This is a genomic window from Cedecea sp. FDAARGOS_727, assembly GCF_012273235.1.
In the GTDB taxonomy this organism is placed as follows: Bacteria; Pseudomonadota; Gammaproteobacteria; order Enterobacterales; family Enterobacteriaceae; genus Cedecea; species Cedecea davisae.
In genome coordinates this window covers 4,595,322-4,651,398 of sequence record NZ_CP050966.1, presented here as the reverse complement: position 1 = coordinate 4,651,398, position 56,077 = coordinate 4,595,322, and the positions used below count along the sequence as shown (strand labels likewise).

General features: G+C 55.2%; 56 protein-coding genes, 3 tRNA genes and 2 pseudogenes (2 of these 61 only partly in view). 30 read left to right on the top strand and 31 right to left on the bottom strand.

Annotated features, from left to right (window positions below):
- The 4 genes from FOC35_RS21780 to FOC35_RS21765 form a co-directional block, all read left to right on the top strand.
- Positions 1-912, top strand: the end of a protein-coding gene (locus tag FOC35_RS21780; RefSeq protein ID WP_172570194.1) for an FAD-binding and (Fe-S)-binding domain-containing protein. The gene continues 2,145 nt to the left of window position 1, outside the view; the window shows 912 of its 3,057 coding nt (coding positions 2,146-3,057); its start codon lies beyond the left edge, outside the window; its stop codon occupies positions 910-912.
- A complete protein-coding gene (gene menI, locus FOC35_RS21775; protein ID WP_172570193.1) occupies positions 909-1,319 on the top strand; it encodes a 1,4-dihydroxy-2-naphthoyl-CoA hydrolase in 411 nt (136 codons plus the stop codon). The genes FOC35_RS21780 and menI overlap by 4 nt, the downstream gene beginning before the upstream one ends.
- Before the next feature lie 234 nt (positions 1,320-1,553).
- Positions 1,554-2,378: a CPBP family intramembrane glutamic endopeptidase gene (locus FOC35_RS21770; RefSeq protein ID WP_172570192.1), complete on the top strand. Its 825-nt coding sequence runs from the start codon at positions 1,554-1,556 to the stop codon at positions 2,376-2,378.
- A 103-nt stretch (positions 2,379-2,481) separates the two neighbouring features.
- Positions 2,482-3,042, top strand: a complete 561-nt coding sequence (locus tag FOC35_RS21765; RefSeq protein ID WP_172570191.1) for a TetR/AcrR family transcriptional regulator — start codon at positions 2,482-2,484, stop codon at positions 3,040-3,042.
- A 16-nt stretch (positions 3,043-3,058) separates the two neighbouring features.
- Here the strand turns inward: FOC35_RS21765 and FOC35_RS21760 are convergent, their stop codons facing one another.
- Positions 3,059-3,688: an isochorismatase family cysteine hydrolase gene (locus FOC35_RS21760; RefSeq protein ID WP_172570190.1), complete on the bottom strand. Its 630-nt coding sequence runs from the start codon at positions 3,686-3,688 to the stop codon at positions 3,059-3,061.
- Between the two features lie 99 nt (positions 3,689-3,787).
- Entirely contained in the window at positions 3,788-5,428 is a 1,641-nt protein-coding gene (locus FOC35_RS21755) for an AarF/ABC1/UbiB kinase family protein (protein WP_172570189.1), read from the bottom strand.
- 396 nt (positions 5,429-5,824) lie between these two features.
- On the opposite strand from FOC35_RS21755, the gene sufA reads away from it, so the two are divergent.
- The 7 genes from sufA (at position 5,825) to FOC35_RS21720 (ending at position 12,455) form a co-directional block, all read left to right on the top strand.
- A complete protein-coding gene (gene sufA, locus FOC35_RS21750) occupies positions 5,825-6,193 on the top strand; it encodes a Fe-S cluster assembly scaffold SufA (RefSeq protein ID WP_016536072.1) in 369 nt (122 codons plus the stop codon).
- Between the two features lie 9 nt (positions 6,194-6,202).
- Complete coding sequence (sufB, locus tag FOC35_RS21745; protein ID WP_172570188.1) at positions 6,203-7,684, top strand: Fe-S cluster assembly protein SufB; 1,482 nt, start codon at positions 6,203-6,205, stop codon at positions 7,682-7,684.
- 16 nt (positions 7,685-7,700) lie between these two features.
- Positions 7,701-8,447, top strand: a complete 747-nt coding sequence (gene sufC, locus FOC35_RS21740) for a Fe-S cluster assembly ATPase SufC (RefSeq protein WP_016536074.1) — start codon at positions 7,701-7,703, stop codon at positions 8,445-8,447.
- Positions 8,422-9,702, top strand: coding sequence for a Fe-S cluster assembly protein SufD (sufD, locus tag FOC35_RS21735; RefSeq protein WP_172570187.1), 1,281 nt, complete (start codon positions 8,422-8,424; stop codon positions 9,700-9,702). Before sufC ends, sufD begins: the two co-directional genes overlap by 26 nt.
- Positions 9,699-10,919 carry a cysteine desulfurase SufS gene (sufS, locus tag FOC35_RS21730; protein ID WP_172570186.1) on the top strand — a complete coding sequence of 407 codons (1,221 nt, stop codon included), beginning with the start codon at positions 9,699-9,701 and terminating at the stop codon, positions 10,917-10,919. The genes sufD and sufS overlap by 4 nt, the downstream gene beginning before the upstream one ends.
- An 11-nt stretch (positions 10,920-10,930) precedes the next feature.
- Positions 10,931-11,347 (top strand): cysteine desulfuration protein SufE, encoded by a 417-nt coding sequence (gene sufE / locus FOC35_RS21725; protein ID WP_172570185.1) that lies wholly within the window; start codon positions 10,931-10,933, stop codon positions 11,345-11,347.
- A 109-nt stretch (positions 11,348-11,456) separates the two neighbouring features.
- Complete coding sequence (locus FOC35_RS21720) at positions 11,457-12,455, top strand: L,D-transpeptidase family protein (protein WP_172570184.1); 999 nt, start codon at positions 11,457-11,459, stop codon at positions 12,453-12,455.
- A 67-nt stretch (positions 12,456-12,522) separates the two neighbouring features.
- Here FOC35_RS21720 and FOC35_RS21715 read toward each other — a convergent pair whose 3' ends face one another.
- The 9 genes from FOC35_RS21715 to mdtK form a co-directional block, all read right to left on the bottom strand.
- Positions 12,523-12,759: a major outer membrane lipoprotein gene (locus tag FOC35_RS21715; protein ID WP_008456504.1), complete on the bottom strand. Its 237-nt coding sequence runs from the start codon at positions 12,757-12,759 to the stop codon at positions 12,523-12,525.
- A gap of 308 nt (positions 12,760-13,067) precedes the next feature.
- A complete protein-coding gene (gene pykF, locus FOC35_RS21710; protein ID WP_172570183.1) occupies positions 13,068-14,480 on the bottom strand; it encodes a pyruvate kinase PykF in 1,413 nt (470 codons plus the stop codon).
- 373 nt (positions 14,481-14,853) lie between these two features.
- Positions 14,854-14,930: transfer RNA gene (locus FOC35_RS21705), tRNA-Val, on the bottom strand.
- 166 nt (positions 14,931-15,096) lie between these two features.
- Positions 15,097-15,993 (bottom strand): PhzF family isomerase, encoded by an 897-nt coding sequence (locus FOC35_RS21700; RefSeq protein WP_172570182.1) that lies wholly within the window; start codon positions 15,991-15,993, stop codon positions 15,097-15,099.
- A gap of 192 nt (positions 15,994-16,185) precedes the next feature.
- Positions 16,186-16,326, bottom strand: a complete 141-nt coding sequence (locus tag FOC35_RS21695) for a hypothetical protein (RefSeq protein WP_172570181.1) — start codon at positions 16,324-16,326, stop codon at positions 16,186-16,188.
- A 121-nt stretch (positions 16,327-16,447) separates the two neighbouring features.
- Positions 16,448-16,804, bottom strand: coding sequence for a hypothetical protein (locus FOC35_RS21690; protein WP_016536082.1), 357 nt, complete (start codon positions 16,802-16,804; stop codon positions 16,448-16,450).
- A gap of 156 nt (positions 16,805-16,960) precedes the next feature.
- Positions 16,961-17,037 (bottom strand) — tRNA-Val (locus FOC35_RS21685).
- A gap of 16 nt (positions 17,038-17,053) precedes the next feature.
- Positions 17,054-17,130: transfer RNA gene (locus FOC35_RS21680), tRNA-Val, on the bottom strand.
- Positions 17,131-17,284: 154 nt separating this feature from the next.
- Entirely contained in the window at positions 17,285-18,658 is a 1,374-nt protein-coding gene (gene mdtK / locus FOC35_RS21675) for an MdtK family multidrug efflux MATE transporter (RefSeq protein WP_016536083.1), read from the bottom strand.
- A gap of 237 nt (positions 18,659-18,895) precedes the next feature.
- Here mdtK and FOC35_RS21670 point away from each other — a divergent pair, with 237 nt between their 5' ends.
- Positions 18,896-19,540, top strand: a complete 645-nt coding sequence (locus FOC35_RS21670; RefSeq protein WP_172570180.1) for a riboflavin synthase subunit alpha — start codon at positions 18,896-18,898, stop codon at positions 19,538-19,540.
- A 51-nt stretch (positions 19,541-19,591) separates the two neighbouring features.
- On the opposite strand, the gene FOC35_RS21665 is transcribed toward FOC35_RS21670, so the two are convergent.
- From FOC35_RS21665 to punC, 3 genes are all read right to left on the bottom strand, one after another.
- Positions 19,592-20,983: a glycoside hydrolase family 1 protein gene (locus FOC35_RS21665; RefSeq protein WP_216845774.1), complete on the bottom strand. Its 1,392-nt coding sequence runs from the start codon at positions 20,981-20,983 to the stop codon at positions 19,592-19,594.
- 226 nt (positions 20,984-21,209) lie between these two features.
- Positions 21,210-22,358: a cyclopropane fatty acyl phospholipid synthase gene (gene cfa, locus FOC35_RS21660; protein WP_172570179.1), complete on the bottom strand. Its 1,149-nt coding sequence runs from the start codon at positions 22,356-22,358 to the stop codon at positions 21,210-21,212.
- Between the two features lie 296 nt (positions 22,359-22,654).
- Positions 22,655-23,857, bottom strand: a complete 1,203-nt coding sequence (gene punC / locus FOC35_RS21655; protein ID WP_172570178.1) for a purine nucleoside transporter PunC — start codon at positions 23,855-23,857, stop codon at positions 22,655-22,657.
- A 115-nt stretch (positions 23,858-23,972) separates the two neighbouring features.
- On the opposite strand from punC, the gene punR reads away from it, so the two are divergent.
- Positions 23,973-24,911 (top strand): DNA-binding transcriptional activator PunR, encoded by a 939-nt coding sequence (gene punR, locus FOC35_RS21650; RefSeq protein ID WP_172570177.1) that lies wholly within the window; start codon positions 23,973-23,975, stop codon positions 24,909-24,911.
- On the opposite strand, the gene purR is transcribed toward punR, so the two are convergent.
- Positions 24,908-25,933, bottom strand: a complete 1,026-nt coding sequence (purR, locus tag FOC35_RS21645; protein ID WP_016536090.1) for an HTH-type transcriptional repressor PurR — start codon at positions 25,931-25,933, stop codon at positions 24,908-24,910. The genes punR and purR overlap by 4 nt on opposite strands.
- Before the next feature lie 291 nt (positions 25,934-26,224).
- Here purR and FOC35_RS21640 point away from each other — a divergent pair, with 291 nt between their 5' ends.
- Positions 26,225-26,314 (top strand): YnhF family membrane protein, encoded by a 90-nt coding sequence (locus FOC35_RS21640; protein ID WP_039898138.1) that lies wholly within the window; start codon positions 26,225-26,227, stop codon positions 26,312-26,314.
- Between the two features lie 70 nt (positions 26,315-26,384).
- Here FOC35_RS21640 and sodB read toward each other — a convergent pair whose 3' ends face one another.
- On the bottom strand, positions 26,385-26,966 hold the full coding sequence (gene sodB, locus FOC35_RS21635) for a superoxide dismutase [Fe] (protein ID WP_172570176.1): 582 nt from the start codon (positions 26,964-26,966) through the stop codon (positions 26,385-26,387).
- Between the two features lie 122 nt (positions 26,967-27,088).
- Positions 27,089-27,922: a C40 family peptidase gene (locus FOC35_RS21630; RefSeq protein ID WP_172570175.1), complete on the bottom strand. Its 834-nt coding sequence runs from the start codon at positions 27,920-27,922 to the stop codon at positions 27,089-27,091.
- A gap of 363 nt (positions 27,923-28,285) precedes the next feature.
- On the opposite strand from FOC35_RS21630, the gene FOC35_RS21625 reads away from it, so the two are divergent.
- Entirely contained in the window at positions 28,286-28,630 is a 345-nt protein-coding gene (locus FOC35_RS21625) for a Grx4 family monothiol glutaredoxin (protein ID WP_016536094.1), read from the top strand.
- A 42-nt stretch (positions 28,631-28,672) separates the two neighbouring features.
- On the opposite strand, the gene rnt is transcribed toward FOC35_RS21625, so the two are convergent.
- From rnt to eptA, 5 genes are all read right to left on the bottom strand, one after another.
- A complete protein-coding gene (rnt, locus tag FOC35_RS21620) occupies positions 28,673-29,332 on the bottom strand; it encodes a ribonuclease T (protein ID WP_172570174.1) in 660 nt (219 codons plus the stop codon).
- 100 nt (positions 29,333-29,432) lie between these two features.
- Positions 29,433-29,840 carry a lactoylglutathione lyase gene (gene gloA, locus FOC35_RS21615; RefSeq protein ID WP_039898140.1) on the bottom strand — a complete coding sequence of 136 codons (408 nt, stop codon included), beginning with the start codon at positions 29,838-29,840 and terminating at the stop codon, positions 29,433-29,435.
- A gap of 88 nt (positions 29,841-29,928) precedes the next feature.
- On the bottom strand, positions 29,929-31,026 hold the full coding sequence (locus FOC35_RS21610) for an alkene reductase (protein WP_172570173.1): 1,098 nt from the start codon (positions 31,024-31,026) through the stop codon (positions 29,929-29,931).
- A gap of 52 nt (positions 31,027-31,078) precedes the next feature.
- Entirely contained in the window at positions 31,079-31,678 is a 600-nt protein-coding gene (locus tag FOC35_RS21605; RefSeq protein ID WP_172570172.1) for a TetR/AcrR family transcriptional regulator, read from the bottom strand.
- Positions 31,679-31,750: 72 nt separating this feature from the next.
- A complete protein-coding gene (eptA, locus tag FOC35_RS21600) occupies positions 31,751-33,379 on the bottom strand; it encodes a phosphoethanolamine transferase EptA (RefSeq protein WP_172570171.1) in 1,629 nt (542 codons plus the stop codon).
- 166 nt (positions 33,380-33,545) lie between these two features.
- Between eptA and FOC35_RS21595 the strand changes: the two genes are divergently transcribed.
- Complete coding sequence (locus FOC35_RS21595; protein WP_172570170.1) at positions 33,546-33,785, top strand: DUF1289 domain-containing protein; 240 nt, start codon at positions 33,546-33,548, stop codon at positions 33,783-33,785.
- A gap of 56 nt (positions 33,786-33,841) precedes the next feature.
- The gene (locus FOC35_RS21590; RefSeq protein ID WP_016536101.1) at positions 33,842-34,738 is read left to right on the top strand and encodes an aldo/keto reductase family oxidoreductase; all 897 of its coding nucleotides are present in this window, start codon (positions 33,842-33,844) and stop codon (positions 34,736-34,738) included.
- Positions 34,739-34,741: 3 nt separating this feature from the next.
- Here the strand turns inward: FOC35_RS21590 and FOC35_RS21585 are convergent, their stop codons facing one another.
- Genes FOC35_RS21585 through FOC35_RS21575 form a run of 3 tightly spaced genes read right to left on the bottom strand, consistent with a single transcriptional unit; the run spans position 34,742 to position 37,870 of the window.
- Positions 34,742-36,763, bottom strand: coding sequence for an FUSC family protein (locus FOC35_RS21585; protein ID WP_172570169.1), 2,022 nt, complete (start codon positions 36,761-36,763; stop codon positions 34,742-34,744).
- A gap of 8 nt (positions 36,764-36,771) precedes the next feature.
- Entirely contained in the window at positions 36,772-37,629 is an 858-nt protein-coding gene (locus FOC35_RS21580) for an HlyD family secretion protein (protein WP_016536103.1), read from the bottom strand.
- Between the two features lie 4 nt (positions 37,630-37,633).
- Complete coding sequence (locus tag FOC35_RS21575; RefSeq protein WP_016536104.1) at positions 37,634-37,870, bottom strand: DUF1656 domain-containing protein; 237 nt, start codon at positions 37,868-37,870, stop codon at positions 37,634-37,636.
- A 175-nt stretch (positions 37,871-38,045) separates the two neighbouring features.
- On the opposite strand from FOC35_RS21575, the gene slyA reads away from it, so the two are divergent.
- From slyA to FOC35_RS21535, 8 genes and pseudogenes are all read left to right on the top strand, one after another.
- Positions 38,046-38,492 (top strand): transcriptional regulator SlyA, encoded by a 447-nt coding sequence (gene slyA / locus FOC35_RS21570; RefSeq protein ID WP_016536105.1) that lies wholly within the window; start codon positions 38,046-38,048, stop codon positions 38,490-38,492.
- A gap of 190 nt (positions 38,493-38,682) precedes the next feature.
- Entirely contained in the window at positions 38,683-39,684 is a 1,002-nt protein-coding gene (locus tag FOC35_RS21565) for an LLM class flavin-dependent oxidoreductase (protein WP_172570168.1), read from the top strand.
- Positions 39,681-40,802 (top strand): amidohydrolase, encoded by a 1,122-nt coding sequence (locus FOC35_RS21560; RefSeq protein ID WP_172570167.1) that lies wholly within the window; start codon positions 39,681-39,683, stop codon positions 40,800-40,802. Before FOC35_RS21565 ends, FOC35_RS21560 begins: the two co-directional genes overlap by 4 nt.
- Positions 40,803-40,850: 48 nt before the next feature.
- Positions 40,851-43,112, top strand: a pseudogene (locus FOC35_RS21555) (NtaA/DmoA family FMN-dependent monooxygenase).
- Positions 43,113-43,122: 10 nt separating this feature from the next.
- Positions 43,123-43,632, top strand: a complete 510-nt coding sequence (locus FOC35_RS21550) for a GNAT family N-acetyltransferase (RefSeq protein ID WP_172570166.1) — start codon at positions 43,123-43,125, stop codon at positions 43,630-43,632.
- A 9-nt stretch (positions 43,633-43,641) separates the two neighbouring features.
- A pseudogene (locus tag FOC35_RS21545) lies at positions 43,642-44,571 on the top strand (amino acid ABC transporter permease).
- Positions 44,555-45,328, top strand: a complete 774-nt coding sequence (locus tag FOC35_RS21540) for an amino acid ABC transporter ATP-binding protein (RefSeq protein WP_016536113.1) — start codon at positions 44,555-44,557, stop codon at positions 45,326-45,328. Before FOC35_RS21545 ends, FOC35_RS21540 begins: the two are co-directional and overlap by 17 nt.
- A gap of 1 nt (position 45,329) precedes the next feature.
- The gene (locus FOC35_RS21535) at positions 45,330-46,223 is read left to right on the top strand and encodes an ABC transporter substrate-binding protein (RefSeq protein WP_172570165.1); all 894 of its coding nucleotides are present in this window, start codon (positions 45,330-45,332) and stop codon (positions 46,221-46,223) included.
- 31 nt (positions 46,224-46,254) lie between these two features.
- On the opposite strand, the gene FOC35_RS21530 is transcribed toward FOC35_RS21535, so the two are convergent.
- Entirely contained in the window at positions 46,255-46,719 is a 465-nt protein-coding gene (locus tag FOC35_RS21530) for a glycine zipper 2TM domain-containing protein (RefSeq protein WP_016536115.1), read from the bottom strand.
- Between the two features lie 294 nt (positions 46,720-47,013).
- Between FOC35_RS21530 and anmK the strand changes: the two genes are divergently transcribed.
- From anmK to pdxY, 5 genes are all read left to right on the top strand, one after another.
- The gene (gene anmK / locus FOC35_RS21525; RefSeq protein WP_016536117.1) at positions 47,014-48,138 is read left to right on the top strand and encodes an anhydro-N-acetylmuramic acid kinase; all 1,125 of its coding nucleotides are present in this window, start codon (positions 47,014-47,016) and stop codon (positions 48,136-48,138) included.
- Positions 48,139-48,229: 91 nt separating this feature from the next.
- Positions 48,230-48,553 carry a C-type lysozyme inhibitor gene (gene mliC / locus FOC35_RS21520; protein WP_172570164.1) on the top strand — a complete coding sequence of 108 codons (324 nt, stop codon included), beginning with the start codon at positions 48,230-48,232 and terminating at the stop codon, positions 48,551-48,553.
- Positions 48,554-48,610: 57 nt separating this feature from the next.
- On the top strand, positions 48,611-49,267 hold the full coding sequence (pdxH, locus tag FOC35_RS21515) for a pyridoxamine 5'-phosphate oxidase (RefSeq protein WP_016536119.1): 657 nt from the start codon (positions 48,611-48,613) through the stop codon (positions 49,265-49,267).
- A gap of 138 nt (positions 49,268-49,405) precedes the next feature.
- Entirely contained in the window at positions 49,406-50,680 is a 1,275-nt protein-coding gene (tyrS, locus tag FOC35_RS21510; RefSeq protein WP_039898144.1) for a tyrosine--tRNA ligase, read from the top strand.
- An 89-nt stretch (positions 50,681-50,769) separates the two neighbouring features.
- Positions 50,770-51,630, top strand: a complete 861-nt coding sequence (gene pdxY / locus FOC35_RS21505; RefSeq protein ID WP_016536121.1) for a pyridoxal kinase PdxY — start codon at positions 50,770-50,772, stop codon at positions 51,628-51,630.
- A 54-nt stretch (positions 51,631-51,684) separates the two neighbouring features.
- Here the strand turns inward: pdxY and gstA are convergent, their stop codons facing one another.
- The 5 genes from gstA to rsxG all read right to left on the bottom strand — a co-directional run.
- Positions 51,685-52,287: a glutathione transferase GstA gene (gstA, locus tag FOC35_RS21500; RefSeq protein ID WP_172570163.1), complete on the bottom strand. Its 603-nt coding sequence runs from the start codon at positions 52,285-52,287 to the stop codon at positions 51,685-51,687.
- A 110-nt stretch (positions 52,288-52,397) separates the two neighbouring features.
- A complete protein-coding gene (gene dtpA / locus FOC35_RS21495) occupies positions 52,398-53,903 on the bottom strand; it encodes a dipeptide/tripeptide permease DtpA (protein WP_172570162.1) in 1,506 nt (501 codons plus the stop codon).
- Between the two features lie 606 nt (positions 53,904-54,509).
- The gene (gene nth / locus FOC35_RS21490; protein WP_172570161.1) at positions 54,510-55,145 is read right to left on the bottom strand and encodes an endonuclease III; all 636 of its coding nucleotides are present in this window, start codon (positions 55,143-55,145) and stop codon (positions 54,510-54,512) included.
- Positions 55,142-55,834, bottom strand: coding sequence for an electron transport complex subunit E (locus FOC35_RS21485; RefSeq protein ID WP_016536127.1), 693 nt, complete (start codon positions 55,832-55,834; stop codon positions 55,142-55,144). The genes nth and FOC35_RS21485 overlap by 4 nt, the downstream gene beginning before the upstream one ends.
- Positions 55,831-56,077, bottom strand: partial view of an electron transport complex subunit RsxG gene (rsxG, locus tag FOC35_RS21480; protein WP_172570160.1) — the 3' end only. 380 nt of this gene lie beyond the right edge of the window; 247 of the gene's 627 nt are visible here — the last part of the coding sequence; the start codon falls outside the window, past its right edge — the gene reads right to left on this strand; it ends in the stop codon at positions 55,831-55,833. Before rsxG ends, FOC35_RS21485 begins: the two co-directional genes overlap by 4 nt.

The window sequence follows — 56,077 nt, the reverse complement described above, 5'->3', positions numbered from 1 at the left end:
GTTGAAAACTATGCCCCGCTGATGGCGCGTGCGCCGAAGACATTTAACTTCTTTATGAGCCAGCCGTGGGTTCGCAACCTGTCCGAGAAGCATATCGGCATGGTTGACCTGCCGCAGCTTTCCACGCCGACGCTGCAACAGCAGCTGGTGGGGCATCGCTCGGCAAATACCACGCTGGAGCAGCTCGAAAGCTACTCGCCGGAACGCAGGGCTAAAACGGTGCTGGTGGTGCAGGATCCGTTCACCAGCTATTACGATGCACAGGTTGTGGCGGACTTTATCAAGCTGGCGGACAAATTGGGGTTCGAGCCGGTTGTGCTGCCGTTTTCACCGAACGGGAAAGCGCAGCATATTAAAGGCTTCCTGCAACGCTTTGCCCGCACGGCGCGTAAAACATCTGATTTCCTCAATCGGGTTGCGAAGCTGGGCATGCCAATGGTGGGCGTCGATCCCGCGCTGGTGCTGTGTTATCGCGATGAATACAAACATACTTTAGGCGATGAGCGCGGTGATTTTCAGGTGCAGCTGGTGCATGAGTGGCTCCAGGACATGCTGAAAGAGCGGGAAGTACAGAGCGCGGGCGGGGAAGCATGGTACCTGTTCGGCCACTGTACCGAAGTGACTGCGTTACCGACGGCACCGAATCAGTGGGCCGGAATTTTTGCCCGTTTTGGCGCGAAACTCGAGAACGTTAGCGTCGGCTGCTGCGGCATGGCCGGCACTTACGGCCACGAGGTGAAGAATCACGCCAATTCCTTGGGCATCTATGAACTATCCTGGCATCAGGCGATGCAGCGCCTGCCGAGAAACCGCTGCCTGGCAACCGGCTATTCGTGCCGCAGCCAGGTGAAGCGAGTTGAAGGCAACGGCGTTCGGCATCCATTACAGGCACTTCTGGAGATTATCGGATGATTTGGCGACGTGAAGCGACGCTTGCCGCGCTCAATAAACTGGGTGCGAATAACATGGTCGGGCATGTAGGGATTGAATTTACCCGTTTTGATGACAACGAAATAGAGGCCACCATGCCGGTGGATGAACGTACCCGGCAGCCGTTTGGCCTGCTGCACGGCGGTGCATCCGTGGTGCTGGCTGAAACGCTGGGTTCGGTCGCGGGCTACCTGTGTACCGAAGGCGAGCAGAAGGTTGTGGGCCTGGAAGTGAATGCCAACCATATTCGTTCCGCGCACGAAGGCGTGGTGCGCGGCGTTTGCCGGGCGGTGCACGCTGGCCGCCGTCATCAGGTCTGGCAAATAGACATTTACGACCAACAGGACAGGCTGTGCTGCACCTCGCGGCTGACCACGGCGGTGGTTTAAGGTAATCCTTTGAGACCAATCACTCGCCTTTTTGAAAGGGCGAGTGATTGCGTTTTCTATAAAAAAATAAAGAAAATACTATTTATTACTGCACATTATTTGCACCTAATGGGTAACAAATAAACGGCAGGCTATTATATCCATGTTGAAACTGAGCTCTTAAATTTTTGCCATCATGGTGAAAATGCTGGTAAAAAGCCCCCCTCAGGATGTTTATAACTTAAGGACATGGATATGTGGATATTACTGGCAGTTGCCTTGCTGCTTTTGCAGTTCAATAAAAAAGCCTCTATCGGGCTGCTGTTGATCACCCTGGTTTGGGCCGCAGTCGGCGGCGTTATCGACTGGCGCGCCGTTATTGCCCTGGCGGTAATCGCCGCACTCGCGCTGGCTTATTTGAAAGCTGGGCACCATAAAGTCGCCAGGTATTCGCTCGAACTTGTACTGGTTGTGAGCGCCATCGGGTTAACGATGCATCTTATTCCGGGTTTCCATAATCCGAAGGTGCTGGATTCGGTCATTGCCGGGCCGCTGAGTGTCCCTTTCTCGGTGTATTACAACTTCGATAAAGCGCTGGTGCCTTTCGTCCTGCTGGTGGTAATGAAATCGCTGTTCGTAAGCGAGCCAGAGTCTCGCCCGGCAAAACCATGGTGGGGCCTGCTCGTTGCTTCTATTCCCGCTTTACTGCTTCTGGCCGTCGCGCTGGGTGGGCTGAAGATTGAACCTCATGCCCCGCAGTGGCTGCTGCCGTTTCTGTTTGCCAATATCTTCTTTGTCTCTCTGGCAGAAGAGGCGCTGTTCCGCGGCTACCTCCAGCAGCGGCTGTCCGGGTTTATGCATCCGGTTCTGGCGCTGGTTATTTCAGCGGCGATTTTTGGCGGGCTTCATTTTGCCGGCGGGCCGCTGCTGATTGTGTTTGCCGCGCTTGCGGGCCTGATTTACGGCCTGGCCTGGATGTGGAGCGGCCGGCTTTGGGTGGCAGTGGTTTTCCATGTTGGGTTGAATGCCGCTCACTTGCTGTTCTTTACCTATCCTATGCTTCGGCACATTCCGCACTGATTTATTCCCGTTTACGGCCTGGTTTCCGGGCCGTTGCAGGTGACAGCCCTGAGCGTTCATGCAAAAATAGATTTTAATAAAACTCTATTTATCTGGGGATCAAATGGGGCGTTCCAGTAAACAGCAGGCGGCTGAAAACCGTAACCTTATCGTCGAGAAAACCAGCGAGCTTTTTAAGGCCCGGCAGATAGCGGACGTCAGCATTCCCGACATCATGAAAGCTGCGGGCATGACGGCGGGAGGTTTTTATAAACACTTTGAGTCAAAAGAAGCATTAGTGCTTGAAGCCGCCGAACTGGCTTTTATTAAAGCACGGGAGCGCTGGGACAGCATTGATGAGAATGACAAAGGCAGCGTACAGCACAACATTGCCGACTATTATTTCTCGCCAAAGCCTGCCCAAAAGCGCTGCCCGATGCTGGCCTTCGGCGGCGACGTGATGAAAAGTAATGCATCTGAACAGCTTGCAAAAGACTGTACCGACGGGATCAAGTCCCTGATGGAGTGTTTTGTCGGGCACCCTCATGATGAGCAGGGCGCCGATGATGAAAAAAATCTTGTGCTGTTTGCTGCGATGGTCGGGGCGAATTATCTCGGTGAAATTAGTTCAGATCCCGCCTTCGCCGAGCGTCTTAAAAAGGCCGTTTTGGCCGCGATAAAATAACGCTGCCAGCGGCAAGTCAGGCTTTAACTCCCATCGCCGCGATGATTTCACTGGTGGTCAGAATTTCGTGGGCATACGTCGGGCCGTTGATATCGTGAGCGGCGTGCAGGGCTTCGTCCGTACGGGCGGATGTTGCGTCCCGCACCAGGGTGACGTGGAAGCCCAGTTCCATACCAATTCGCGCCGTAGCTTCGATGCAGGTATTCGCCATTAGCCCGACGCAGATAATCTTTTCCTTGCCGTATCTTTTAAGCTGATGCTCCAGATCGGTATTAGGAAAACCGCCGGAGCCCCAGTGCTCAGAAGCCATAATATCATCTTTGTGGATAGGGAAATCCTGATGCCAGGTTCCGCCCCACGATCCTTTAGCAAACGACTGCCGTGCTGCGCCGCTAAGTTGATACGGCGTCGGGTATTTCCAGCTTACATAATCACCTTCTTCCCAGCGATGGTGAGGAACGTGGTAGACCTTAATTCCCGCCTTGCGCGCCGCGGCTACGATGTTAAGCAGGTTCTGGTGCATGTTGTTTCTGACGGCAATATCCTTGATTAACGGATAGAGTTTGCCCTCATCGGCCAGGAAGTCGTTATACAGATCCACGCACAGCAGCGCGGTAATTTCTGGTTCATAAACGGGATGGCTCATTTTCATTACCTCAGGGTTAGGCATTGCTCGTGCAAAATAGAGTATGATCATAATCTATTTTGCGCAACGAATTTTATAAACCCTGCGATGAGGTCAGTGTTATCTCGATAATAATCGCCACACCAGCCACGCTGTTCCGGCTATGGAGCACAACAAGCCGATGGCGGGGAAGAACGGGATGCCAAACGGTGTCCAGTTTAGGCCAAACAGCCACGGCATAACCACCAGCACCAGCGCGGCTAAAACGATGGCAAGCGCAAGGGTTGCCGCGGCACGTTCCAGTGATTTACCAAGATCGCTAATGTTCTCCACGGAAATATCTGCGTGGAGTTTACCGTGGCGCAGTCTCTGCATAACCAGCCGCAGCGTCTGGGGCAGGGAATCGCCGCTGTCCAGAAGCTTGTTACCCAGCGCGAGCAGGCGTTTGCGACTGCTTATGCGAGCGTAGCGCCTGAACATTTCTTTCTTAATGACCGGGCGAAGGATGCGGATAATATCAAACTGTGGGTCCATGCGGAGCAGTACGCCATCAGCGGTGATTAGCGCTTTGAACAGCAGCACCAGGTCGGGCGGAAGCGTAAGGCGAAACTCTCGTGCGGTGGAAAGCATATCGGTCAGCGCTTTGCCCAATTGAAGCCTGAGATTGCCCTGTTTTTGCAGAAAATAGTTGGCCGCCAGTTCCAGTTCGGTCAGGTTCAGCGAGTGCTCGTCACTCCATGAGATCAGGGCATCGACAATGCCGCTGGCGTCGCGTTCGCTGATGGCATAAATCAGAGACAGCAGCTCATTACGCCGCTCTTCACTGAGATAACCCACCATGCCGAAATCAATAAAACCTACGCGGTTTCCTTCAAGCGCCATCACGTTGCCAGGATGAGGATCGGCATGATAAATACGGTGCTCGAAAAGCATTTTTATAAACGCCTCAGAGCCTTTACGCGCCAGCAGCGCCCCGTCAAAACCGGCGGCAGCAAGCTGGCCGCTGTCGACGGGAGAAACGCCGGGAAGAAACGCCTGCACCATCAGCGTAGGACTGCACCATTCCCAATAAATTTTAGGAATGGCCACGTCTTCGGAGCCGACGAATAGCTGATAAATTTTTTCACCGTTAGCGGCCTCATGGCAAAAATCCAGCTCCTGGTGGAGCGCATTTTCCAGATAACGGACCAGCATCACCGGCTGAAATCGTGCCAGCGTTTCGCTTTGCTGCTCAACGCTTTCGGCAAGATAGCGCAGCAGGCGCAGGTCTGCTTTTATCGTGGCTTCAATCCCGGGGCGCTGGATCTTGACGATAACTTCATCGCCGTTTTTAAGGCGGGCACGGTGAATTTGCGCCATCGAACCGCTGGCGAGGGGCTTTTCGTCAAACCGGGCAAATATATCGGCGGGGGGAGCGCCAAGCGTAGCCGTAACCTGCGGTTCAAGCATCGGCCAGGGCAGCGGATTAGCGCCAGAATTTAGCTGACTTAGCGCCTGAGTCCAGGCTGGCTCCAGCAGATCGCTGCGGGTAGAAAGAATTTGCCCGAGCTTAACGAAGGTGGGGCCTAGCTCTTCGAATGCGGAGCATAAGCGCTCCGGCACAGGGCGCAAATCATGCTGATGATTACTGCTTAGCTTGTCGTGAAGAGAAGATAAGCCCAAAAGCCGCACGATATCCTGCAGGCCGTAGCGGAGCATCACTCCGGTTATCTCCTGCAACCGCACCCGGTCGCGAGCCGTGACCATAATCATTTTTATCATCTGGCTAAACTCCTTTTTTCCTTATCAGGAGGATAGCTGATAAATCGGCTATTGGGCCTGGAGCAAAATTTACGGCAGCTTGACTGAAACTTAGTGATACTTTGGTCGAATTAATACCTGTCGAGCACGCCTCCAATCACATAAATAGATATTTTCTATACATCTTTTCCCTTGCGGCGTTCAGTCGCTTTTCTTCTTTGATATTTCCTTTTACACCAGTAGCTTAAACAGCTCTTTTCGCCATCGGCAAGAGTTTTACGACGGTCTATCCTTAGTAAAGACGCCCAAAAAAGCAGCGTTTCCCGAATACCCCTGTTTTCAGAGCGTTGTATTGATAATTGTTATCATTAACATAAGGGTATCGGCCTTCGGGCGCAGAGACAAATGAGGTGATTAATGGATGTGCAAACCGGTTCCTTCGATCCCAGTGAATTTGCCTGGCAGGGGCTAACCCTGACCCCGGCGGCCAGCGCTCATATCCGCGAGCTGGCGGCGAAGCAGCCCGAGCTGCGGGGGATACGCCTGAGTATCAAACAGACGGGCTGTGCGGGGTTTGGTTACGTGCTGGACACGGTTACCGAGCCTAAGCCGGACGATCTGGTGTATGAGTTTGACGGCGCGCGCCTGTGGGTGCCGCTCTCCGCGATGCCTTTTATCGACGGCACCGAAGTTGATTACGTGCGCGAAGGCCTGAATCAGATCTTTAAATTTAATAACCCGAAAGCCCAGCACGAATGCGGCTGTGGCGAAAGCTTTGGGGTATAGGCGGTACTTATGTCTCGTAATACTGAAGCAACTGACGATGTCAAAACCTGGACCGGCAACCTCAATTATAAAGAGGGCTTCTTCACCGAGCTGCAAACCGAGCAGATTGCGAAGGGCGTAAACGAAGAGGTGGTTCGGGCCATTTCAGCTCGTCGTAACGAGCCGGACTGGATGCTGGAGTTTCGCCTGAACGCTTATCATGCGTGGCTGAAGATGGAAGAGCCGCACTGGCTCAAAGCCCATTATGAAAAGCTTAACTACCAGGACTATAGCTATTATTCCGCGCCGTCGTGCGGCAGCTGCGATGACAACTGTGCCTCTCAGCCGGGTGCGGTGCAGCAGCCAACTAACGCGTTTCTGACTAACGAAGTGGAAGAGGCGTTTAAGCAGCTTGGCGTGCCGGTGCGTGAAGGTAGCGAAGTTGCGGTCGATGCCATTTTTGACTCCGTATCGGTCGCCACGACTTACCGCGAAAAGCTCTCCGAACAGGGCATTATTTTCTGCTCCTTCGGGGAAGCGATTCATGATTATCCGGAGCTGGTGAAGAAATATCTCGGCACCGTGGTGCCGTCCAACGATAACTTCTTTGCCGCGCTGAATGCCGCCGTAGCGTCCGACGGCACCTTTATCTACATCCCGAAAGGCGTACGCTGCCCGATGGAGCTGTCCACTTACTTCCGCATTAACGCGGAGAAAACGGGCCAGTTTGAGCGTACCATTCTGGTGGCCGATGAAGGCAGCTACGTCAGCTATATCGAAGGCTGTTCTGCTCCGGTTCGCGACAGCTATCAGCTGCACGCTGCGGTGGTAGAAGTCATCATTCATCGCGATGCGGAAGTAAAATACTCCACGGTGCAGAACTGGTTCCCGGGGGATAACAACACCGGCGGCATCCTCAACTTCGTGACCAAGCGCGCGCTGTGCGAAGGTGAAAACAGCAAGATGTCCTGGACCCAGTCGGAAACCGGCTCGGCCATCACCTGGAAATACCCGAGCGTTATCCTGCGCGGCGACAACTCCATCGGCGAGTTCTTCTCCGTGGCGCTGACCTCCGGCCACCAGCAGGCGGACACCGGCACCAAGATGATCCACATCGGCAAGAACACCAAATCGACGATTATTTCGAAAGGGATTTCCGCCGGGCACAGCCAGAACAGTTATCGCGGCCTGGTGAAAATCATGCCGACGGCCACCAACGCCCGTAACTTCACCCAGTGCGACTCAATGCTCATCGGCCCGGACAGCGGGGCGCATACCTTCCCGTATGTCGAATGCCGTAACAACACGGCTCAGCTTGAGCACGAAGCAACAACCTCGCGCATCGGCGAAGACCAGCTGTTCTACTGCCTGCAGCGCGGCATCAGCGAAGATGATGCTATCTCGATGATAGTCAACGGATTCTGTAAAGACGTGTTCTCAGAGTTGCCGCTCGAATTCGCGGTGGAAGCACAAAAATTATTAGCCATCAGCCTCGAACACAGCGTCGGTTAAGGATTAAGGGAAAATTATGTTAAGTATTAAAGATTTACAGGTCAGCGTTGAGGACAAAGAGATCCTGCGTGGCTTAAACCTCGAAGTGAAGCCGGGCGAAGTGCACGCCATTATGGGGCCGAACGGCTCCGGCAAAAGTACCTTATCCGCAACGCTTGCAGGCCGTGAAGACTATGAAGTCACCGGCGGTTCGGTACAGTTTAAGGGCAAAGATCTGCTGGAGCTTTCGCCGGAAGACCGTGCGGGCGAAGGCATTTTTATGGCCTTCCAGTATCCGGTGGAAATTCCCGGCGTCAGCAACCAGTTCTTCCTGCAAACCGCGCTGAATGCGGTGCGTGAATACCGCGGGCTGGAGTCACTGGACCGCTTCGACTTCCAGGATCTGATGGAAGAGAAGATTGAACTGCTGAAAATGCCGGAAGATCTGCTGACCCGCTCGGTTAACGTCGGCTTCTCCGGCGGCGAGAAAAAGCGCAACGATATTCTGCAAATGGCGGTGCTGGAGCCGGAACTGTGCATTCTCGATGAAACCGACTCCGGGCTGGATATTGACGCCCTGAAAATTGTTGCCGAAGGGGTTAACTCCCTGCGTGACGGCAAGCGCTCGTTCATTGTGGTAACCCACTACCAGCGCATCCTCGACTACATCAAGCCGGACTTCGTGCACGTGCTGTATCAGGGGCGCATCGTTAAATCCGGCGACTTTAGCCTGGTGAAACAACTGGAGGAGCAGGGTTATGGCTGGCTTACCGAACAGCAGTAATGGCAACGCGCTCCAGCAGTGGCATCATCTGTTTGAAGCCCAGGGCACGGGGCGTTCAGAAGTGGCTCAGCAGCATATGCAACTGCTGCTGCGCCTTGGGCTGCCGACGCGCAAGCATGAAAACTGGAAATACACGCCGCTGGAAGGCCTGCTGAACAATCAGTTTGTGCTGGCGCCGCAGGGCGGGTTGACCGCTCAGCAGCGAGACGAGCTGGCATTGCCGGTAGATGCTCTGAGGCTGGTATTTGTGGATGGCCATTTTAGCGCGGAGTTAAGCGATGAGACGGCCGACAGCGGTTTTGTTATTACTATTGACGACAACCGCCAGACGCTGCCCGCCCCGGTGCAGGGCGAAGTATTCCTGCATCTTACCGAGAGCCTGGCCGAAACGGTTACCCACATTGACGTAGCTCGCAACACACAGCCTAAGAAAACGCTGCTGCTGATGCACGTGACCCGCGGCGGCGGGCAGCAGGAAATGGCGACTGCCCACTACCGCCATCACCTGACGCTGGGTGAGGGCGCGCAGGCTACGGTAATAGAGCATTTTGTCAGCCTTGATGACGCCGCGCATTTTACCGGCTCACGCTTTACCGCCGAAGTTGCGGCTAATGCCCAACTGAATCATTACAAACTGGCGTTCGAAAATGCCGCCAGCTACCACTTCGCCCACAACGACCTGCTGGTTGCCCGGGATACAACGGTAAGCAGCAGCAGCTTCCTGCTGGGGGCAGCGGTGCTGCGCCACAACACCAGCACGCAGCTGAACGGCGAAAATAACCAGTTGCACATCAATAGCCTCGCGTTGCCGGTTAACAACGAAGTGTGCGATACGCGTACCTGGCTTGAGCATAATAAAGGCTATTGCAACAGCCGCCAGCTGCATAAAACCATCGTCCGCGATAAAGGCAGAGCGGTGTTTAACGGCATGATCAAAGTGGCTCAACACGCGATCAAGACCGACGGGCAGATGACCAACAACAACCTGCTGCTTGGCCGCCTTGCGGAAGTGGACACTAAACCGCAGCTGGAAATTTACGCCGACGACGTGAAGTGCAGCCACGGGGCGACCATCGGGCGTATTGACGACGAGCAGATGTTCTACCTGCGTTCACGCGGCATTAACGAGCAGGCCGCGCAGCAGATGATTATCTTCGCCTTTGCCGCGGAGCTGACCGAGAGCATTCGCGACGAGGCCTTAAAACAGCAGGTGCTGGCGCGTATTGCCCGGCGTTTTGCAGGAGGCGAGGCATGAGTTTTCCCATTGAGCAGGTCAGAGCGGATTTCCCGATATTAAGCCGCGAGGTCAACGGGCAGCCGCTGGCCTATCTCGACAGCGCCGCCAGCGCCCAGAAGCCGCAGAGGGTTATCGACGCGGAGCTGGAGTTCTATCGTAATGGTTATGCTGCCGTGCATCGCGGCATCCACACGCTGAGCGCACAGGCCACCACGCTGATGGAAAATGTGCGCAGCCAGGCGGCACGTTTCATCAACGCCGCGAAGCCGGAAGAGATTGTATTCGTGCGCGGCACCACCGAGGGCATTAACCTGGTGGCGAACAGCTGGGGCAACGCGAACGTGGCCGCTGGCGATAACATCATCATCAGCGCCATGGAGCACCACGCCAATATCGTGCCGTGGCAGATGCTGTGCGAGCGGACCGGAGCCGAGCTGCGCATCATTCCGCTGAATCAGGATGGAACGTTGCAGCTGGATGTGTTTCCGACGCTGATTGACGAGCACACAAAGCTGCTGGCGATAACCCACGTCTCCAACGTGCTGGGGACGGAAAACCCGGTGCAGGAGATGATTGCCTCCGCGCATCAGGCAGGTGTGAAAGTGCTGGTGGACGGCGCGCAGGCGATAATGCACCACGCTACGGACGTCGCGGCGCTGGATTGTGATTTTTATCTGTTCTCCGGGCATAAGATTTACGGGCCAACGGGCATCGGCGTGCTCTATGTGCGCGAAAGCATTCTGCAGGATATGCCGCCGTGGGAAGGCGGTGGATCGATGATTGCCACCGTCAGCCTGACGCAGGGCACAACCTATGCGGCAGCGCCGTGGCGCTTTGAGGCAGGTACGCCTAACACCGCAGGGATAATCGGTCTGGGAGCCGCTCTGAGCTACGTTGAGAGCCTTGGACTAGATGAGATTAGCGAGTATGAGCGCTCGTTGATGAGCTACGCCCAGAATGCGTTGCAGGCCGTTCCTGACCTCGTTGTTTATGGTCCGACGGAGCGCCGCGGCGTGTTGGCCTTTAATCTCGGGAAACATCACGCCTATGACGTCGGCAGCTTCCTCGACAACTACGGTATTGCGGTTCGCACCGGCCACCACTGCGCGATGCCGCTGATGGCGTTTTACGGCGTACCCGCAATGTGCCGCGCTTCGTTTGCCATGTACAATACCCGGCAAGAAGTGGATCGCCTGGTCGCTGGCCTGCAGCGTATCCACAGCCTGTTAGGATAACGGAGACGGTCATGGCAACGCTGCCGGATAAAGACAAATTACTCAAGAATTTCAGCCGCTGCGCGAACTGGGAAGAGAAGTATCTCTACATCATCGAACTCGGCAGCCGCTTGCCGGAGCTGGCGGAAGAGGAGCGCAGACCCGGGAATATTATTCAGGGCTGCCAGAGCCAGGTGTGGATAGTGATGCACCAGCAGCCCGATGGCGTTATCACTCTGGAGGGCGATAGCGATGCGGCTATCGTTAAAGGGCTGATCGCCATCGTATTTATTCTCTACCAGCAGATGACGCCGCAGGACATCGTGGCATTTGACGTGCGCCCGTGGTTTGAAAAAATGGCGCTCGCTCAGCACTTAACCCCATCCCGCTCTCAGGGGCTGGAAGCGATGATCCGCGCGATTCGTAATAAAGCCTCCAGTCTCAGCTAAGTTAGCTAAACTTAATCATACCTATGGTCCTGTTTTGCGAGGCGGTTTTCTGCCTCGCTTGTCTTTCAGCCTGCCGGCGTCCGTCGGCGTGACTACAGGAATAAAAAGTATGAAATACGCGTCTTTACTCACACTAGCCATCATAGGCGCGCTCAGCGCCATACGCCCGGCTTTAGCGCTGGACTATCCTTTACCGCCGGAAGGCAGCCGCCTGATTGGCCAAAACCAGACTTATACCGTTCAGGAGAGTGACCGCAACCTGCAGGCCATTGCCCGGCGTTTTGATACCGGTGCGATGCTGTTGCTGGAAGCAAATAACGCTATAGCACCGGTGCCTAAGCCGGGCACGGTGTTAACCATTCCCAGCCAGCTGCTGCTGCCTGATGTGCCCAGAGAAGGCATTGTCGTCAATCTGGCCGAGCTGAGGCTTTATTACTTCCCGCCGGGTGAAAACATTGTACAGGTTTACCCGATAGGCATTGGCTTGCAGGGGCTGGAAACGCCTCTGATGAGCACGAAAATAGGCCAAAAAATCCCTAACCCGACCTGGACACCAACGGCAGGCATTCGTCAGCGTTCTCTTGAGCGCGGCGTTAAGCTGCCGCCGGTTGTTCCCGCCGGGCCGAACAACCCGCTGGGGCGCTTTGCTATGCGCCTGGCGTACGGCAACGGTGAATACCTCATCCACGGCACCAGCGCGCCGGACAGCGTAGGGCTGCGCGTGAGTTCCGGGTGTATCCGCATGAACGCGCCGGACATCAAGGCGCTGTTTGAGCAGACGAGAACGGGCACGCCTGTGCGGGTGATTAACGATCCGGTGAAATTCTCCGTGGAGCCTAACGGCGTGCGTTATGTTGAGGTGCATCGCCCGCTGTCGCAGGACGAGCAGCAAAATACGCAAACCATGCCTTACGTGCTGCCTGCCGGTTTTAGCCAGTTCCGCGAAGGGAGTGAAGTAGACAAGGCGGTTATTGAGAAAGCGCTCTATCGGCGTGCCGGTTACCCGGTTGTGGTCTCCGCGGGGCAGACTTCGGTCACGGCAAATGGCGTGCAGTCGGCTCAAAACGTGGCGGTGAATACGGGGGAGGCGGCAAGCGCGACTCAGTAATGAGGAAGGGCTGGATGACGGGCAAAAAAAATGGCGCACATTGTGCGCCATTTTATACCAGTGACTCTTACTTACGGTAAGAGTGAGCCTGGTTGTCCAGACGCTGGTTAGCGCGTGCTGCGTCGTCTTTAGCAGCCTGAACGTCGGAACGCACTGCGTTCACGTCGTTGCTCAGCTGATCAACTTTAGCGTTCAGAGTCTGAACGTCAGAAGACAGTTGATCGATTTTAGCGTTAGAAGAACAACCTGCCAGCATAGTAGAAGCCAGGATTACCGCGCCCAGTACCAGTTTAGTACGATTCATTATTAATACCCTCTAGATTGAGTTAATCTCCATGTAGCGTTACAAGTATTACACAAACTTTTTTGTGATGAGAATAATTTTTTGTTGGGAATACCCTTAAATTTGATCGTTCGCTCAAAGAAGCATCGAACGGAGCTGGAAAGTTAAAAAAAAGAGAGAAAACAGGGGATTTTCATCGGATTCGTCTTACTAAAACGACGCTTAAATAGTAAAAGCCGATTTGCATTTTTATTAATAGCCATAAGGCACGGATATAAAAAAAGCGCCCTAAGGCGCTTTTGACGTAAATAAACTTGTTAACAAGTCAATTACAGGACATGTACGGAAGCGGTGTTGGTGGTGCCGCTTGGGACTAACGCACCGGAAACCATCACTACGATGTCGCCTTTGCGAGCCAGGCCGCTTTCCAGAGCCACTTCTTTACCCAGACGGTAGAAGTCGTCGGTAGAAGCAATTTCTTTCACCAGCTGAGGGATAACGCCTTTGCTCAGCACCAGCTGACGAGCGGTCACTTCGTTGGTGGTCAGCGCCAGAATGGTCGCGTTCGGGAAGTATTTACGCACGGCTTTAGCGGATTTACCGCCCTGGGTTGCAACGACGATAACCGGCGCTTCCAGTTTCTCGGCAGTCTCAACCGCGCCGCGGCAAACCGCTTCGGTGATGCGCAGTTTACGGCTGTCGTTGTTGTTGTCCAGACGGCTGGTCATTACGCGGTCGGTACGTTCGCAGATGGTTGCCATGATGGTCACGGCTTCCAGCGGGTATTTACCTTTAGCGGACTCACCGGACAGCATAACTGCATCGGTGCCGTCGATGATGGCGTTAGCAACGTCGCCTGCTTCCGCGCGGGTAGGGCGCGGGTTTTTGATCATCGAGTCGAGCATCTGGGTTGCGGTGATAACAACTTTACGAGCGCGCACGCATTTTTCGATCATCATCTTCTGAGCGAAGATAACTTCTTCAACCGGGATCTCAACGCCCAGGTCGCCACGAGCAACCATGATGCCGTCAGACGCTTCGAGGATTTCGTCGAAGTTGTTCAGACCTTCCTGGTTTTCGATTTTGGAGATGATCTGGATCTTCTCGCCGCCATGAGCCTTCAGGTGCTCACGAATTTCAACCACGTCAGAACGTTTACGGATGAAGGAAGCAGCAACGAAGTCAACGCCCTGCTCGCAGCCGAAGATCAGGTCTTGCTTGTCTTTTTCAGCCAGAGCAGGCAGCGCGATGGAAACGCCCGGCAGGTTAACGCCTTTGTTCTCGCCCAGGTCGCCGTTGTTCAGCACTTTACAGACAACGTTTTTGCCTTCGATAGCGGTGACTTCCATACCGATCAGGCCGTCATCCACCAGAACTGTGTTGCCTACGGACAGGTCGCTGGTGAAACCTTCGTAGGTTACAGCAACAATCTCGTTGTTACCCACTACGGACTTGTCGGTAGTGAAGGTAAAGGTCTGGCCTGCTTTCAGCGCAACGTCGTTGCCGCCTTCCAGCTTAATGGTGCGGATTTCAGGACCTTTGGTGTCCAGCAGGATAGCGGCTTTTTTACCGGTTTTAGCAACAACATTGCGCAGGTTTTTGATGCGCTGACCGTGTTCTGCATAGTCACCGTGGGAGAAGTTCAGGCGCATAACGTTCATGCCCGCGTCGAGCATTTTGCTCAGCATCTCTTCAGATTCGGTTTTTGGACCGATGGTGCAAACAATTTTAGTCTTTTTCATGACAGTCTTATCTATAAGTTGAGGAGGATTGTTAAAACTCGGTTCCGGGAGACGCAGCGGCCGCCGGAGCTTAAAAGAATACTGTGGTGTTGAAAGTGGCACCTGGTAAGGATAGGTGACAGAAATAAAGCGTGCAGAGGAAAGTGTGCTTGTGGTTCAGCCGGGGGTGAAGTCAGACAGTGTTGTTGTATAAAAAGGGAGTCCAATGAGCTGAAACCATTCAAGTTAAGAACGGGCGTATTATAGAGAGATCTTGTCGGGAAAGGAACCAAAACCGTTGATTTAGCGACAGAGTGCACAGTTTTACAGCGAGTTGTAACGAGTGGGTTACGGGATGTTTACAGGCTAGAAAGAAGAATGAAACAGAAAAGAATGGTGCGTTCAATTGGACTCGAACCAACGACCCCCACCATGTCAAGGTGGTGCTCTAACCAACTGAGCTATGAACGCACGGGGTATTCCGCTAAAAAAATAATTAACTAACTGATTTAATTACCTTTTTAACTCCCACGGCGGGGAGTGACGTTATTATGACTGGCGCGGCGGACATTGACAAGCCCCGCCGTACCTATGTGAACAATGTTTGAGCTTTTCGCCGGGGGAGACAGCGCCGCCGCTAAAGTTTCACCGCCAGTTCCCCGCTAAACAGGATCACCGCCCGGCCGGAAATGCTCACTTTTTCCGGCTGGTTGTCGCGGATGGTCACGGCAATATCGACCACGCCGCTGCGGCCAAGCGCGCGCCCCTGATTCCCTTGAATGCGCAGCAGCTTGCCGTCATGGGGCATTGCGCTGTGATGCACCAGCCACGCGCCCATCGGGCCATTAGCATTTCCCGTTACCGGATCTTCTACAATACCGATGGAGGGAGAGAACATGCGGCCATCCGTTGCGTTTTCGCCGGGGCGGATCTGAAACGGGAAGAAGCCGTTGCAGCCAATTTCCTTGCTGATGGCGGCAAGCGCAGCCAGGTCCGGAGCCAGCGCATCGAGAGCGACTTCAGGCTTCAGCGCAACCATCACCTTGGAATGCCCCGTAGAGGCAACCTGAATGGGCAATCCCGGTAGAATATCGTCTTCATTCAGATGAAATGCCGCGATAATTGCCGCGCGCAGGCCACCTTCCAGCGGCGGCTCAAATTCCGGTCTGCCCTGAACCAGCGTGATGCGGTAATCGTTGTCTTCAACAACTTCAATCGCTACCCGGTGGCGGCCTGCCAGCGAGGTCTGGTAAAGCTCGCAATTTTGCAGCCCAAGCACTTTCGCTCTCACGTAATGCGCCGCTACCGTCGCATGGCCGCAAATCGGCACTTCTACAGTTGGCGTGAAGTAGCGAATGCGCACATCGCTCTCTTCACTGCGGAGTACAAAAGCGGTTTCAGAATGGCGTAGCTCGCGGGCGATGAGCTGCATCTGGCTCTCGCTCAGGCCATCGGCATCGAGCACTACGCCCGCCGAGTTGCCGCGAAATGGCTGGGTGGTAAAAGAATCAACGTGGTAAATCCGTGGCGTCATTTTTATTCTCGTATCAGAATCTGCTTACAGAGCTTTGCCTGAATGTTTTACCAGCCTGTCGATAAATAGAAAAATTTTCACCTGCTGGTGTCTCTTTTACTGCGGGGTAATGTGAAATATCTTGCGGTGAGGAGGTCTGCCTGAGCAGGCTTCGGGTATAAAAAAACCGGCTGAATGAGCCGGTTTAATTAATCAGATTTTGCAGGCGTCGCCGCAATCGTCATCGGCAACAATGGCCTGAGCTTTTTTATCAGCATCTTCCTGACGCTCGGCGTTGCGCACTTCGGCTTCATCTAATCCGGAAAAAACCAGATTCTCAAGATCGATTTCCATAGGTCACCTGTTGCAGTTTAGTTATCGGCTTTCTCAATAATATTCAACATTCCGCCGTCCTGCATCCCGAATAGCCCTGAAACGCTCAAAACGATAAAAATGCGCAGCTTCTGTACCGCGATCAGAAGCAGGAGTTTTGGTTGATTCTATTGCCCACGGCGTAAACTTTGTTGGTCTTCGGGTCAATATTAAACACCACGTATCTGCGTTGCGGGCAAATCAGTTCAAGGGATTTCTTGCCGCACTGCAACACTGTGGATCGGCGTACTACATTGCCGATTTGCACCGGGACATCGGTATCAACGTAGTCATCGCACTCGAACCCGGCCTGCGTGGCCCTGGCTCGAGCTTCATTCATTGTCAGGCCCACGGCGTTTAATTCACGCACCGCTTCGGCATGGCTTGCTTGCGAAACGCGGGTTAACGTACAGCCGCTTAACGTCACAGACGCTATCAGGAGCAGGGTGAGTCGAAGCATAGTTGTCCTTAACGGATAAGCCAGTAGGCAGGGTGAGAGAAAAACTAACGGCGAATTAAGGCTTGCTAAATCATAGCCTGGGTGATGAATAAATGGCTTGTTAAAAGAGTTTTGAAAATAAAGGAGATAAGACAGAGGAGTAGAGATTTGCAAATATGGTGCGTCCGAGTGGACTCGAACCACCGACCCCCACCATGTCAAGGTGGTGCTCTAACCAACTGAGCTACGGACGCACTGAATATCTGAAAATGGTGCGTTCAATTGGACTCGAACCAACGACCCCCACCATGTCAAGGTGGTGCTCTAACCAACTGAGCTATGAACGCATTGTTGTCTTGGCGACAGCGGGGACGAATATTAGCGGCACACTTCGGGGCTTGCAAGGGGAATAACGCAATTTTATTCCAGATTTCACGCAATTGCCGAGCATCTGCGCAGAGTGTTGAGAAAGTAGCCGCCAGGACGGCGGCTACGGGTTAATTAACGCGCAGCGCGTTGCAGGATAGTGATGGAGGGCTGGCGTTGTAACCAACGCATGCGCAGCATCATCAGGATGGCGGCGGAGGTCAGGCCGATAATAAAGCCAATCCAGAAGCCTGCCGGACCCATCGGCTCAACCACCCAGTCGGTAAGTGCCAGCACATAGCCACTCGGCAGGCCGAGCACCCAATACGCGATAAAGGTGATAAAGAAGATCGAACGCGTATCTTTATAGCCGCGCAGCACGCCGCTGCCGATAACCTGAATCGAGTCGGAGATTTGGTAAATCGCAGCCAGCAGCATCAAGTGGGCTGCCAGTGCTACGACCGCCGGGTTGTCGTTATACAGCAGCGCGATATGCTCCCTGAAGGTCACGGTAAACAGCGCCGTACACATCGCCAGGCAAATCGCCACGCCAACGCCGGTGCGGGCGGCAACCTGGGCATCCAGCGTTGAGCCCTGACCCAGGCGATAACCCACGCGAATGGTGACCGCCGCGCCTAATGAAAGCGGTAACACAAACATCAGCGAACTGAAGTTAAGCGCTATCTGGTGCCCGGCAACGTCGGTAATGCCCAGCGGAGAAACCAGCAGGGCAACCACGGCGAACAGCGTGACTTCGAAAAATAACGCCAGCGCAATCGGCAGTCCGAGCTGGCTTAAACGTTTAAGCACCGCCCAGTCCGGTTTGCTGAAATCGTCCGGGTTTTTAATGTCGCGCATCGAACGGGCTTTCTTGATATAGGAAAGCATGCTGAAGAACATCACCCAGTAGACCGCCGCTGTTGCCACGCCGCAGCCCACGCCGCCCAATTCCGGCATGCCGAAGTGGCCGTAAATAAAGATGTAGTTAACCGGGATGTTCACCAGCAGGCCGATAAAGCCCATCACCATGCCGGGCTTGGTTTTCGCCAGCCCTTCACACTGGTTACGGCCAACCTGGAAGAACAAATAACCCGGCGCGCCCCACAGCAGCGCACGTAAATAGCGCACGGCTTTATCGGCAAGTTCCGGGTCGATGTTATGCATGGCATGAATAATGTGCCCTGCGTTCCACAGCACTACCATCACCAGCACGGATACCATACCCGCAAGCCAGAATCCCTGACGAACCTGGTGAGCAATGCGGTCGCGACGCGCGGAGCCGTTAAGCTGGGCGACGGTTGGCGTCAGGGCGAGCAGCAGCCCGTGGCCGAATAAAATGGCCGGTAGCCAGATAGAGGTGCCTATAGCCACTGCCGCCATATCGGTGGCGCTGTAGCCACCGGCCATAACGGTATCGACGAATCCCATTGCAGTTTGTGCTACCTGAGCGATGATCACAGGTATCGCCAGGGCAAGGAGCTGGCGAGCTTCGGTGAAGTACTTCTGCATGTTTACACCTGATTATTTTTATAGAGACGAGAGACTAAAAAAGCCGCCATAAAAGGCAGCAAGAAGATGAACAGGGGAATTTGCCAGTCTATTGTAGCGAGAGTTTATTTATACGCCAGTCAAAAATATAGCGCTGCGGCGAGCAGGGCTGGCAAGGTGATTTTCCACCTGTTAAAGTGCGGCAATGTCCTTTATCGGCGGTAGTTTTACCGCGCGTGAATCGCCAGGAGTTTTTAGATGTTTACAGGTATTGTGCAGGGCACCGCGACCCTGGTTTCCATCGACGAGAAACCTAACTTCCGCACCCACATTATTGAGATGCCGACTGAGATGCTGCCGGGCCTTGAAACCGGCGCTTCGGTGGCGCATAACGGCTGCTGCCTTACGGTCACCGAAATCAACGGGAACCGCATCAGCTTTGACCTGATGAAAGAGACGCTGCGTATTACCAATCTCGGTGAGCTAAGCGTTGGCGACTGCGTTAACGTTGAACGTGCGGCTAAATTTAATGATGAAATTGGCGGTCATTTAATGTCCGGCCATATTATGACTACCGCCGAAATCTCTAAGATCCTGACCTCTGAAAATAACCGTCAGATCTGGTTTAAAATTCAGGATAAAGCGTTGATGAAATACATCCTGCATAAAGGCTATGTTGGTATCGACGGTATTAGCCTGACGGTGGGCGAGGTCACGGCGACGCGTTTTTGCGTGCATCTGATCCCCGAAACGCTGGAGCGTACAACGCTTGGCGCTAAGAAACTTGGGCAGCGCGTTAATATCGAAATCGACCCGCAGACTCAGGCGATTGTCGACACCGTAGAGCGCGTGCTGGCGAGCCGTGAAGCCGCGCTGGTGGCCGCTATTCCTGCGGGCGAATAACGCTTCTCTCGCAGCATAAGAAACGGGGCCGATTGGCCCCGTTTTTGTTTTTTAGTCCTGCTCGTTGAAACCGTTTTCAGCGGCGGTTTTCATAAACCATTCCCCGCTCTTCTTGATGGTGCGCTGCTGGGTTTTGAGATCCAGCGAGACAAAGCCATAGCGGTTTTTGTAGGCGTTGCACCACGACCAGTTATCGATAAAGGTCCACATATGGTAGCCGAGGCAGTTGCTGCCCTCGCTGATGCCCTTGTGCAGCCACTTCAGATGATCGCGCACAAAGTCGATGCGGTATTCGTCGTCAATTTGACCGTCGTTGATGAAACGTTCTTCGCTCTCCACGCCCATGCCGTTCTCGGAGATGTAGCAGGCAGGGTTGCCGTAATTCTCGCGCAGGTTGGTGAGAATGTCGTAAATACCGCGCTCGTAGATTTCCCAGCCACGGTAAGGGTTCATCTTGCGGCCCGGCATTTCGTAAGACTCGAAGAACCACTCCGGCATAAACGGGCTTTCAGGATTTACCAGGGTGTCGCGGCATTTAATGCGGCGCGGCTGGTAATAGTTAATCCCGAGTAAATCGACCACGCCGGCGGCAAGCAGGGCTTTGTCCTCAGGCTGACAGGCCGGCAATTTATCATGCTGCTTCAGGAAGTCGACAAGCTCCTGCGGGTACTCGCCGCGCAGCGCCGGGTCCAGGAAGCTGCGGTTAAACATCAGGTCGGCCAGATTAGCGGCTTTGACGTCTGCCGGATTCTGAGAGCGAGGGTAGGACGGCGTCAGGTTAAGGATGATGCCAATTTGGCCGTCTTCATTGCGAGCGTGGTAGTTTGTAACCGCTTTCGCGTGGGCAAGCATGGTGTGGTAGGCCACGGTAACCGCACGGTCAAAGTCCACGACGTTAGGGTAGTGGTAATCATACAAGTAGCCGCATTCTACCGGCACCACCGGTTCGTTAAAGGTAAACCAGTGCTTCACCCGGTCACCGAACAGTTCAAAGCAGGTATTGGCATAGCTGGCGTAGGCGTCAACGACTTCGCGGCTTTCCCAGCCGCCTTTCTCCTGCATAACCATTGGCATATCAAAGTGATACAGATTGATAAACGGCTTGATGCCCTGGGCCAGCAGCTCGTCGATAACCTTGTTATAGAATTCTACCGCCAGAGGGTTCACCTCCCCGGTGCCGTCCGGGATCAGGCGGGCCCAGGAGATTGAGGTGCGGAAGGTGTTGTGGTTGAGCTTCTTCAGCAGGGCGATATCCTGCTTCCAGCGCTGATAAAAGGTCGAGGTATTTTGCGGGCCAACGCCGTGGTGGAAGCGATTGGGCTGTTCGGCAAACCAGCGGTCCCAAATAGTTTCGGATTTACCAAAGTTCAGCGCTTCACCTTCGGTTTGCGGCCCGGAAGCGGCGCTGCCCCACCAGAAATGCTCAGGAAATGCGTATTTCATCGTTATCCTCACGGTCTGGCCTGTCATCTCCGACAGGCAATCATTTATACGGTCAATATGTTGATTGTCTGTGATTGATGAAACCGGTTTCTATGACGGGAAACGATATCTGTTAAGCAGATCAAGTCGTCGCGGCCAGACAGGCTTAAACCTGTGATGTGTATCACGTCAGTGCGCAAGGAGAGACAATTGGAGGTAAAAAACCCGGCAGATGCCGGGTTAGTGACTAGCGAGGGACACGTAAACCGTTTTCAATACCGCGGCTAAATACCACCTGCCACAGCTGAATATCGCGCGCCCGGAAGGCTCCGGCGCAGGCATTGAGGTAGTAACTAAACATCCGTTTGAAGCGTTCGGAGTAGTTATCGGCAATTTCCGGCCAGCAGGCGAGGAAGCGCTCGTACCACGCCATCAGCGTTTTATCATAGTCGGCACCGAAATTATGCCAGTCTTCCATTACAAAATGCGGTTCGCTGGCGTCGGCAATCTGGCGCACAGAAGGCAGGCACCCGTTGGGGAAGATGTACTTATCAATCCACGGATCGACATTATTGTCGGTCTTTGTAGAGCCAATGGTGTGCAGCAGGAAAATACCGTCAGGCTTCAGGTTGCGGTCGGCAACGTCGAAGTAGGTGGCATAATTTTTCGGGCCAACATGCTCAAACATGCCGACGGAAATAATGCGGTCAAACTGCTCGTTGAGGTCGCGATAGTCCTGCAAAAGAATGGTCACATCCAGCCCTTTGCAGCGCTCTTGCGCCATTTTTTGTTGTTCTGCCGAAATGGTTACGCCAAACACGGAAACATCGTAATTTCGTGCGGCAAATTCCGCCAGACCGCCCCAGCCGCAGCCGATATCCAGCAATTTCATGCCGGGGCCAAGCTGCAGTTTTTCGCAGATCATTTTCAGCTTCGCCTCCTGGGCTTCGGCGAGAGTCGTCGCATCTTTCCAGTAGCCGCAGGAATATTGCATGTGCGCGTCCAGCATGCGGCTGAACAGATCGTTACCGAGATCGTAATGTTCTTTGCCGACTATCCACGCGCGCTTTTTGGACTGCAGGTTAACCAGCCTGGCAGCGGCGATACGCAGAGTATCTTTGAAATGATGGGGCAGCTGGTTTTCCAGCCCGGCGCGCAGCACTTTAGTGAAAAAAACATCCAGACGTTCGCATTCCCACCAGCCGTCCATATAGCTTTCGCCAAGACCGAGGGAACCTTCCTGCAAAACGCGTTTAAAAAAATCTGGGTTTTTAAGCTGAATATCAAAAGGGTTTGGGCCGTTAACGGTTATGCCTGCCCGGCTCAGCATTTCATTTGCGATACGATACCATTCGTTATCTCGTACGCTCACTTCTTCTATACACGATGAACTCATAGCTTCTCCATCACCTTGTTGTGATCAGAACCTTAAAACAGCGTAGACGCTATTACCGGCTTGTGAGAACTCTCACGGAAAATTCCGTGCGCCTGATATCCGACGTAAACAGAGAAAGGGGGGATTCTCCCTTACTGAAAGGCCATCCATGGAAAAACGGAAGCACTCCGGCTCCCGTAAAAATAAAATTTATGAGGCTTATAGTAGAACCGCAATAACTATAAGCCTGTTTTTTTGATGGTTCAACGGAATATTGTTAGCAAGCTAATCACACAATATTCACACTATCGCGTCTGTTATTGCGCCCGGGATAGCTCGGCGTTGGCGCCAGCCTGCGATGCACGGCTGGAGGAGTACTGCATCGCATAGCCCAGCACCGCGAGTAAAATTGTCGCCAGCATTACGCTGGTGGTGGTGAGCAGCGGGGTGGCGACCAGCCAGGAAACCATCAGGCTTGCCAGGAAGCAAAGCCCCAGCTGTAGCGTGTTTTGTAGCGCGGCGGCCTTGCCGGTTGCCTGAGGGAACGGCAGCAGGGCGGAGGCCACAACGATCGGGTAAATTGCCCCGTTGGCAATCGCCATCACGCAGAACGGGATCAGCAGCAGCGTCAGGTTGGCATAGCCGCTCACCGCTACGGCCCAGGTGGCAACAATGCTCAACGCATACAGCGCCAGCAGCCAAGGCAGCAGCTGTTTCCCCTGCCATTTTTGCAGCGCGCTGCGGCAGCCATAGCCGCCAATCAGGAAGGCGACGGTCTGCGGCATATAGCTCAGGCCAATAACAGACGGGCTGTAGCCCATCTCATTAAGGATAAACGGGGAACCGGTTAACCAGGCGAAGAAGCTGGCCGAGCAGGCAGCATAAATCAGCACATTGCCGCTGTAGGTGCGCGAGCGTAATAAAGAGAAGAAGCTGACTTTATTGTCTTCAGTTTGCGGGTGATGCTGGGTGCGCGGCTTGAGGCGCAGGGTGGGGATCATCAGCAGCAGGGCGATGGCGAACAGCACGGCAAAAATAGCCTGCCATTCAAAATGGTTAAGCAGCCAGCTGCCGAGCAGCGGCGCAAGCGCGGGTGAAAGCCCTACCAGCGGCATAATGGTGGCGAAGATGCGGCCCGCGCGGTTGGCAGGATAATAATCCGTGACCAGCGCCTGCCAGCTCACGGCGGCGGAGCAGACGCCAACGGCCTGAATAAAACGCAGGACCAGCAGCGTGGCGGCGTCTTCGACCCACAGCATGCCGATACAGCCGACGGCAAACAGCCCCAGGCCAATCAGCAGAATAGGTTTACGCCCGAAGCGGTCTGACAGCGGGCCCCACATTAACTGCGCGAAGGCAAACCCGGCGAGGAACAGGCTCAGGCTGGCGCTGACCGCCGAGGCGTTAGTCCCCAGATCTTGCTGAATGGCGGCGAAGGCGGGCAGATACATGTCGGTGGCGAGGAAGCCAAGAACGCTCAGCCCGGCAAGCCAGATAAGAAATCCCTTTGATGGTTGCATAGTTTTCTCTTGATTTTGATAGCAGGTTAACGGGGCAGGAGTCTACGGAGTGCAAAGGCGCTTGTGAAACGCTAATATTTGCGAGTTGCATTCAAAATTTTTGCAGGCAAAAAACATGTGGTCTGAATATTCTCTGGAGGTCGTTGATGCGGTGGCGCGCAACGGCAGTTTTAGCGGGGCGGCCCAGGAGCTGCATCGCGTGCCTTCTGCCATCAGCTATACGGTACGTCAGCTCGAAGAATGGCTGGCCGTGCCGCTGTTTGAGCGTCGCCATCGCGATGTTGAGTTAACCGCCGCCGGAGCCTTTTTTCTTAAAGAAGGGCGTTCTGTTATCAAAAAAATGATGGCAACCCGCCAGCAGTGCCAGCAGATAGCCAACGGCTGGCGCGGGCATCTCTCCATCGCGGTGGACAATATCGTGAAGCCGGAGCGGACCCGCCAGCTGGTGCTGGATTTTTATCGTCACTTCCCGGATATCGAACTGCGGGTGTTTCAGGAAGTGTTCAACGGCGTGTGGGACGCGCTGGCGGACGAGCGGGTTGAGGCGGCTATAGGCGCAACTCAGGCCATTCCTGTAGGGGGGCGCTATGCGTTCCGGGATATGGGGGCGTTAAGCTGGCGTTGCGTGGTTTCCTCCGGGCATCCGCTTGCGCAACACGAAGGTGTAATTCCTGATGATGAGCTAAGGGCATGGCCGTCGCTGGTGCTGGAAGATACTTCGCGATCGCTGCCCAAGCGCATTACCTGGCTGCTGGATAACCAGCGCAGAGTGGTGGTGCCGGACTGGGCTTCGGGGGCGGACTGCCTGAGCGCGGGCCTGTGCATTGGCATGGTGCCTGCCCACATCGCTAAGCCGTGGCTGGACGGCGACGAGTGGCGGGAGCTTACCCTGGAAAACCCGTTTCCGGATGCGGCCTGCTGCCTGACCTGGCGGCAGGACGATGCCTCGCCGGCTTTAAGCTGGCTGCTGGACTACCTCGGGGACAGCGAGACGATGAATCAGGAATGGCTGCAGGAGCCGGGGGGGCAAAACCCGGCTCCGCTGAGCATTTAGCGGCGGTAATCGCGGAACGGACCGTCGGCAACCGAGCGGCGCTCGATCAGGCGCGGATGCACCTCAATGGTCTGCGACTCTTCGCGTTTGTTAACAATACGGTCTAGCAGCATGTTAAAGGCGGTTTCACCCAGTCGCTCTTTCGGCTGGTGAATAGTGGTTAACGCCGGAGAGAAGTAGCGGGCGTTGCGCACGTTATCGTAGCCGATGATGGAGATATCCTGCGGCACGCGCAGTCCCATCTCATCCGCTGCGCAAATGGCGCCCATTGCCATAATATCGCCGCCGCAGAATACCGCGGTAGGGCGATGAGGCTGGTTAAGCAACTGCTGCATGGCGCGGTAGCCGGACTCCGGCTCAAAGTCGCCCTGAACCACCCAGTTCTCCGGCACTTTGATATTGGCCTCTTCGAGCGCCTTGAGGAACCCGGCATGGCGACCGCCGCCGGTGTTGCGTTCCAGCTGGCCGGGAATAGCGCCGATGTCGCGATGGCCGCGCTCGATCAGATAGCGGCCAGCGAGATAGCCGCCGTGGAAGGCATTATCGATGACCGAGTCGGTAAAGTCGGCGCGGGCTTCGCCCCAGTCCATGACCACCATCGGAATATGGCGGTACTCTTCCAAAGTAGAGAGCAGCGTTTCCGGGTACTCGGAGCACATCACCAGCAGCCCATCAACGCGTTTTTGCGCCATCATCGACAGGTAGGCGCGCTGCTTATCAAAGTTGTTGTGCGCATTACCGAGGATCAGGGTATAGCCTTTGGCGAAGCAGCTATTTTCAACCGACTCAATAATTTCGGCAAAATAGGGCGCTTCGCTGGAGGTTGCCAGCAGGCCAATAGATTTGGTGTGGTTGACCTTCAGGCTGCGGGCTACGGCGCTCGGAGAATAATGCAGCTCTTTGATGGCCGCCCAAACGGCGTTGCGCGTCTCTTCCGCAACAAAACGGGTCTTGTTGATGACATGTGACACAGTTGTAGTGGAAACGTTTGCGCGTTTCGCTACGTCCTTAATCGTTGCCATTAGATGTCACTCCAGACCATATCGTAAACTCCTGATAACTCATGTGTTAAACGTTTGCCTTCGCTAACTCCTGGGGCAACACGTTGGTTGCAGGCCTGTCGGGAATGCGACATACAGCGGGAGGAGGGCGTTGCCGGGCGATACGCGGTAAATTAGCGAAGGATTTTGGCTTATCCCGGAGCAAAGTGGAAGAGGGAAAACCGAGATCTGTGCAAATCCAGCAGGATTTTTATCGCCAATTGTGGGAAAATCACCCCACTTACACTTTGTAGGGAAATAAAGGAGCTTACGATGAGTACCGATCTGAAGTTTTCCGTGGTGACCACGGTTGTCGTACTGAGCTTGATTGTTGCCGGTGCGCTAACCGCCGTACTGCACTGATTTAATAAGGGCCGCTCAATGCGGCCCTTAACATTTCTGGCAAACAGAGAAACGTCGTGCTCTCTGGTTATCAGGCGGCGAGGTTTTTCGCCACGAAGTTCCAGTTTACCAGCGCCCAGAAATGCTCAAGGTACACCGGGCGAGCGTTACGGTAATCAATATAGTAAGCGTGCTCCCAGACATCCACGGTCAGCAGCGGCGTGGCGTCGGTCGTCAGCGGCGTTCCGGCATTCGCGGTAGAAACAATAGCCAGGCCGCCATCGCTATTTTTCACAAGCCAAGTCCAGCCCGAACCAAAGTTTTTAATTGCCGCTTCACTAAACTGCTTTTTAAACGCCTCAAAGCTGCCAAACGCCTGGTTAATTTTAGCCAGAAGCTCACCCGTTGGCTCTCCGCCAGCATTCGGTGCCAGGCAGTGCCAGTAGAAGGTATGGTTCCAGACCTGAGCCGCGTTATTGAAAATTCCACCTTCTGAACTTTTCACTATCTGTTCTAACGTTTTCCCTTCAAACGGGCTGCCTTTTACCAGGTTGTTCAGGTTAGTGACGTAGGTCTGGTGATGCTTACCGTAGTGGTATTCCAGGGTTTCGGCCGAGATGTGTGGCGCGAGAGCGTCTTTGCCATAGGGCAGGGCGGGTAGTTCGAACGACATTGCTTCACTCCTTGTTATTATGAGTACACCAAATAACTACTTTTATTGTGGTTATTAGGGTAGCAAATTGAAAGAGTGTGCAAAAGCAGAAAGACACTGCCCGTTGCCGGGCAGTTCAGTATTTAGCGGATGGTTTTCGGAGTCATCACGCGGCGGGCGCCGACGTAGTGACGCTGCCAGTAATCTTCGCTCAGGGAGGTAATCTGGATATCGCGGCCGCTGCGCGGAGATTGGATAAACTTGCCGTTGCCGACGTAGACACCCACATGATCGGCGGTGCCGCGCCCCTGGGTGCGGAAGAACACTAAATCGCCGCTTTCCAGCTCGCCACGGCCAACCGACGCGGCATCACGCAGGTGATACATTTCGTTTGCGGTGCGCGGGATACGGATGTTAACCAGATCTTTGTAGGCGTAATAAATGAGGCCGCTGCAGTCAAAACCGGTGCGAGGCGAAGTGCCGCCCCAGCGATAAGGCTTACCAATCTGGCCCATCAGTTTGTTCATTGCCGTTTTCTGTGCTTTCTGCACCCGGACTTTATGCGCCTGAGCGATAGTCTGGTTTTTTTCTGCCTTAACCTTTACGCACTGTTTTTTATGACCTTTCCGGTGGGTGCATTTTTCAGTGAAGGTGGCGGCGGTTGGCTGAATGGCCAATTTCTGAGAGGTTTTTTTACTGCTGCTTGCGAGGGTTTTGCTTTTGCCGGAGGTTTTGTTCTTTGCGACTTTGTTTTTTGCCTGAACGGTTTCTTTCTTTCCGGACTTCTTTGTGGAGCTGGTGCTGACCTTTGTTTTTGCTTTCTCTTTGACCTTGCTGCTTTTACCTGAGGTCTTCGCCGGGTGGCTTTTCTGTGCAGCATGGTGACGGACGTGCTCGGACGCCTGCGCCAAAGGAGTATAGGGCAAAGCAAATAGCAGAGCACATAGCGTGATAGAGATTTTATTTATCCGCGCCACTCGTCAATCCCCTGATAAATGAAAGCACGATGCTAACCATCATGCCTGCGTATGATTTTTGCGAAACCCGACGATTCTAATGCATAAAAGCCGATAATGTTAATAGGCAATTACTATTTAACGGTCAAAAGTGGAAGCTGGTGCTAAAAAATTAATCATTCCCGGGGGTTATCTGCTGTTTTATTGATCGTGGATGGAGCAAATTGCTAATTTTCGCGCGGCTGAAAAGTGTTATTCTTAAAGCATGTTTGCATCGCCGCGCATTCCAGGGAAAAACCTTTCTAAAATTGGTGTTTTCTGGCCGGGGTGCAACTGGCTACAATGGCAGACTGTTGCCGTATCAAGGTTTGAGGAAGCAAGACAATGAGCACTATTGAAAAAATTCAAAACCAGATCGCTGAGAACCCGATTCTTCTCTATATGAAAGGTTCCCCGAAGCTGCCGAGCTGCGGCTTCTCCGCTCAGGCCGTTCAGGCACTTTCCGCCTGCGGCGAGCGTTTTGCCTATGTTGATATTTTGCAGAACCCGGACATTCGCGCCGAGCTGCCGAAATACGCGAACTGGCCGACCTTCCCGCAGCTGTGGGTTGACGGCGAACTGGTTGGCGGCTGCGACATCATCATCGAGATGTACCAGCGCGGCGAATTGCAGTCCCTGATTAAAGAGACCGCAGAGAAGTACAAATCTCAGGAGTCAGGCGCGGAGTAATCCCGCCCGGCGGATAAAAAAGCGACCCTCGGGTCGCTTTTTTTATGCTTCACACTCAGGTTCTTCCGCCGGGGGCAGAGGCCAGCCGCCGAGGCGCTTCCAGCGGTTGACGATTTCGCAGAACAGCAGGGCGGTTTGCTCGGTGTCGTACAGCGCAGAGTGCGCCTGGCTGCTGTCAAATTTTTGGCCAGCGGCAATACAGGCTTTTGCCAGCACCGTTTGGCCTAGTGCCAGCCCGCTTAGCGCGGCGGTATCAAACGTCACGAACGGGTGGAACGGATTACGCTTCAGCGAGGCGCGCTCGGCGGCGGCCATCATAAAGCTGTGATCGAAGGTTGCGTTGTGCGCCACCATAATCGCGCGGCTGCATCCGCTGTCCTTAATCCCTTTGCGCACGGCTTTAAAGATGGCGTGCAGCGCATCGTATTCGCTGACTGCACCGCGCAGCGGGTTGTGCGGGTCAATGCCGTTAAAGGCCAGCGCTTCAGGCTGAAGATTAGCGCCTTCAAACGGATCGACATGGAAATGCAGCGTTTCATCGGGGGATAACCAGCCGTTTTCATCCATTTTCAGGGTAACGGCGGCGATTTCCAGTAACGCATCAGTTTTGGCGTTAAAACCTGCGGTTTCAACATCAATAACCACCGGATAAAAACCACGGAAACGGTCGCACAGGCCATGCAGTTGCGTGTTGTCTGACATCAGATTCTCTTAATACGGGGAAAATGCAGCGCGCATTATGGCAAATTTCGGGGAGTGTTGCAGTATTGGGCGCACATTGCGCCCATTGCCTAACGAAAAATCAGTTACCCAGGCCTTTGCCCGCGTGCTTCTCTTCGATCAGTTCGATTTTATAGCCGTCGGGATCTTCCACGAAGGCGATAACGGTGGTGCCGCCTTTAACCGGGCCCGCTTCGCGGGTAACGTTGCCGCCGTTGTTGCGAATGCGTTCGCAGGCTTCAGCCGCGTTGTCCACGCTTAAGGCGATGTGGCCGTAAGCGGTGCCGAGATCGTAGCTTTCCACGCCCCAGTTATAGGTCAGTTCGATAACTGCGGTGTCGCTTTCATCGCCGTAGCCAACAAAGGCGAGAGAGTATTTATATTCGGTGTTTTCGCTGGTGCGCAGCAGTTTCATGCCCAGCACTTTGGTGTAAAACTCGATGGAGCGTTGCAGATCGCCAACGCGCAGCATGGTATGAAGTAGACGCATAAAATCCTCGTCGAATGAAACAGTTATTTGCACAAGCTTTGAGTATAGCGGCGATCGCTCGCCGCTATCAATGAAAGGAACTTCGGTATTACAGAGTTGGGTAGTCGGTGTAGCCTTCAGCACCGCCGCCGTAGAAGGACTCAGGGCGCTGCGGGTTCAGGTCAGCATTGGCCTGCAGGCGGGCAACCAGGTCCGGGTTGGCGATGAATGCGCGGCCAAAGGCTACCGCATCAATCAAACCTTTGGTGATCAGGTCTTCCGCTTTTTCAGGCGTATAGGCACCGGCACCGATAATCACGCCGCTGAAGCGCTCGCGCACTTTCTCGCGGAAGGCTTCCGTGTACGGCTCGCCGCCTGCCCAGTCAGGTTCGGACATATGCAGATATGCGATACCGCGCTTGCCCAGCTCTTCAATCAGGTACAGAGCGTCATCTTCTTCGTTCGGGCCGTTATCCACGTTCTGGAAGGAGCCAATCGGGGAAACGCGGATCCCGATGCGATCGGCGCTCCACTCTTTGATCCCCGCATCCACCACCTCAAGCACCAGGCGAGCGCGATTTTCGCGGCTGCCGCCGTACTCGTCGGTACGGTGGTTAGAAGAAGGGGACAGGAACTGGTGCAGCAGGTAGCCGTGGGCGGAGTGCAGTTCTACCAGGTCGAAACCGGCGTCACGCGCGTTGCCAATCGCCTGACGGAAGTCATTGACGATACCCGGGATTTCGCTGGTTTCCAGCGCGCGAGGCATCGAAGTATCTTCGCGAACCGCGTTACCGTTTTCATCACGCAGCGAAGTGCGGGTACCGGCGATAATTGCGGATGGCGCAACGGGAGCCTGCTGGTCTGGCTGGAGGGTGTTGTGGGAAATACGACCGGTATGCCACAGCTGAACGGCCATATGGCCCTTCGCCGCATGTACGCCAGCGGTGATGTCTTTCCACACCGCGATTTGCTCATCGCTGTGCAGGCCTGGGGCACCGGCATAACCTTTAGCCTGAGCAGAAATTTGCGTAGCTTCGCTGATGATAAGGCCAGCGCTCGCACGTTGACGGTAATACTCGCCCATTAGCGGCGTTGGGATATCGCCGGGTTCGATGCTGCGCAGGCGCGTCAGCGGAGCCATAAAGATGCGGTTTGGTACGGTAATTGCGCCAACTTTAAGCGGCGTAAACAGTTTATCTGCTGACATGGATTTTCCTCAAGTAGACCGGTCGTCTAGTAATTTCGTAAATAAAAACCCGTTAACAAACGGGTTCAGCTAATAGGGTTTGCACATGCGCAAGGGCGCTTTCCAGCGGCACGGCATTGCGGGAAATCTTTGCCTGCAGGCTGGCGCCGAGCCACAGCGCATAAAGCACCATTGCCTGGTCAAAAGCCTCGCCTTCAAAGCTCAGGCTTTTTTCCGCACGGCCTTTTTCAAGGGCGTCTGCAAGCAGGGCGATAACCTGTGCGCCGCCGTTGTTTAACGCGCCGCGCATATCTTCCGAAAGGTCACACACTTCTGCCGACAGCTTAACCACCAGGCAGTTGCTCAGGTTTCCGCTCTGGCAAAAATAGCTCAACATATCCTGATACCACTTCAGCAAACGGCGGCGGTAGTTGCCCTCACCGTTAGCAAAGTGTTCCGCCAGCCGCTGGTTCGACGCCTGGTAATAACGCTCCAGCATCGCCACGCCAAACGCTTCTTTGGAGCGAAAGTAGTGGTAGAACGAGCCTTTTGGCACTTCCGCCGTGCGTAACAGTTCGCTAAGACCCATGCCGGTAAAGCCTCTGGCAAGGCAGAGCCGTTCGCCGATGGCAAGCAGGTGTTCGCGAGTGTCGTGTTCAGGATGTCGATTCATGGCTACAGAATGTAGTAGACCAGTCAGTCTAATGCAATACCCGACGCTCGCTTTTTTCACGACTGCCGGATTTCAACGGCGACGACAGTCGGCAAGAATATCCATATCTTTCTGATAAACCGAACTATTAACGTTCATCATGCCCAGCAGCGTGGAGAACAAATTATCCTGCGAAACCTCATCTCTGGCGGCTTTTTGGGCCAGGCAGACGTTATCAACGGCAAAATTCTGCTGGTAATCCTGGGACAGCCAGACCAGCAGCGGAATATGCGTTTGCTGAGAAGGCGCCAGCATATAAGGCGTGCCGTGCAGGTAAATGCCGTTCTCGCCGAGAGATTCCCCGTGGTCGGCAAGATAAATCAGGGCGGTGTTAAGCTTCTCCTGATGTTGCTTTAGTTTGTCGATGGTGCGGCTCAGCACGTCATCGGTATGCAGAATGGTGTTGTCGTAGGTGTTAATCAGCGCCTGGCGGCTGCAATCCTGAATCTGATTGCTGTCGCAGGTTGGGGCAAATTTACGGAAGTTTTCCGGATAGCGCTGGTAATAGGCCGGGCCGTGGCTGCCCATCAGGTGCAGCACAATCACCGTGTCGTGGCGCAATCCGTCAATCACATTATCCAGGCGGTGGAGCAGGACGTCATCAATGCAGGCGTTATCTTTGCAGTACAAATCCAGCCGCCATTGAGTCATATCGCTATGGGGTATACGGTCGCAGGCTCCTTTGCAGCCGCCATCGTTGTCGCGCCACAGAACATTTACCCCGGCGTGAGCAAGCACGTCCAGCACGCCTTCCTGGTGACGAGCCACGTCGGCATCGTAGCTTTTGCGCGGCATATCGGAAAACATGCATGGCACCGACACCGCCGTTTCCGTGCCGCAGGATGACGCTTTCTGGAAGTAAATCACCTGCTGTTTTTTAAGCTGCGGATTGGTTTCTCTTTGGTAGCCGCCAAGGGAATAATTCTCGCCCCGCGAGGCTTCGCCAACCACCAGCAGCACCAGCGTTTTCTTCGCCTGGTGGCGAATGATTGCGCCTTTTTGAGCATCTTCGCCAATTTTGATTAACGTCTGGTCTCCTGCGAACCAGCGCTCTTTGCTATAGCGGCTAATGGCGCTGATGTAGTTTGCCGGGGTGACCATTTTCACCACGCCTTTATTATTGCGAAACAGCGAGGCGTAATCTTTATAAAACACCGAAGCAACGAGGATTATCACCAGAAGCCCGGCCAGAATGCTCACCAGGCGGGTAAGGACAGTATGCCACCAGCGGGCAGGCGCAACTTTCACCACGGCCAATGCAAGGGCGGGAACCACGCCGGCCAGCGTCAGCCAGCCTATCAGCTGCGGCGTAACCAGGGCGGCGGCTTCCTGGGAGTCTGTCTCAAACACGTTAACCATCATGTTTTTATCGATGACGGCCCCGTAGGTAAACATAAAATAGTTGCTGGCGGCGCAGCCGATAACCAGCAGCACCAGCACGGGTTTGCGTAGCCACGGCAGATTAATCACGCTAAAGATGGTCAGCCAGGCGCAAAACAGCACTACCGGCACCGAGGCGGCAAAAAGCCAGCTGTGAAAAGAGTCCGGGGCGATCAGCTGCCAGCTGCGGCGAATAAACAGCGAGTTAATCAGGGTGAAGAAAAAGGCGCAGCAGAGGTTAAATTGCGCGTCGTTACATCGTAACTTTCTCAGGAAATCCATATAAGCCGTGAATACAAAACAGAATTTCCGCCAGAATAGTGAGGGAAGATTAGCTCAACCTTAATTTCGCCAGCTTTTATCCGGGCGACGATTATTTAGCCGCCGCGCTTGCATCCCGGCAAGAGTCGGGCTTCAATTGATGCAAAGTCGCCAGCGAGGTGGGTTAGTGTCCGAACAGCTTGAGTTCTTCCCCATTCAGAGTCCCTGTCGCGGCATCTGCCAGTCGGATGAGCGCGGTTTTTGCCGCGGCTGTATGCGCAGCCGGGATGAGCGCTTTCAGTGGCAGCAAATGAGCGACGGGCAAAAGCAGGACGTGCTGCGCCTGTGCCGCCAGCGTTTATTGCGCAAGTTACGAGCAAACAAGCCAAATTCTCCTGAAGAACCCGAGCAGCCCTCACTGTTTTAATCATTCAGCGCCGTTATACTCGGGGCAGTTCTTTTCCTTATTGAGGTTATATTTTTATGGTACAGCGCATTACGATTGCCCCGCAGGGACCGGAGTTTTCACGCTTGGTGATGGGCTACTGGCGTTTGATGGAATGGAATATGTCGCCTCGCCAGCTGGCGAGTTTCATTGAAGAACACGTTGAGCTGGGGATTACCACCGCGGACCACGCCGATATTTATGGTGGTTATGCCTGTGAGGCTGCGTTTGGGGAAGCCATGCGCCTGGTGCCGCATCTGCGTAGCAAAATGGAGATTGTTACCAAGTGCGGTATCGCCACTACGGCGAAGCCAGAGAACGCTATTGGTCACTATATTACCGACCGCGATTACATTATCAGCAGCGCGGAAAGCTCCCTGAAAAAGCTGGCAACCGACTATATCGATCTGCTGCTTATTCACCGTCCCGACCCGCTAATGGATGCCGATGAAGTGGCCGAGGCGTTTACCGCGCTGCACCACAGCGGCAAGGTACGCCACTTCGGCGTATCTAACTTTACGCCGGCCCAGTTTGCGCTGTTACAGTCCCGCCTGCCGTTTACCCTGGCAACCAACCAGGTGGAGCTCTCCCCGGTACACCAGCCGCTGCTGCTTGACGGCACGCTGGATCAGCTCCAACAACTGCGCATTCGTCCGATGGCGTGGTCATGCCTCGGCGGCGGCAGCCTGTTTAATGATGATGCGTACCAGCCGCTGCGCGACGAGCTGCAAAAAGTGGCGGAAGAAATGGGCGCCGACACTATCGAACAGGTGGTTTACGCCTGGGTGATGCGCCTCCCGTCTTCTCCGCTGCCGATCATCGGCTCGGGCAAAATCGAGCGCGTACGCTCCGCTATCCACTCCCTGTCGCTGGAAATGAGCCGCCAGCAATGGTTCCGCATCCGCAAAGCGGCTCTCGGTTACGACGTGCCTTAACCGTTACTGACCGCCTGCCAGCGTTCCGGCAGGCGGTGCCTGTTCCAGCTGCGAAAGCGAGCAGTAAAGCCGCCAGATAATTCCCGCCAGTTCCCGCGCCGCCGGATCATGATGGTGCGCCAGCGTTTCGCAGATCCTTTGTAGTTCCTTAAGTGACTCCGCCAGCGGCCTTTGCAGTACGCCGCGTTCGCTCATCACGTCGCGCAGGGTATGGATGCAGACATCCCGCACCATCGACAGCGGATCGGAGCGCGTTTCCCAGCCGCGTAGCTGCCAGACAACATGCGAACAGTTAAGCAGAACCACGCCCCAGCGCAGCAGCCAGCGGCGGGCCGCGTCATCTTTACTGCTGCTCAGCTGGCTGATGTGATGATAAACCAGCGACTCAAACTGGCTTTCGCTGTGCTGCGGTTTGCGGCTGAGCTGGTCGATAAAACCGCGCCGCAGCGCTCTGATATGGCGGCGGCTGCGGCGGGTATCCGAGCTCGGCTTGAGGACCGAAAACGCGAGCCAGGAGATGCCGACCCCGAGCACTTTTGCCAGGTTGTCATTCATAAAACCGGCAAAGTCATAAACCGGCGGATTGCTGACGGCGAGAAATGACCCCATAAACACGATCAGCTGTCCCCACAGGGCGGCGCGTTTGGGCTGCTGCAATTTTAACAATTGCATGGTTGCCAGCAGCGGCAGCAGGAAAAGCAGGAATTGCCAGAGCTGGGTTATCTGGATCATCAGGCCAAATTTGACCAGGAAGCTAAACAGCGACAGCCAGAGCAGGGTGCGCATCAGCAGCGTCAGCGACCCAAGCGGTGAGGCAACCGAGGAATAAAGCACGCAGCTAATCGCGGCAAGCGACAGCGCGCCGCTCCCGGACTCCCACTGGGTGCCGATGCACCAGGCTCCGGTAAGGGTGATAACGCAGAAGGTGCGCAGCGCGCTCCACAGCGCTTCGGCGTTGTCGGTATGGCGCGCGAGAGGCGGAGCCTCGGGCGGCGTAATAATTGAGACCGGAGTAGCGTTTTCCAGCTCCCTCAGCCAGCGGCTGCTGTTGAGATAGAGCCAGCAAAAATAGCGCAGGCGGTGCCAGAACGCCTGGTGGCGATAATCATCCGCAGAGCCAGGCGCAATTTGTTGCAGCAGCTTTGCAACCGCGTATTTGCTGGCATCCGGCTTTGCCAGCTCGCGCAGCAGGCTGTCCAGCACCGACCAGATATTCGCCGGAGCTTCCGGCCAGTTAAGCAACATGCGGCGCAGGCTGGAGATAACGCTTGTCAGCCGCAGCTGCTGGTGCAGGAGATAATTCAGTAAATTGTTTTGCCGCCGAAAGCGGTAGTGGCTCCAGAACGCCTGAATGCGCAGCAGATTCATGGTCAGGATCTGGCCGATAATCCCTTCATGCGCGGTGCGTATGGCATCGGTGGTTTCCGGCTGCCACAGCAGGCTGGCGTGCTCCAGCAGGCGGGCATGCATATTTTTCAACGCGCTGACCAGAGCGCTGCCGTCAGAAGTGCTCGGCAGCACCATCATCATAAAACCGCTGCACAAAATCCCGACAACCACCTCGCAAACTCGCGCCTGGGCGATATCCCAAAGCTGGGTTGACTCGAGGGTATTCACCATCGGGAAGGCGATAATCGCCGCGGTGTAGCCTGCCAGCATAAACGCATAGGCGACGTTATTCTGAAAATGGCTGGAAGCCCAGGTACACAGCGCCAGCCAGCTGGCCATGGCGAAGGTAAACAGCCAGGGATCGTTAAGTGCATTACCGGCGATAATCAGCGAGGCGGCCGCGCCGATAAAGCTCCCGGCAATACGCCCGAGGCTTTTGCTGATGACGCCGCCAACGGTAGGGAAGCTGACCACCGCCGCGGAAGTCATTGCCCAGTAAGGTTCGTCCAGATCGAGCGCATAGGCGATGGTGAGCGCCATACCCATTGCAATAGCGTTGCGTAGCGCATAGCGCCATTGGCCGCCGGTCGCTTTACCCCACGGAGTGTTACGCCATTCGAGGAAACTCAGGTTCATCGGGCGGCTCAGGGCTGAACGCTAACGGTGCAGGTAGTGCCCGATACCAGCGTCACGCCCTGAGGCACGGCGTCCAGGCTAATGCGTACCGGCACGCGCTGCGCCAGGCGAACCCACGGCACGTTTGGTTTGATGTCCGGCACCAAATCACTGTCACTTTCAATACTTTGGTCGTATATGGCGCGGCCGATGCTTTCAACTTTGCCGCTCAGCTTCTGGTTACCGTTATACAGGACGATTTGCACCGCGTTGCCCGGCTGAATATGGCGCAGCTTGGTCTCTTCAAAATAGCCGACGACGTAGAACGAGTGGCTGTCGACCAGGGCGAATACGGGTTTGCCTTCGGTCGCGTAGTTGCCGGGACGCGAGGAAAGATTAGTGACCCAGCCGTCAACCGGGGCGGTGACCGTGGTTTGCGACAGCTGCCACTGCGCCTGCTCCAGCGTGGCCTGGGCTACTTTTACCGCCGCCTGCATCGCTTTAACGTTGATATTCGCGGTATCCATATCTTCGGCGGAGATATAGTTGCGCGGCAGATTATGGCGGCGATTCGCTTCGTTACTGGCCTTTGCCAGATCGGACTGGGCCTTTGCCAACTGGGCTTCGGCATTAAGCACCGCGATATGGTAAGGCGTTGCGTCCAGGGTAAACAGCGGCGCGCCTTTGCTGACGAACTGATTGTCCTTCACGTTCAGGGTAACAATGGTGCCGGAAACCTGCGGCGTGATGCTCACCTGTTCGGCACGAACTTTACCGTCCCGCGTCCACGGCGATTGCATGTAGTAGTTCCACAGCAGCCAGCCTGCCAGCAGCGCGGCGGCAAGAACAAGCAGGGTAGAAAAGTATTTTATTGTTTTTAAATTCATTTCGTTACCAGAAAACTAAAAGGGCCATCGCGCCGCTTACGGAGAGCGAGAAGAGGGATAAGTCCATCAGCGTGGGGTGCCAGATTTCACCGGAGTAGATCCAGTCGCGCAGCAGGCGATGCACCACCAGCCAGATAAAAAAGCCGAGAAAGACCGCTTTGAACAGCGGGGGGAAGTAAACGGAGGCCCCGACCACAAGATCCTGAAGCGGGAAGCCGGACGGGCTAAAAGTGAGACTCACGTACGATAATCCTTTAAAAAACGGGGATGGCTGCCGTTTCCCCTCACTTAGATGTAGAATAAAAGTATAGCTGGTTGCATAACTTCAGCGAAAGTAAGGGATTTGTTTTTAACAATTAATGCCTGCACAATAGTCTAAAATCAGTATAATAAGTTAGCAAGCTAATTATAAGGAGATGAAATTGGAATCGCCATCGCCATTAGGATCGGATCTGGCCCGCCTGGTACGCATTTGGCGTGCTCTGATCGACCATCGTCTCAAACCTCTGGAATTGACACAGACACACTGGGTAACGCTGCATAATATTCATCAGCTGCCGCCAGATCAGTCGCAGATTCAGTTGGCAAAAGCGATCGGCATCGAGCAGCCATCACTGGTTCGTACTTTGGATCAGCTCGAAGAGAAGGGATTAATTTCCCGTAAAACCTGTGCTAACGACCGTCGGGCAAAGCGCATTAAATTGACCGAGCAAGCGGCACCGATTATCGAGCAGATGGAGAGCGTGATAAACGAAACGCGCGGTGAAATTCTTACCGGAATTTCTCGCGAAGAGCAGGCGCTATTAATTAACCTGATAAGCCGCCTCGAGCAGAACATTATCGAACTGCAAAGCCGCGGTTAATTTCGCTCATCAGGTAAAGCCTCACCGTCGGGTGGGGCTTTTTTTATGCCTGACGCTGGACAGATAATAAATCTCTGCTATCACGATTTGTTTATCTATATTTCAGAAGTGTTAATGTTATTTAATTGTTTCTCTCCGGCGCGCCGCGCTTTTAATAATGAAGGCATGTTAATAAAAACGAGCCTGCATTATGTCTTATCGCATCAGTATTCTGGATAAAAGCCCGATTGCAAACGGCGAAAGCGCGACGGATGCGCTGGCGCGTACTCTGCATTTGGCCCAAAGGGCAGAAGAATGGGGCTACCACCGCTTCTGGATTGCCGAGCATCATAATACCGCGCAGCTGGCCAGCCCTTCGCCGGAAGTGGTTATTGCGTGGCTTGCCGGGCAGACGAAACGTATTCGCATCGGCTCCGGCGGCGTGATGCTGCAACATTACAGCCCTTACAAAGTCGCTGAAAATTTTAATCTGCTGGCATCGCTTGCCCCGGGGCGTGTCGATCTTGGCGTAGGAAAAGCGCCCGGCGGTTTGCCGCGCTCAACCCAGGTTTTACAGCTGGGAAGCTCGCCCGAGGCCAAAGGCACGTTCGACGACCAGCTTGCCCAGCTCGATAACTGGCTTTCGCTGACCGATCCGGCGGAAGAGGACGGCGTTCGCGCCACGCCGCTACCTGCCCAGCGCCCGGAGGGTTTCCTGCTGGGGGCCAGCCTGCAAAGCGCAAGACTTGCCGCCAGCCTCGACTGGAATTTTGTTTTCGCAGCCCATTTGAACGGCGACAAAGCGCTGCTGCACGAGGTGCTGAGCTACTGGCGGGCTAACAGCCGCCGCGATGTGCTGGTGGCGGTTCAGGCCATTGTCGCTCAGGACGCTGCCGAAGCCGAACGCCTGGCGCAACAGGTTGAAGTCTGGGGTGTCGAACTGGAAAACGGCCAGCGCGTTAGCGTTGCCAGCGAGGAGCAGGGTCGCAGCTTTGCCCGCCAGTCGGGAAGCCCGTTGCGCAGCCTGGTCCGGCGTGAACCCTCCCTGCTGAAAGGCACCCCGGAAACGGTTCGTGAGGGGCTGGAGGCCCTGCACCAGATCTACGGCATCAATGAATTCATTATCGATACCCCGCTGGCGGAAGGCCCGGCGCGTATTGCTTCCCTGCGGCTGCTGGCCGAAGCCCACGCGGCGACGGAGGTGGTGTTATGAGTTTTGGCCAACAGCTTATTACCTGGCGGCGTGAACTTCACCAGTTCCCCGAGCTTTCCCTTCAGGAAGTGGCGACTACGGCCCGCATCCGCGACTGGCTGCAAAGCGCGGATATTCGCCTGCTTCCTTACGAACTGAAAACCGGCGTAGTGGCCGAGATTGGCAGCGGGGAGCGCGTTGTGGCGCTTCGGGCGGACATTGATGCTTTGCCCATCGAGGAAACCAGCGGCGTGGCGTTTAGCTCGCAGCATCCTGGCGTTATGCACGCCTGCGGCCACGACGTCCACAGCAGCGTGATGCTGGGCGCGGCCTTATTGCTTAAGCAGCATGAGGCGGAGCTGGATGGACGAGTACGCATCCTGTTTCAGCCCGCAGAAGAACGTTTTGGCGGCGCGCAGCTGCTGATTAACGCCGGAGTCCTGCAGGGCGTATCGGCTATTTTCGGCATGCACAATGAACCCGGCCTGCCGGTTGGCGCTTTCGCCACCCGCGGCGGAGCGTTCTACGCTAACGTGGACCGCTTTATTATCCGGGTGACCGGCAAAGGCGCTCATGCCGCTCGTCCCCACGAGGGTAAGGACGCCATTCTGCTTTCCAGCCAGCTGGTTAGCCTGCTTCAGAACATTACCAGCCGCGAGGTGAATACGCTTGATTCCGCGGTACTCAGCGTAACGCGTATCGCCGGGGGCAACACCTGGAACGTTCTGCCGGAAAGCGTCGAACTTGAAGGCACCTTGCGCACGCATCGCGCTGCCGTGCGGGAAGCCGTAAAAGTGCGGGTCGGCGAAATTGCCGCAGGGCTCGCCGCCGCCTTTGGATCGCAAATAGAAGTTGAGTGGCATCCCGGCCCGGACGCGCTGATCAACGATGAGCGCTGGGCGGCCTTCGCCGATGAAATTGCGGCAGCCGAGGGGTACGAAACCCGCCCCGCCGATCTGCATATGGGCGGCGAGGATTTTGCGGTATACCTCCAGCATATTCCCGGCGCTTTTGTCAGCATCGGGAGCGAGAGCCGTTATGGCCTGCATCACCCGGGCTTTGATCCCGACGAAAAACTAATTGAACCGGCAGCCCGCTATTTCTCACATTTAGCGCAGGCTGCATTAAAACAACTTTAATTAAATACTCATTATTGCGGGCCGGGGCGGCTCGCATAAGGATCGGGCATGTCTGCAAAACGGCAATTACGTCTTGGCACTATATTACATGGCGCATCGGGAAATATGTCCGCGTGGCGTCATCCGGCAGCAACGGCGGATGCCAGTATTAATTTTGAATTCGTCAAACAAACCGCGTTAAAAGCCGAAGAGGGAAAGCTGGACTTTTTATTTGTCGCCGACGGCTTATATATTAATGAAAAATCCATCCCGCATTTTTTAAATCGCTTCGAGCCGCTCACCGTATTATCCGCGCTGGCAAGCCTGACCCAAAATCTTGGGCTGGTGGGAACGTTATCGACCTCCTACAGCGATCCTTTTACCACGGCCAGGCAGTTTGCCAGCCTGGACCACCTGAGTAACGGGCGCGCTGGCTGGAACGTTGTGACCTCGCCGCTTGAAGGCTCGGCAAAGAATTTTTCCCGGGAGAAGCACCCGGAACACGCTCTGCGCTACCGAATTGCCGATGAATATCTCGACGTGGTGAAAGGCCTGTGGGACTCCTGGGAAGAAGATGCCTTTGTTCGCAACAAAGAGAGCGGCCAGTTTTTTGACGCCGAAAAACTTCATGCCCTGAACCACCGGGGAGACTTTTTCCAGGTTGCAGGCCCGCTAAATATCGGCCGCACTCCGCAGGCCAGGCCGATTATCTTCCAGGCCGGAGCCTCCGATGACGGCAAAAAGCTGGCGGCGCGGCATGCCGATGCGATCTTCACCCACCATGAAAGCCTCGCGGAGGCAAAAGCCTTCTATCGTGATGTGAAAAACCAGCTAGAAGGACAGGGGCGTGAGCCTGATTCGCTGCATATTTTCCAGGGCGTCAGCGTTATTGTCGGCCAGGACGCCGATGACGTTGAGCCGCAGTATCAAACTACGGCTGCGCTGGTTTCCGTAAACGACGCGCTGAACTACCTCGGGCGCTATTTCGAGCATCATGATTTTAGCCAGTATCCGCTGGATGAACCCTTCCCGGACATCGGCGATCTGGGGCAAAACAGCTTCCGCAGCACGACCGATGAAATCAAACGCAACGCCCGCGAACGGGGGCTTACGCTGCGGCAGGTTGCACTCGAAGCTGCCAGCCCGCGCCCGCGCTTTTTCGGCACGCCGGAACAGGTAGCCGACGGTCTGCAACAGTGGTTTGAAGAACAGGCCGCGGACGGCTTTATTATCCAGGGCGGCACGCCAGACACCTTCCCACGTTTTGTCGAGCAGGTCGTACCCGTTCTGCAAAAGCGCGGGCTGTTTCGCACGGACTACCCCGGCAGCACGCTGCGGGAGAGCTTTGGTCTTACACAACCTAAAAATCGCTACGGCAAATAAAAAAGAGAAACCGCTATGCAGAAATCATCGCTATTACTGGCTATTGCTCTGGCCTGGGCACCGCTTACGTGGGCAAACGACGTTACGATTAACGGCACCGGCGTAAGCGTTGAAGCTAACAAAGCGCCAGTCCATACCGCTAAAAACCCGCAGGCTATTGCCCAGCTTCCTAAAGATTACCGCTTTGCCGTGCCGGGTAAATTTACCGTGGCGGTGGCGGCGCTGAATTCCCCGCCGCTGACGGTGTTCTCCGACGACAATAAAACCCTGCTCGGCAGCGAGGTGGATATTGCCCGTCTGGTTGCGGACAGTCTGGGCCTTGAGCTTAACGTGGTGCCGACTTCGTGGGAGGACTGGCCGCTGGGCGTGGCTTCCGGGAAATATGATGCCGCGATCAGCAATATTACCGTCACCAAAGAGCGCAAAGAGAAATTCGACTTTGCCACCTACCGTAAGGACTCGCTGGGCTTCTACGTGAAGGCCAACAGCCCGATAAAGTCGATTGCCAACGCGCAAGAGATTGCCGGGCTGCGCATTATCGTCGGCTCCGGCACCAACCAGGAGGCAATTTTGCTGGCCTGGAATGAAGAGAACAAAAAGAAAGGCCTGAAGCCGTTTACGCCGGTCTACACCAAAGACGACGCGGCCCTGACCCTTGCGCTCCAGTCCGGGCGCGCGGACGCCTTCTTTGGCCCGAACGTTATTGGCGCGTGGAAAGCGGCGTTGACGGGTAAAACGAAGCTGGTGGGTAGCGTGGACGGCGGCTGGCCGAAAGCCGCGCATATTGCCGTGACCCTGAAAAAGGGCGGCGGCCTGGTGGAAGCGGTGCAGACGTCGCTCAACGGCGCAATTAAAAGCGGCGATTACGACAAAGTGCTTAATCGCTGGGGCGAGGGCGTGGAGCGTATCCCCGCTTCGGAAATCAACCCAGCCGGTTTAGGCGACTGAGGAGGCCACGATGAGCGAACATTTTCGGGTTTTATCGCCGGAGGCGCCGGAGCTCCAGCCGATAATCAGCGGCCTGTTCGGGGAGTATGCCGCCCGCTATGGGGATTACTTTTCGCGTGATGCTGAGGTGGAGCTAACCGAGTGGTATCTACCGCCGCAGGGGATATTTGTCGTCCTTGAGCGCGACGGGGAAATCATCGCTACCGGAGCCTATAAACCCTATGACGAACAGACGGCGGAAATTAAGCGCATCTGGACCAAAGGCACGCTGCGCAAGCAGGGGCTGGCCGGGCGCGTCGTGCGCGAGCTGGAACGCCGGGCTCTACTTGCGGGCTACGGCCGTATCTACCTGACGACCGGTTTCCGCCAGCCCGAGGCCGTCAGGCTCTATCTCAGCGAAGGATATGAAGCGCAATTCGACCTGCAACGCGACCCGGAAGAGTTCAGCCAGCCTCCTTACGACGGGCGGCTGCGTTTCACCAAAATATTGTCACTGCATAACCTGAGTAAGACGGCCTGAGGAGAAACGATGAAAACTTCTGAAACCATTAAGGTGGTGCCCGCGCGCTACCCCCTGCGTGCCGTCGGCGCGGTGATTGCTCTGTTTGTGCTGGCGGTGGTGGTGCAGTCCGTGGCGTTTAATCCGCGCTGGGAGTGGGCGGTCTTCGCCCGCTGGTTCTTTGACCCCGTTATCCTTGAGGGACTGGGGCAGACATTGTTGCTTACCCTGCTGGGAACGGCCCTGAGCGTGGTCATTGGCGGCCTGCTGGCGCTGGCGAGGCTCTCGTCTTCCTGGCTGCTCAGTAGCCTCGCCTGGGGCTACATCTGGCTGTTCCGCTCGCTGCCGCTGATAGTCGTGCTTATCGTTCTATATAACTTTTCTTACCTGTACGACACGCTCTCGCTCGGCGTGCCTTTTACCGGCATCACCTAGGCAAGCTACGAAACTATCAACGTGCTGGGGCAGTTTTCCACCGCCGTTGTGGGCCTGACGCTGGTGCAGAGCGCCTACACGGCGGAGATTGTGCGTGGAGGTTTTCTCGGCGTGGATCACGGGCAGTATGAAGCTGCCGCCGCGCTGGGGCTACCCGCCTGGAGGCGTACCGTGCGCATCATTCTTCCCCAGGCGCTGAGAACCATTCTTCCGGCGGGTTTTAATGAAATCATCAGCCTCGCGAAAGGCACGGCGATGGTATATGTCCTGGCGATGCCGGAGCTGTTTTATACCATCCAGATGATCTACAACCGCACCCAGCAGGTGATCCCGCTGCTGATGGTCGGGGCGGTCTGGTATCTGGTCATTACCAGCGTGCTGTCGATTATCCAGCACCTGGTCGAACGCTCTCTGGCGCGCAGCGAACGCCGCTCCGCGATTAATCAGGCTCGTTCCTCAACCCGGACCGTCGCCGTTACCTCGCCAGCCACAACCCAGGAGCCGATTCATGCCAACCTCTCATAGCGGCCATATCTCGATTACCGGGGTCAGCAAATACTTTGGCCGCCATAAAGCTCTGGACGAAGTCTCGCTGGAGATCCCGCCCGGTACGGTGACGGTTATTCTCGGGCCGTCCGGCTCCGGCAAGTCCACGTTGCTGCGGGCAATTAACCACCTTGAGCGCGTGGATGAAGGCTTTATTCAAATTGACGGGGACTACATTGGCTACCGCCTGAAGGGCGACAAGCTGTATGAGCTGAAAGAGAAAGAGATCCTGCGCCAGCGGGTGAACGTCGGCTATGTGTTCCAGAATTTCAACCTGTTCCCGCATCTCACGGTGCTGGAAAACCTGATTGAGGCACCCATCGCCCATAAGCAGCTCAGCCGTAAAGAAGCGGTTGAGCGGGCATATGACCTGCTGGATGTGGTCGGCCTGCGTAATAAGGCCGACGCGTGGTCGCGGCATTTGTCGGGCGGGCAGCAGCAGCGCATCGCTATTGCCCGTGCGCTGGCGCTCAGCCCGCGCGTGATGCTGTTCGATGAACCCACTTCTGCCCTGGATCCGGAACTGGTAGGCGAAGTGCTGGACGTGATTAAGAAACTGGCGCGTTCGGGCACCACGCTGGTGGTTGTGACGCACGAAATCGGCTTTGCCCGTGAAGTGGCAGACCAGGTGGTCTTTATGGTGGATGGCAAAATTGTCGAGCAGGGAAGCAGCGATGAGGTTCTCAATTATCCGCAGCATCCGCGTACCCGGCAGTTTTTATCGAAGGTGCTGTGAAATGAAATATGGATTACTGGCTTTGATGATGTATGCCTCGACTTCCGTGGCGCAGGGCGGTCTTGACCTGGCAACAAATGAAAAACCGCTCCCGACAACGCGGGACGAGCAGGCAATAAGCAAAATCCCCACCGGCTATAAATTCGTTGAGCCGGGCACGCTGACGGTGGCTATCTCGGCGCTCAATTCGCCGCCGCTTGCGTTGCTGGCAAGCGATAACCGGACGCGTATCGGCAGTGACCCGGATATCGCTCGCCTGCTGGCGGGCAGCCTTGGGCTGAAGCTAAAACTGGTCCCCACGGCATGGGAAGACTGGCCGCTGGGCATCAGCTCCGGGCGTTATGACGTGGCGCTGGTGAATATTGCTGTGACCGAACAGCGTAAAGAAAAGTTCGATTTTGCCACTTATCGCGTGGATTCGCTGGCGTTCTCGGTGAAGTCCGGCAGCCCGATAAAGGCCGTCAGCAAGGCGGAAGATCTCGCCGGGCGCAGGGTGATAGTAGGCTCCGGCACCAACCAGGAGCGTATTTTACTGGGCTGGAATGCTGAAAACGAAAAGGCGGGCCGCGAGCCTGCGCAGCCGGTGTATCTCACCGACGATGCTTCGGGCAATCTCTATATTCAGTCCGGCCGGGCAGACGTCTTCTTTGGCCCGCAGTCCGTTGCCTCTTATAAAGCGGAGCTTAACGGCACCACGCGGGTTGTGGGGCTTGGGCCGAAAAAGGCCTACGTCGCGACCACGACGAAAAAGGGCAATGGCTTAGTGTTTGCGCTACAGGCGGCGCTGGATGGGGCAATTAAACGGGGCGAATATCAGCAGGTGCTGGCGAGATGGGGGGAGCAGGGCGAGGCAGTGGCCGAATCGGAGGTCAACCCGCCAGGCATAACGTACTAAAAAAATGGCCCGATGAACGGGCCATTTTTATTTAGCGAGGGGCAACGGTGATGTTGTTGCCGCTGCCGGAGATAGCTACGCGCTGGCCCACGGAGTATCGGGTGTCGCCTTGTTTCTGCACGGCAATAATGGTCTGGCCGTCATCTTTACGGATTTCCAGCTCAACACCTTTACTGTTGCTCATTGCGCCGCCAACGGCATCACCCGCCAGGCCACCGGCTACTGCGCCGCCTGCGGTTGCCAGAGTACGTCCGGTACCGCCGCCAACGGTGTTACCCAGCAGGCCGCCGAGTACCGCGCCGCCGATAGCGCCGATGGTGCTGCTGCCTTCGCTGCCTTTAATGGTGACCGCGCGAACGTGGGTAATGGTACCGTAGGTCACGGTTCTTACCTGTTTAGCTTCGGATGCATTATAAACATCGCCGGACAGCGATTCATTGGCGCAGCCAGCCAGCGTCAGACTTACCAGTGAAATAGCCAGAATACGTGAAATCATTTATACCTCTCCTGTGTACCCATCAACGCTCAGTGAGCATCCGTTATGGCTAAATTATATGGCAATTCCTCGCCACAGTTCATATTTGTTCGACAACAATCTTGTAAAAATAGTAAACCAGCCGCCTTTAACAATGGCTAAACCGCTGTATTGAAGTGAATTTGCATTAAGTCACCCCATTTTTGTTGCGCTTCGTTACACAGATTATTAATAAAATATATTAATAAATCATAGCATTGCGTGCTAGTTTATCGACGTCAAGTTACAGTCCCCGGTAACAATAAGGAGTGTTGGATGAAGTCAGGTCGCTATATTGGCGTAATGTCAGGAACCAGCCTGGACGGCATCGATGTGGTGCTTGCCGCTATCGATGAGCATCTGGTTGCCCAGCAGGCGAGTTACAGCCACCCGATGCCGCTGGCCATCAAAAACGCCGTTCTTGCCGTTTGCCAGGGGCAGCAGCTTACGCTTTCTCAACTGGGTCAATTGGACAATCGCTTAGGAAAATTGTTCGCCGAGGCGGTGCAAATTCTGATGGAGCGTGAAGGGCTGCGGCCTGAAGACGTCACCGCCATTGGCTGCCACGGGCAAACTGTGTGGCACGAACCGCAGGGCGAGGCCGCCCACACCATGCAAATTGGCGATAACAATCAAATCGCCGCGCTGACCGGCGTTACCGTAGTAGGCGACTTCCGCCGTCGCGATATGGCGCTCGGTGGGCAGGGCGCGCCTCTGGTGCCTGCATTCCATCAGGCGCTGTTGGCGCATCCGGTGGAAAGACGCATGGTGCTGAACATCGGCGGTATCGCCAATCTTTCTTTGCTGATCCCCGGCCAGCCGGTCAGGGGCTATGATACCGGGCCGGGCAATATGCTGATGGACGCGTGGATCTGGCGTCAAAAAGGCAAAGGCTACGATAAAGACGCGCAGTGGGCGAACAGCGGCAAAGTTATCATCCCCCTGTTACAGCAAATGCTGAGCGACCCTTATTTCTCCGCTCCCGCGCCGAAGAGTACCGGGCGTGAATATTTCAACTATGGCTGGCTTGAGCGCCAGTTGGCCATGTTCCCGGCGCTGGCCGGAGAGGACGTGCAGGCTACGCTAACCGAACTGACGGCCACGACGATTGCCGAACAGGTGCTGCTGAGCGGCGGCTGCGAGCGGGTGATGGTTTGCGGCGGCGGCAGCCGTAATCCACTGCTGATGGCGCGGCTGGCGGCTCTGTTGCCGGGGATTGAAGTCACCACAACCGACGAAGCGGGCATCAGCGGCGACGATATGGAAGCTCTGGCCTTCGCCTGGCTTGCCTACCGTACTATGTCCGGCCTGCCGGGCAACCTGCCGTCGGTCACCGGCGCGTCCAGGGCGACGGTGCTCGGCGCTATCTATCCGGCAAACCCGCCGCATAATCAGAGTTAACTGAAATTATCCCGCGAGAAAAGCTTCTAAACTGAAGACGTTGAGGAGGGCGCATGCCCTCCAGGGATAAGAACGCCTTCAGGATAAAAAGATGAAAAAACTGCTTGTTGCCACGCTTCCGCTGCTGCTCGCCGGCTGTAGCTACTACAACGCCTTCCTTGAAAAAATGCATACCGACACGCTGGCCTACCAGTGCGACGAAAAGCCGCTGACCGTGAAGCTCAATAACGACAAACAGCAGGTAAGCTTCGTCTATGACAACCAGCTGCTGACCCTGACTCAGGGGCTTTCCGCCTCCGGGGCGCGTTATACCGACGGCGTGTATGTGTTCTGGTCTAAGGGCGATGACGCGACCGTCTACCGCAAAGACAATATCGTGCTGAATAATTGCCATATACAGACCGCCAAACGTTGAGATTTATCAGGGTGGAGAGCACAATAGCTCCACCCGAGGATAGCCTGACGTAACGCCATGTCTGATAACGATTCTTTGCAACAAATTGCCCATCTGCGCCGCGAATATACCCAGGGCGGCCTGCGCCGTCGTGACCTTACCGACACGCCGCTGCCGCTGTTTGAACGCTGGCTGGCGCAGGCCTGCGAGGCAAAACTCGCCGATCCTACCGCGATGGTCGTCGCCACGGTTGATGAAAACGGCCAGCCGTATCAGCGCATCGTGTTGCTGAAGCATTTCGATGAGAGAGGGCTGGTGTTTTATACCAACCTCGGCTCGCGCAAGGCTCACCATCTCGAAACCAACCCGCGTATAAGCCTGCACTTCCCCTGGCACATGCTGGACCGGCAGGTGATGGTACAGGGCACCGCCGAACGCCTTTCTACGCTGGAAGTGATGAAATACTTCCACAGCCGCCCGAAGGATAGCCAGATAGGCGCCTGGGTGTCGAAGCAGTCGAGCCGTATTTCGGCGCGCGGCGTGCTTGAAAGCAAATTCCTCGAACTGAAGCAAAAATTCCAGCAGGGCGAAGTGCCGCTCCCGAGCTTCTGGGGCGGATATCGCGTAAGTATTGAGCAAATGGAATTCTGGCAGGGCGGCGAACATCGTCTGCACGACCGTTTCCTTTATCAACGCGAAGGAACTGCCTGGAAAATAGACCGTCTCGCCCCGTAAGGTCAGGATTTTCATGTTAAGCGCTGGTACTACGCGTGCCGGCGCTTTATTCTATACGCCCCAAAAAGTATTACTTTCGCCAGTGGGCGAAAAGCCGTGTACCGGCCAAGGTGCAGTCGTATAGAGATGGAGAATTTGATGGCGAACATCAATTTGATAAAACAATTGCAAGAGCGGGGCTTAGTTGCCCAGGTGACGGATGAGGAAGCGTTAGCAGAGCGACTGGCGCAAGGGCCAATTGCACTCTATTGCGGCTTCGATCCTACCGCCGACAGCTTGCATTTGGGCCATCTGGTTCCGCTGCTGTGCCTGAAGCGTTTTCAGGAAGCAGGCCATAAACCGGTTGCGCTGGTGGGTGGTGCAACGGGCCTTATCGGCGACCCAAGTTTTAAAGCGGTTGAGCGTAAGCTGAATACCGAAGACACCGTGCAGGAGTGGGTGGAAAAAATCCGCCGCCAGGTTGCACCGTTCCTCGACTTTGACTGCGGCGACAACTCCGCAGTAGCGGCGAACAACTATGACTGGTTCGGCAACATGAACGTGCTGACCTTCCTGCGTGATATCGGCAAGCACTTCTCCGTTAACCAGATGATTAACAAAGAAGCGGTGAAGCAGCGCCTGAACCGTGACGATGTGGGTATCTCGTTCACCGAGTTTTCCTACAACCTGTTGCAGGGCTATGACTTTGCCTGCCTGAATAAGTTGCACGGCGTCGTGTTGCAAATCGGTGGTTCTGACCAGTGGGGCAACATCACCTCGGGTATCGACCTGACCCGCCGTCTGCACCAGCAGCAGGCCTTCGGCCTGACCGTGCCGCTTATCACCAAATCAGACGGCACCAAATTCGGTAAAACCGAAGGTGGCGCGGTATGGCTGGATCCGAAGAAAACCAGCCCGTACAAGTTCTACCAGTTCTGGATCAATACCGCCGATGCCGACGTCTATCGCTTCCTGAAGTTCTTCACCTTTATGGATATCGCAGAGATAAACGCTCTGGAAGAAGAAGACAAAAACAGCGGCGCGGCGCCTCGTGCCCAGTATGTGCTGGCCGAGCAGGTTACCCGCCTGGTTCACGGCGAAGAAGGCCTGAGCGCGGCGAAGCGTATTACCGCCAGCCTGTTTAACGGCAACCTCAGCGACCTGAGCGAAGCGGACTTTGAACAGCTTGCCCAGGACGGCGTGCCGATGGTTGAAATCGAGCGCGGCGCGGACCTGCAACAGGCGCTGGTTGACTCCGAGCTACAGCCATCCCGTGGCCAGGCACGTAAAACCATTGCCCAGAACGCTATTACTATTAACGGCGAAAAACAGTCTGACCCGGAATACACCTTTACCGACGGCGACATTCTGTTTAACCGTTACACCCTGCTGCGTCGCGGTAAGAAGAACTACTGCCTCGTCTGCTGGAAATAAGCTAGTCAGACCCGAAGGGCGTGGCGTAAACCACGCCCTTTATTTTTACTCTTCAAGCACAACGCCAGGCGTTTCACCCGAGTAGAAAAATGAAAAACATCCTTGCCATTCAGTCTCATGTCGTATTTGGCCACGCCGGTAACAGCGCGGCCGAATTTCCGATGCGCCGGCTGGGCGCTAACGTCTGGCCGCTGAACACGGTGCAGTTCTCCAACCATACTCAATACGGAAAGTGGACCGGCAGCGTGATGCCAGCCAGCCACCTGAGTGAAATTGTGCAGGGCATTGCCGATATCGGTCAGCTGCAGCGCTGCGACGCGGTGCTGAGCGGCTATCTGGGATCTGCGGAGCAGGGGGAGCATATTCTTTCTATCGTCCGTCAGGTGAAAGCCGCTAACCCGAACGCCAAATATTTCTGCGATCCGGTGATGGGCCATCCTGAAAAAGGCTGCATCGTGGCGCCGGGCGTAGCCGAATTCCACACCCGCTATGCCATGCCCGCCAGCGATATCATTGCCCCAAACCTGATTGAGCTGGAAATCCTCAGCGGCCACGGCGTGAACAACGTTGAGGAAGCCGTGGCTACCGCCCGCGAGCTGATTGCTCAGGGGCCGCAAATCGTGCTGGTGAAACATCTTGCGCGCGCGGGCTACCAGCAGGATCGTTTTGAAATGCTGCTGGTCACCGCCGATGAAGCGTGGCATATCCATCGCCCGCTGGTGGATTTTGGCGAGCGCCAGCCGGTTGGCGTGGGCGACGTGACCAGCGGTCTGCTGCTGGTCAAGCTGCTACAGGGCGCAACGCTGCGCGAAGCGCTGGAGCATGTCACGGCGGCGGTGTACGACATTATGGTGGTCACCAAACGTATGGAAGAGTACGAGCTACAGCTGGTGGCGGCTCAGGACGGTATAGCCAAACCTGAGCACTACTTCACCGCGGTGAAGCTGTAAAATAAAAAACGCCCTCATTTGAGGGCGTTTTGCTATAACGGCTCCGGCCGGCGTTTAGAGGCCTTCGGCAGCCAGCGCCGCGGCAACCGCAGGCCGCGCCTTCATGTGTTCCAGATAGGCTTCAATATTGCTCAGACCAGCCAGCTCCAGCTTCAGAGCATAGGCCCAGCGCAGCACGGTAAACAGGTAGGCATCCACCACGGTAAAGCGGGAGCCCATCAGCCACTGTTTGTCTTTCAGCTCTTCATTCACGTAGTGGAATTTTTTCTCCAGCTGCTTGCGTACCACAGCCTTAAATTCTTCCGGGGTCGCCGGGTTGAACAGCGGAGAGAAGCCTTTGTGCAGCTCGGTGGCAACGTAGTTGAGCCACTCCAGAGTGTGGTAACGCGTCATGCTGCCGGTGGGAGCCAGCAGCTGGCGGTCCGGTACTTTATCGGCAAGATACTGCACGATAGCCACGCCTTCGGTCAGCAGCGAACCATCATCCAGCAGCAGGGCGGGAACCTGGCCTTTAGGGTTAATCGCCAGGAAATCGTCACCATTTTCGGTACGTTTGCTCGCCAGGTCTACTTTGACCAGAGAGAAGTCCAGCCCAGATTCGCGCAGGATAATGTGTGGGGAAAGGGAACAGGCACCGGGCTTGAAATACAGTTTCATCACGAACTCCGTTAGGGCACTAAGTTAATCCATGTTAGTGCGGCTTCAGGTAAAAAAAAAGCCGCCAGCGTTAAAGCTGGCGGCTTACAGACTGATTTTTTTCCGGAATGTTACGCGGTCGCGGTTTCTGAAGCTTTCTCAGCTTTGTCTTCGCTCAGCGTCATGCGGTTCAGCTTAGGCGCGGTCAGCAGCATCAGCACGGCAATCACTGCGGTGACGATACCAATCTGCATAAATACGCGGCCATAAACTTCCAGGGACAGCAGCGGGTCGGTCACGTTTTCCGGCACCGCCATCAGGCCTGCAACTTTACCGGCAATGATTGCCGCACCTGCGGTAGTCAGGAACCAACTGCCCATGATGAAGCCCATCAAACGCTGTGGAACCAGCTGCGCAACCATTGCCAGGCCCAGGCCGGAGATCATCAGCTCGCCGATGCTTTGCAGTGCGTAGCTCAGGATAAGCCAGTTAACGGAAACGATACCCGCTTCGTTAGCGAATTTAGTCCCGACCGGCAGAACCAGGAAGGCTAAGGAGCACAGCACCATACCAATAGCAAACTTGTGCGGCATCGGCAGGCGGTCGCCCATCTTGTTATAGATAGCGGCCAGAATCGGGCTACCAATCATTATCCAGAACGGGTTCAGCGCCTGGAACTGCTCGGCTTCGAAGGTGATGCCCATGATTTCATGGCCCACGTTACGAATCGCGAAGAAGTTCAGGGAGGTTGGCATCTGGCTGTACAGCACGAAGAAGACGATAGCTTCAACCATCAGGATGAAGGCCACAATCATTTTACGGCGTGCGGCACCTTTCATGGCAAAAGCTTCTTTACCGAAGATAAACACGATGCCCAGAGCGACCAGGCCCAGTACGGCGCGAGCAATGCCCTGGTTGTGCAGCAGCCAGGTTGCCACGGCGATAAGCACAACCACACCAACGATGGTGGTCAGCAGTTTACCGAAGTGAACCGGCGCGAAGTCAGGTTTAGAACCGTAGTTTTTAACCCACTTCTTGCAGAAGATGAAGTTGACCAGGGTAATCAGCATCCCGACGAAGCTCAGAGAGAACGCGGTGCTCCAGCCGTACTGCGCGGCAAGCCACGGCGTAGCCAGCATAGAGAAGAAGGAGCCGATGTTAATGGACATGTAGTACATGGTGAATGCACCGTCCAGACGCGGGTCGTCTTTATCGTAGCAGGTGGACAGCAGGGAGGAAGGGTTCGCCTTGAACAGGCCGTTACCTACCGCAATGGTCGCCATACCGATATAGACCACGCTGACGTCATGCCCGGAGTAGGCTACCAGCGCATAGCCGATGGCCAGCACGATAGTCCCGAGCATGATAACGCGCTTGGTGCCGAGCACTTTATCGCCCAGCCAGCCGCCAATCGCTACCAGGCCATAGACCAGGGCGCTAAAGGAGGAGAACAGCGTAATGGAGTCCGCTTCGGACATGCCCAGCATTTTGACCAGATAAACGGCCATGATGCCTTGCAGGCCGTAATAGCCAAAGCGCTCCCAGAGCTCAATAGAGAAAATCAGATAGAACGATTTAGGTTGCTTGAAGGCGTTAAGACTCACGCTTTCCGCTGGTTTTTTGTTTGCAGTCGACACATATACCTCTTTTTTTACATCCCGCTTTAATAAGGGGCTTGCTGTTGCAATACCGAGGCGGCATGCACTTTCTAGTTATAAGGAAGGAAAAACGGCTGGTAATGTTCACTATCCGGGTGCCTCAGGCAAGGGGTTTGCAATATTCTGTTACATATAACCCGGGCCGGATAATAAGCCTTAACCTGATTTGTTATTCAGCGTTAAATTTTACTATTCCAGGCTTTATCGATTTTTTGTCTTTTTTTACAGCACAATTTTAACTATTTAGTTATATATTCTGCTTGCAGGCCTTAAAGGCAGTGATATAGACCATGTTATTTAATATACCTGGCCTATTGTATTGCTATTGATCCATTAATAGTAACGATAGCAAGCCGTTAGAGCCCGATTTATCACTATTTTTTAACCTGAAGTTATCAAAGTGATGCAGATCACAAATTTATAGAAATTTCTTATCGCAAAAAAACGATTAACCTGGTGGTCAGGTAATGCGTCGAACAAAATAAAATCATCAGCCGGTTTTAATGGCATAAACGAATGAAATGGCGGCAATCGCCAGCAGGCCAGGGGAAAGAGCTACAGGCTCACGAGCGTGAGCCTGGGGAATCAGACTTCGACCTTCTCTTTAAACTCGCAGAGATCTTCGATGATACAGGAGCCACAGCGCGGTTTGCGGGCGATGCAGGTATAGCGGCCGTGAAGGATAAGCCAGTGGTGGCAATCAACCTTAAATTCTGCCGGAACCACCTTCAGCAGTTTTTCCTCTACCCGCTCAACGTTTTTGCCTGCGGCAAACTGGGTGCGATTGCAGACGCGGAAAATGTGGGTGTCCACGGCGATGGTCGGCCAGCCGAAGGCGGTGTTAAGCACCACGTTTGCTGTTTTACGCCCTACGCCCGGCAGCGCTTCAAGCGCGGCTCTGTCTTCCGGTACTTCGCCGTGATGCAGCTCCAGCAGCATACGGCAGGTTTTAATCACGTTTTCCGCCTTGCTGTTAAACAGGCCGATGGTTTTGATGTATTCCTTTACGCCGTCAACCCCCAGGGCCAGCATCGCGGCAGGCGTATTGGCTACAGGATAGAGCTTCGCGGTGGCTTTGTTCACGCTCACGTCGGTGGCCTGAGCGGAAAGCAGTACCGCAATCAGCAGCTCAAACGGGCTGCTGAAGTTAAGTTCGGTAGTGGGGTGCGGGTTGTTGTCCCTTAAACGGGTGAGGATCTCAATCCGTTTGCTGTTGTTCATGAAGCCTTCTCTGCATTCCCTTCAACGACGGCTGCGGCTTCACGCGCGCGGCGCGCCTTCATTTTTTCATCGATGAGGTATTTTAGCGCCAGCAGCATGCCGAGGCCAATAAATGCGCCCGGCGGCAGCATCGCCAGCAGGAAAGGCGTATCGGTATGGAACACTTCGATGCGTAACACCTTAGCCCAGCTTCCCAGAAGGCCGTCAGCGCCGTCGAACAGGGTGCCGTTACCGATGATTTCGCGAATTGAACCCAGCACAAACATCGCGCTGGTTGCGCCGAGGCCGGTTGCAAAGCCGTCCAGGGCGGCGTAAGGCACGCTGGCTTTTGCCGCATAGGCTTCAGCGCGGCCTACCACGATACAGTTGGTGACGATAAGCGGGATAAAAATCCCCAGCGATTGATAAAGACCAAAGGCGTAGGCGTTGATAAGCATCTGTACGATGCTCACCACCGAGGCGATTATCAGCACGTAGACCGGGATACGGATCTCAGACGGCACCCAGCGGCGCAGGGCAGAGATGGTTCCGTTAGTCAGCGTCAGCACAAGCGTTGTGGCAAGGCCAAGGCCCAGCGCGTTAGTCGCGGTGGACGTTACGGCCAGCAGCGGGCAGAGCCCCAGCAGCTGAACCAGCGCCGAGTTATTCTTCCACAGCCCGTTAACCAGGACGCGTTTAGTTTCACTCATTGTTTGTCTCCACAGGCGGGCAGTTCGCCAAGCTGCTGAGGCAGCGTTTCGGCAAACAGCCCGGCACGTTTAACCGCGTTGACCACGGCGCGCGGGGTAATGGTGGCTCCGGTAAACTGGGTAAACTGGCCGCCGTCTTTTTGCACCGCCCAGCTCGCGTCATCGCTGTCCTGAATACGCTTATTGGTAAAGTGGGTTATCCAGTCGCTCAGACGCAGTTCAATTTTGTCGCCAAGGCCCGGC

Bases quoted from the DNA above. Each gene is read 5' to 3' on its own strand.
- menI (WP_172570193.1), top strand. From the start codon at position 909: ATGATTTGGCGACGTGAAGCGACGCTTGCCGCGCTCAATAAACTGGGT.
- FOC35_RS21770 (WP_172570192.1), top strand. From the start codon at position 1,554: ATGTGGATATTACTGGCAGTTGCCTTGCTGCTTTTGCAGTTCAATAAA.
- FOC35_RS21765 (WP_172570191.1), top strand. From the start codon at position 2,482: ATGGGGCGTTCCAGTAAACAGCAGGCGGCTGAAAACCGTAACCTTATC.
- FOC35_RS21760 (WP_172570190.1), bottom strand. From the start codon at position 3,688: ATGAGCCATCCCGTTTATGAACCAGAAATTACCGCGCTGCTGTGCGTG.
- FOC35_RS21755 (WP_172570189.1), bottom strand. From the start codon at position 5,428: ATGATAAAAATGATTATGGTCACGGCTCGCGACCGGGTGCGGTTGCAG.
- sufA (WP_016536072.1), top strand. From the start codon at position 5,825: ATGGATGTGCAAACCGGTTCCTTCGATCCCAGTGAATTTGCCTGGCAG.
- sufB (WP_172570188.1), top strand. From the start codon at position 6,203: ATGTCTCGTAATACTGAAGCAACTGACGATGTCAAAACCTGGACCGGC.
- sufC (WP_016536074.1), top strand. From the start codon at position 7,701: ATGTTAAGTATTAAAGATTTACAGGTCAGCGTTGAGGACAAAGAGATC.
- sufD (WP_172570187.1), top strand. From the start codon at position 8,422: ATGGCTGGCTTACCGAACAGCAGTAATGGCAACGCGCTCCAGCAGTGG.
- sufS (WP_172570186.1), top strand. From the start codon at position 9,699: ATGAGTTTTCCCATTGAGCAGGTCAGAGCGGATTTCCCGATATTAAGC.
- sufE (WP_172570185.1), top strand. From the start codon at position 10,931: ATGGCAACGCTGCCGGATAAAGACAAATTACTCAAGAATTTCAGCCGC.
- FOC35_RS21720 (WP_172570184.1), top strand. From the start codon at position 11,457: ATGAAATACGCGTCTTTACTCACACTAGCCATCATAGGCGCGCTCAGC.
- FOC35_RS21715 (WP_008456504.1), bottom strand. From the start codon at position 12,759: ATGAATCGTACTAAACTGGTACTGGGCGCGGTAATCCTGGCTTCTACT.
- pykF (WP_172570183.1), bottom strand. From the start codon at position 14,480: ATGAAAAAGACTAAAATTGTTTGCACCATCGGTCCAAAAACCGAATCT.
- FOC35_RS21700 (WP_172570182.1), bottom strand. From the start codon at position 15,993: ATGACGCCACGGATTTACCACGTTGATTCTTTTACCACCCAGCCATTT.
- FOC35_RS21695 (WP_172570181.1), bottom strand. From the start codon at position 16,326: ATGGAAATCGATCTTGAGAATCTGGTTTTTTCCGGATTAGATGAAGCC.
- FOC35_RS21690 (WP_016536082.1), bottom strand. From the start codon at position 16,804: ATGCTTCGACTCACCCTGCTCCTGATAGCGTCTGTGACGTTAAGCGGC.
- mdtK (WP_016536083.1), bottom strand. From the start codon at position 18,658: ATGCAGAAGTACTTCACCGAAGCTCGCCAGCTCCTTGCCCTGGCGATA.
- FOC35_RS21670 (WP_172570180.1), top strand. From the start codon at position 18,896: ATGTTTACAGGTATTGTGCAGGGCACCGCGACCCTGGTTTCCATCGAC.
- FOC35_RS21665 (WP_216845774.1), bottom strand. From the start codon at position 20,983: ATGAAATACGCATTTCCTGAGCATTTCTGGTGGGGCAGCGCCGCTTCC.
- cfa (WP_172570179.1), bottom strand. From the start codon at position 22,358: ATGAGTTCATCGTGTATAGAAGAAGTGAGCGTACGAGATAACGAATGG.
- punC (WP_172570178.1), bottom strand. From the start codon at position 23,857: ATGCAACCATCAAAGGGATTTCTTATCTGGCTTGCCGGGCTGAGCGTT.
- punR (WP_172570177.1), top strand. From the start codon at position 23,973: ATGTGGTCTGAATATTCTCTGGAGGTCGTTGATGCGGTGGCGCGCAAC.
- purR (WP_016536090.1), bottom strand. From the start codon at position 25,933: ATGGCAACGATTAAGGACGTAGCGAAACGCGCAAACGTTTCCACTACA.
- FOC35_RS21640 (WP_039898138.1), top strand. From the start codon at position 26,225: ATGAGTACCGATCTGAAGTTTTCCGTGGTGACCACGGTTGTCGTACTG.
- sodB (WP_172570176.1), bottom strand. From the start codon at position 26,966: ATGTCGTTCGAACTACCCGCCCTGCCCTATGGCAAAGACGCTCTCGCG.
- FOC35_RS21625 (WP_016536094.1), top strand. From the start codon at position 28,286: ATGAGCACTATTGAAAAAATTCAAAACCAGATCGCTGAGAACCCGATT.
- rnt (WP_172570174.1), bottom strand. From the start codon at position 29,332: ATGTCAGACAACACGCAACTGCATGGCCTGTGCGACCGTTTCCGTGGT.
- gloA (WP_039898140.1), bottom strand. From the start codon at position 29,840: ATGCGTCTACTTCATACCATGCTGCGCGTTGGCGATCTGCAACGCTCC.
- FOC35_RS21610 (WP_172570173.1), bottom strand. From the start codon at position 31,026: ATGTCAGCAGATAAACTGTTTACGCCGCTTAAAGTTGGCGCAATTACC.
- FOC35_RS21605 (WP_172570172.1), bottom strand. From the start codon at position 31,678: ATGAATCGACATCCTGAACACGACACTCGCGAACACCTGCTTGCCATC.
- eptA (WP_172570171.1), bottom strand. From the start codon at position 33,379: ATGGATTTCCTGAGAAAGTTACGATGTAACGACGCGCAATTTAACCTC.
- FOC35_RS21590 (WP_016536101.1), top strand. From the start codon at position 33,842: ATGGTACAGCGCATTACGATTGCCCCGCAGGGACCGGAGTTTTCACGC.
- FOC35_RS21585 (WP_172570169.1), bottom strand. From the start codon at position 36,763: ATGAACCTGAGTTTCCTCGAATGGCGTAACACTCCGTGGGGTAAAGCG.
- FOC35_RS21580 (WP_016536103.1), bottom strand. From the start codon at position 37,629: ATGAATTTAAAAACAATAAAATACTTTTCTACCCTGCTTGTTCTTGCC.
- slyA (WP_016536105.1), top strand. From the start codon at position 38,046: ATGAAATTGGAATCGCCATCGCCATTAGGATCGGATCTGGCCCGCCTG.
- FOC35_RS21565 (WP_172570168.1), top strand. From the start codon at position 38,683: ATGTCTTATCGCATCAGTATTCTGGATAAAAGCCCGATTGCAAACGGC.
- FOC35_RS21560 (WP_172570167.1), top strand. From the start codon at position 39,681: ATGAGTTTTGGCCAACAGCTTATTACCTGGCGGCGTGAACTTCACCAG.
- FOC35_RS21550 (WP_172570166.1), top strand. From the start codon at position 43,123: ATGAGCGAACATTTTCGGGTTTTATCGCCGGAGGCGCCGGAGCTCCAG.
- FOC35_RS21540 (WP_016536113.1), top strand. From the start codon at position 44,555: ATGCCAACCTCTCATAGCGGCCATATCTCGATTACCGGGGTCAGCAAA.
- FOC35_RS21535 (WP_172570165.1), top strand. From the start codon at position 45,330: ATGAAATATGGATTACTGGCTTTGATGATGTATGCCTCGACTTCCGTG.
- FOC35_RS21530 (WP_016536115.1), bottom strand. From the start codon at position 46,719: ATGATTTCACGTATTCTGGCTATTTCACTGGTAAGTCTGACGCTGGCT.
- anmK (WP_016536117.1), top strand. From the start codon at position 47,014: ATGAAGTCAGGTCGCTATATTGGCGTAATGTCAGGAACCAGCCTGGAC.
- mliC (WP_172570164.1), top strand. From the start codon at position 48,230: ATGAAAAAACTGCTTGTTGCCACGCTTCCGCTGCTGCTCGCCGGCTGT.
- pdxH (WP_016536119.1), top strand. From the start codon at position 48,611: ATGTCTGATAACGATTCTTTGCAACAAATTGCCCATCTGCGCCGCGAA.
- tyrS (WP_039898144.1), top strand. From the start codon at position 49,406: ATGGCGAACATCAATTTGATAAAACAATTGCAAGAGCGGGGCTTAGTT.
- pdxY (WP_016536121.1), top strand. From the start codon at position 50,770: ATGAAAAACATCCTTGCCATTCAGTCTCATGTCGTATTTGGCCACGCC.
- gstA (WP_172570163.1), bottom strand. From the start codon at position 52,287: ATGAAACTGTATTTCAAGCCCGGTGCCTGTTCCCTTTCCCCACACATT.
- nth (WP_172570161.1), bottom strand. From the start codon at position 55,145: ATGAACAACAGCAAACGGATTGAGATCCTCACCCGTTTAAGGGACAAC.
- FOC35_RS21485 (WP_016536127.1), bottom strand. From the start codon at position 55,834: ATGAGTGAAACTAAACGCGTCCTGGTTAACGGGCTGTGGAAGAATAAC.